Origin of the sequence: Mammaliicoccus sciuri (assembly GCF_025561425.1) — a bacterium.
Lineage (GTDB): Bacteria > Bacillota > Bacilli > Staphylococcales > Staphylococcaceae > Mammaliicoccus > Mammaliicoccus sciuri_A.
Window position 1 is genome coordinate 2,304,068 of sequence record NZ_CP094824.1, and the last position, 57,671, is coordinate 2,361,738.

66 protein-coding genes and 3 pseudogenes (2 of these 69 running past the window's edge) are annotated in these 57,671 nt (G+C 31.3%); 12 read left to right on the forward strand and 57 right to left on the reverse strand.

Annotation, left to right across the window (positions count from 1 at the left end):
- Positions 1-1,073 carry the 5' portion of a DUF4352 domain-containing protein gene (locus tag MUA60_RS11965; RefSeq protein ID WP_262648398.1) on the reverse strand. Its footprint begins 112 nt before the window's first position, so the window shows 1,073 of its 1,185 coding nt (coding positions 1-1,073); it begins with the start codon at positions 1,071-1,073; its stop codon lies beyond the left edge, outside the window.
- 166 nt (positions 1,074-1,239) lie between these two features.
- Positions 1,240-1,776 carry a hypothetical protein gene (locus MUA60_RS11970; protein WP_262648399.1) on the reverse strand — a complete coding sequence of 179 codons (537 nt, stop codon included), beginning with the start codon at positions 1,774-1,776 and terminating at the stop codon, positions 1,240-1,242.
- Between the two features lie 219 nt (positions 1,777-1,995).
- Here MUA60_RS11970 and MUA60_RS11975 point away from each other — a divergent pair, with 219 nt between their 5' ends.
- Positions 1,996-2,397, forward strand: a complete 402-nt coding sequence (locus tag MUA60_RS11975; protein WP_262648400.1) for an NUDIX hydrolase — start codon at positions 1,996-1,998, stop codon at positions 2,395-2,397.
- Here the strand turns inward: MUA60_RS11975 and MUA60_RS11980 are convergent.
- A complete protein-coding gene (locus MUA60_RS11980) occupies positions 2,394-2,894 on the reverse strand; it encodes a GNAT family N-acetyltransferase (RefSeq protein WP_262648401.1) in 501 nt (166 codons plus the stop codon). The two genes, MUA60_RS11975 and MUA60_RS11980, sit on opposite strands and share 4 nt — an antisense overlap.
- A gap of 150 nt (positions 2,895-3,044) precedes the next feature.
- A complete protein-coding gene (locus MUA60_RS11985) occupies positions 3,045-3,881 on the reverse strand; it encodes an ABC transporter substrate-binding protein (protein ID WP_262648402.1) in 837 nt (278 codons plus the stop codon).
- A 124-nt stretch (positions 3,882-4,005) separates the two neighbouring features.
- Between MUA60_RS11985 and MUA60_RS11990 the strand changes: the two genes are divergently transcribed.
- Entirely contained in the window at positions 4,006-5,172 is a 1,167-nt protein-coding gene (locus tag MUA60_RS11990) for an IS256 family transposase (protein WP_262648403.1), read from the forward strand.
- A gap of 351 nt (positions 5,173-5,523) precedes the next feature.
- Here the strand turns inward: MUA60_RS11990 and MUA60_RS11995 are convergent, their stop codons facing one another.
- Complete coding sequence (locus tag MUA60_RS11995; protein WP_262648404.1) at positions 5,524-6,027, reverse strand: GNAT family N-acetyltransferase; 504 nt, start codon at positions 6,025-6,027, stop codon at positions 5,524-5,526.
- A gap of 12 nt (positions 6,028-6,039) precedes the next feature.
- Positions 6,040-6,174: a hypothetical protein gene (locus MUA60_RS12000; protein WP_262648405.1), complete on the reverse strand. Its 135-nt coding sequence runs from the start codon at positions 6,172-6,174 to the stop codon at positions 6,040-6,042.
- Positions 6,175-6,278: 104 nt separating this feature from the next.
- Between MUA60_RS12000 and MUA60_RS12005 the strand changes: the two genes are divergently transcribed.
- Together MUA60_RS12005 and MUA60_RS12010 are read left to right on the forward strand one after the other, a co-directional pair.
- Complete coding sequence (locus tag MUA60_RS12005; protein ID WP_025907016.1) at positions 6,279-6,830, forward strand: helix-turn-helix domain-containing protein; 552 nt, start codon at positions 6,279-6,281, stop codon at positions 6,828-6,830.
- The gene (locus MUA60_RS12010) at positions 6,794-7,657 is read left to right on the forward strand and encodes an IS3 family transposase (RefSeq protein WP_103361549.1); all 864 of its coding nucleotides are present in this window, start codon (positions 6,794-6,796) and stop codon (positions 7,655-7,657) included. The genes MUA60_RS12005 and MUA60_RS12010 overlap by 37 nt, the downstream gene beginning before the upstream one ends.
- Before the next feature lie 25 nt (positions 7,658-7,682).
- Here the strand turns inward: MUA60_RS12010 and MUA60_RS12015 are convergent, their stop codons facing one another.
- From MUA60_RS12015 to MUA60_RS12050, 8 genes are all read right to left on the reverse strand, one after another.
- On the reverse strand, positions 7,683-8,015 hold the full coding sequence (locus MUA60_RS12015; RefSeq protein WP_262648406.1) for a GrpB family protein: 333 nt from the start codon (positions 8,013-8,015) through the stop codon (positions 7,683-7,685).
- Between the two features lie 11 nt (positions 8,016-8,026).
- On the reverse strand, positions 8,027-8,296 hold the full coding sequence (locus MUA60_RS12020) for a GNAT family N-acetyltransferase (RefSeq protein WP_262648407.1): 270 nt from the start codon (positions 8,294-8,296) through the stop codon (positions 8,027-8,029).
- The gene (locus tag MUA60_RS12025) at positions 8,286-8,534 is read right to left on the reverse strand and encodes a GNAT family N-acetyltransferase (RefSeq protein ID WP_262648408.1); all 249 of its coding nucleotides are present in this window, start codon (positions 8,532-8,534) and stop codon (positions 8,286-8,288) included. The genes MUA60_RS12020 and MUA60_RS12025 overlap by 11 nt, the downstream gene beginning before the upstream one ends.
- A 131-nt stretch (positions 8,535-8,665) precedes the next feature.
- The gene (locus MUA60_RS12030; protein ID WP_262648409.1) at positions 8,666-9,865 is read right to left on the reverse strand and encodes a GTP-binding protein; all 1,200 of its coding nucleotides are present in this window, start codon (positions 9,863-9,865) and stop codon (positions 8,666-8,668) included.
- Between the two features lie 48 nt (positions 9,866-9,913).
- Positions 9,914-10,183 carry a 30S ribosomal protein S14 gene (rpsN, locus tag MUA60_RS12035; protein ID WP_025904347.1) on the reverse strand — a complete coding sequence of 90 codons (270 nt, stop codon included), beginning with the start codon at positions 10,181-10,183 and terminating at the stop codon, positions 9,914-9,916.
- Positions 10,184-10,518: 335 nt separating this feature from the next.
- Entirely contained in the window at positions 10,519-11,613 is a 1,095-nt protein-coding gene (locus tag MUA60_RS12040; protein ID WP_262647968.1) for an IS30 family transposase, read from the reverse strand.
- A gap of 192 nt (positions 11,614-11,805) precedes the next feature.
- Entirely contained in the window at positions 11,806-12,357 is a 552-nt protein-coding gene (locus MUA60_RS12045) for an NADH-quinone oxidoreductase subunit J (protein ID WP_262648410.1), read from the reverse strand.
- 331 nt (positions 12,358-12,688) lie between these two features.
- Complete coding sequence (locus MUA60_RS12050) at positions 12,689-13,408, reverse strand: hypothetical protein (protein WP_262648411.1); 720 nt, start codon at positions 13,406-13,408, stop codon at positions 12,689-12,691.
- Positions 13,409-13,918: 510 nt separating this feature from the next.
- On the opposite strand from MUA60_RS12050, the gene MUA60_RS12055 reads away from it, so the two are divergent.
- Complete coding sequence (locus tag MUA60_RS12055) at positions 13,919-14,422, forward strand: transposase (protein ID WP_262648412.1); 504 nt, start codon at positions 13,919-13,921, stop codon at positions 14,420-14,422.
- A gap of 40 nt (positions 14,423-14,462) precedes the next feature.
- Complete coding sequence (locus MUA60_RS12060; protein WP_262650532.1) at positions 14,463-15,326, forward strand: IS3 family transposase; 864 nt, start codon at positions 14,463-14,465, stop codon at positions 15,324-15,326.
- Here MUA60_RS12060 and MUA60_RS12065 read toward each other — a convergent pair.
- Positions 15,323-15,610: a hypothetical protein gene (locus MUA60_RS12065; RefSeq protein ID WP_262648413.1), complete on the reverse strand. Its 288-nt coding sequence runs from the start codon at positions 15,608-15,610 to the stop codon at positions 15,323-15,325. The two genes, MUA60_RS12060 and MUA60_RS12065, sit on opposite strands and share 4 nt — an antisense overlap.
- Before the next feature lie 137 nt (positions 15,611-15,747).
- Here MUA60_RS12065 and MUA60_RS12070 point away from each other — a divergent pair, with 137 nt between their 5' ends.
- The 4 genes and pseudogenes from MUA60_RS12070 (at position 15,748) to MUA60_RS12085 (ending at position 18,247) form a co-directional block, all read left to right on the forward strand.
- On the forward strand, positions 15,748-16,287 hold the full coding sequence (locus tag MUA60_RS12070; protein WP_243539006.1) for a GNAT family N-acetyltransferase: 540 nt from the start codon (positions 15,748-15,750) through the stop codon (positions 16,285-16,287).
- Positions 16,288-16,403: 116 nt separating this feature from the next.
- Positions 16,404-17,664, forward strand: a pseudogene (locus MUA60_RS12075) (Y-family DNA polymerase).
- A 20-nt stretch (positions 17,665-17,684) separates the two neighbouring features.
- Entirely contained in the window at positions 17,685-17,879 is a 195-nt protein-coding gene (locus MUA60_RS12080) for a hypothetical protein (protein ID WP_037588788.1), read from the forward strand.
- Positions 17,880-17,998: 119 nt separating this feature from the next.
- Positions 17,999-18,247 carry a GlsB/YeaQ/YmgE family stress response membrane protein gene (locus MUA60_RS12085; protein WP_025904335.1) on the forward strand — a complete coding sequence of 83 codons (249 nt, stop codon included), beginning with the start codon at positions 17,999-18,001 and terminating at the stop codon, positions 18,245-18,247.
- Positions 18,248-18,744: 497 nt separating this feature from the next.
- Here the strand turns inward: MUA60_RS12085 and MUA60_RS12090 are convergent.
- From MUA60_RS12090 to MUA60_RS12140, 11 genes and pseudogenes are all read right to left on the reverse strand, one after another.
- A pseudogene (locus MUA60_RS12090) lies at positions 18,745-19,436 on the reverse strand (AEC family transporter); the annotation flags it as partial.
- 140 nt (positions 19,437-19,576) lie between these two features.
- The gene (locus MUA60_RS12095; RefSeq protein ID WP_262648414.1) at positions 19,577-20,344 is read right to left on the reverse strand and encodes a hypothetical protein; all 768 of its coding nucleotides are present in this window, start codon (positions 20,342-20,344) and stop codon (positions 19,577-19,579) included.
- Between the two features lie 106 nt (positions 20,345-20,450).
- Positions 20,451-20,795 carry a GNAT family N-acetyltransferase gene (locus MUA60_RS12100; protein WP_262648415.1) on the reverse strand — a complete coding sequence of 115 codons (345 nt, stop codon included), beginning with the start codon at positions 20,793-20,795 and terminating at the stop codon, positions 20,451-20,453.
- Between the two features lies 1 nt (position 20,796).
- The gene (locus MUA60_RS12105) at positions 20,797-20,919 is read right to left on the reverse strand and encodes a hypothetical protein (RefSeq protein ID WP_262648416.1); all 123 of its coding nucleotides are present in this window, start codon (positions 20,917-20,919) and stop codon (positions 20,797-20,799) included.
- Positions 20,920-20,930: 11 nt separating this feature from the next.
- The gene (locus tag MUA60_RS12110) at positions 20,931-21,524 is read right to left on the reverse strand and encodes a histidine phosphatase family protein (RefSeq protein ID WP_262648417.1); all 594 of its coding nucleotides are present in this window, start codon (positions 21,522-21,524) and stop codon (positions 20,931-20,933) included.
- 234 nt (positions 21,525-21,758) lie between these two features.
- Positions 21,759-21,848 carry a type I toxin-antitoxin system Fst family toxin gene (locus MUA60_RS12115; protein ID WP_262650624.1) on the reverse strand — a complete coding sequence of 30 codons (90 nt, stop codon included), beginning with the start codon at positions 21,846-21,848 and terminating at the stop codon, positions 21,759-21,761.
- 9 nt (positions 21,849-21,857) lie between these two features.
- A complete protein-coding gene (locus MUA60_RS12120) occupies positions 21,858-22,646 on the reverse strand; it encodes a thermonuclease family protein (protein ID WP_262648418.1) in 789 nt (262 codons plus the stop codon).
- 185 nt (positions 22,647-22,831) lie between these two features.
- Entirely contained in the window at positions 22,832-22,990 is a 159-nt protein-coding gene (locus MUA60_RS12125) for a hypothetical protein (RefSeq protein WP_262648419.1), read from the reverse strand.
- Positions 22,991-23,010: 20 nt separating this feature from the next.
- On the reverse strand, positions 23,011-23,364 hold the full coding sequence (locus MUA60_RS12130; RefSeq protein ID WP_262648420.1) for a hypothetical protein: 354 nt from the start codon (positions 23,362-23,364) through the stop codon (positions 23,011-23,013).
- Positions 23,365-23,487: 123 nt separating this feature from the next.
- Entirely contained in the window at positions 23,488-24,135 is a 648-nt protein-coding gene (locus MUA60_RS12135) for an SdpI family protein (RefSeq protein ID WP_262648421.1), read from the reverse strand.
- Positions 24,136-24,152: 17 nt separating this feature from the next.
- On the reverse strand, positions 24,153-24,407 hold the full coding sequence (locus MUA60_RS12140) for an autorepressor SdpR family transcription factor (protein WP_049319759.1): 255 nt from the start codon (positions 24,405-24,407) through the stop codon (positions 24,153-24,155).
- A gap of 435 nt (positions 24,408-24,842) precedes the next feature.
- Here MUA60_RS12140 and MUA60_RS12145 point away from each other — a divergent pair, with 435 nt between their 5' ends.
- Positions 24,843-25,052, forward strand: coding sequence for a LysE family transporter (locus tag MUA60_RS12145; protein WP_262648422.1), 210 nt, complete (start codon positions 24,843-24,845; stop codon positions 25,050-25,052).
- A 430-nt stretch (positions 25,053-25,482) separates the two neighbouring features.
- Here MUA60_RS12145 and MUA60_RS12150 read toward each other — a convergent pair whose 3' ends face one another.
- A complete protein-coding gene (locus tag MUA60_RS12150; protein ID WP_262648423.1) occupies positions 25,483-26,121 on the reverse strand; it encodes a DUF4352 domain-containing protein in 639 nt (212 codons plus the stop codon).
- A 278-nt stretch (positions 26,122-26,399) separates the two neighbouring features.
- On the reverse strand, positions 26,400-26,678 hold the full coding sequence (locus tag MUA60_RS12155) for a hypothetical protein (protein WP_262648424.1): 279 nt from the start codon (positions 26,676-26,678) through the stop codon (positions 26,400-26,402).
- Between the two features lie 861 nt (positions 26,679-27,539).
- Here MUA60_RS12155 and MUA60_RS12160 point away from each other — a divergent pair.
- Positions 27,540-28,751: an IS110 family RNA-guided transposase gene (locus tag MUA60_RS12160; RefSeq protein WP_262648425.1), complete on the forward strand. Its 1,212-nt coding sequence runs from the start codon at positions 27,540-27,542 to the stop codon at positions 28,749-28,751.
- Positions 28,752-28,900: 149 nt separating this feature from the next.
- On the opposite strand, the pseudogene MUA60_RS12165 reads toward MUA60_RS12160, so the two are convergent.
- From MUA60_RS12165 to MUA60_RS12305, 29 genes and pseudogenes are all read right to left on the reverse strand, one after another.
- Positions 28,901-29,119 (reverse strand): annotated as a pseudogene (locus tag MUA60_RS12165) (hypothetical protein); the annotation flags it as partial.
- 462 nt (positions 29,120-29,581) lie between these two features.
- Complete coding sequence (locus tag MUA60_RS12170) at positions 29,582-30,703, reverse strand: Fic family protein (RefSeq protein WP_262648426.1); 1,122 nt, start codon at positions 30,701-30,703, stop codon at positions 29,582-29,584.
- Between the two features lie 663 nt (positions 30,704-31,366).
- On the reverse strand, positions 31,367-31,738 hold the full coding sequence (locus MUA60_RS12175; RefSeq protein WP_262648427.1) for a hypothetical protein: 372 nt from the start codon (positions 31,736-31,738) through the stop codon (positions 31,367-31,369).
- Position 31,739: 1 nt separating this feature from the next.
- Entirely contained in the window at positions 31,740-32,144 is a 405-nt protein-coding gene (locus MUA60_RS12180) for a DUF6941 family protein (protein WP_107610885.1), read from the reverse strand.
- Positions 32,145-32,628: 484 nt separating this feature from the next.
- On the reverse strand, positions 32,629-33,153 hold the full coding sequence (locus MUA60_RS12185; protein WP_262641672.1) for a hypothetical protein: 525 nt from the start codon (positions 33,151-33,153) through the stop codon (positions 32,629-32,631).
- Between the two features lie 9 nt (positions 33,154-33,162).
- The gene (locus MUA60_RS12190; protein ID WP_262648428.1) at positions 33,163-34,083 is read right to left on the reverse strand and encodes a DUF4868 domain-containing protein; all 921 of its coding nucleotides are present in this window, start codon (positions 34,081-34,083) and stop codon (positions 33,163-33,165) included.
- 793 nt (positions 34,084-34,876) lie between these two features.
- Complete coding sequence (locus MUA60_RS12195; RefSeq protein ID WP_262648429.1) at positions 34,877-35,746, reverse strand: peptidoglycan recognition protein family protein; 870 nt, start codon at positions 35,744-35,746, stop codon at positions 34,877-34,879.
- Positions 35,747-35,831: 85 nt separating this feature from the next.
- Positions 35,832-36,080, reverse strand: a complete 249-nt coding sequence (locus MUA60_RS12200; RefSeq protein ID WP_262648430.1) for a phage holin — start codon at positions 36,078-36,080, stop codon at positions 35,832-35,834.
- A gap of 88 nt (positions 36,081-36,168) precedes the next feature.
- On the reverse strand, positions 36,169-36,468 hold the full coding sequence (locus MUA60_RS12205) for a DUF2951 family protein (RefSeq protein WP_204167081.1): 300 nt from the start codon (positions 36,466-36,468) through the stop codon (positions 36,169-36,171).
- Positions 36,469-36,517: 49 nt separating this feature from the next.
- Positions 36,518-36,859 (reverse strand): hypothetical protein, encoded by a 342-nt coding sequence (locus tag MUA60_RS12210; protein WP_262641676.1) that lies wholly within the window; start codon positions 36,857-36,859, stop codon positions 36,518-36,520.
- A 38-nt stretch (positions 36,860-36,897) separates the two neighbouring features.
- Positions 36,898-37,071: a hypothetical protein gene (locus MUA60_RS12215; protein WP_262641677.1), complete on the reverse strand. Its 174-nt coding sequence runs from the start codon at positions 37,069-37,071 to the stop codon at positions 36,898-36,900.
- Complete coding sequence (locus tag MUA60_RS12220) at positions 37,068-40,877, reverse strand: phage tail spike protein (RefSeq protein ID WP_262648431.1); 3,810 nt, start codon at positions 40,875-40,877, stop codon at positions 37,068-37,070. The genes MUA60_RS12215 and MUA60_RS12220 overlap by 4 nt, the downstream gene beginning before the upstream one ends.
- 18 nt (positions 40,878-40,895) lie before the next feature.
- Complete coding sequence (locus tag MUA60_RS12225; RefSeq protein WP_316964827.1) at positions 40,896-42,416, reverse strand: phage distal tail protein; 1,521 nt, start codon at positions 42,414-42,416, stop codon at positions 40,896-40,898.
- Positions 42,417-42,442: 26 nt separating this feature from the next.
- Positions 42,443-48,454 carry a phage tail tape measure protein gene (locus MUA60_RS12230; protein ID WP_262648432.1) on the reverse strand — a complete coding sequence of 2,004 codons (6,012 nt, stop codon included), beginning with the start codon at positions 48,452-48,454 and terminating at the stop codon, positions 42,443-42,445.
- Positions 48,455-48,514: 60 nt separating this feature from the next.
- A complete protein-coding gene (gpGT, locus tag MUA60_RS12235; RefSeq protein ID WP_262641680.1) occupies positions 48,515-48,646 on the reverse strand; it encodes a phage tail assembly chaperone GT in 132 nt (43 codons plus the stop codon).
- Positions 48,647-48,717: 71 nt separating this feature from the next.
- Complete coding sequence (gene gpG / locus MUA60_RS12240; RefSeq protein ID WP_058591715.1) at positions 48,718-49,080, reverse strand: phage tail assembly chaperone G; 363 nt, start codon at positions 49,078-49,080, stop codon at positions 48,718-48,720.
- Positions 49,070-49,261 (reverse strand): hypothetical protein, encoded by a 192-nt coding sequence (locus tag MUA60_RS12245; RefSeq protein WP_058591716.1) that lies wholly within the window; start codon positions 49,259-49,261, stop codon positions 49,070-49,072. Before MUA60_RS12245 ends, gpG begins: the two co-directional genes overlap by 11 nt.
- Before the next feature lie 71 nt (positions 49,262-49,332).
- Positions 49,333-49,956: a major tail protein gene (locus tag MUA60_RS12250; RefSeq protein ID WP_262650626.1), complete on the reverse strand. Its 624-nt coding sequence runs from the start codon at positions 49,954-49,956 to the stop codon at positions 49,333-49,335.
- Positions 49,956-50,363 (reverse strand): hypothetical protein, encoded by a 408-nt coding sequence (locus MUA60_RS12255; protein ID WP_210126855.1) that lies wholly within the window; start codon positions 50,361-50,363, stop codon positions 49,956-49,958. Before MUA60_RS12255 ends, MUA60_RS12250 begins: the two co-directional genes overlap by 1 nt.
- Entirely contained in the window at positions 50,360-50,785 is a 426-nt protein-coding gene (locus MUA60_RS12260; RefSeq protein ID WP_262641681.1) for a hypothetical protein, read from the reverse strand. The genes MUA60_RS12255 and MUA60_RS12260 overlap by 4 nt, the downstream gene beginning before the upstream one ends.
- Entirely contained in the window at positions 50,782-51,108 is a 327-nt protein-coding gene (locus MUA60_RS12265; protein ID WP_262641682.1) for a hypothetical protein, read from the reverse strand. The genes MUA60_RS12260 and MUA60_RS12265 overlap by 4 nt, the downstream gene beginning before the upstream one ends.
- 12 nt (positions 51,109-51,120) lie before the next feature.
- The gene (locus MUA60_RS12270) at positions 51,121-51,399 is read right to left on the reverse strand and encodes a head-tail connector protein (RefSeq protein WP_262641683.1); all 279 of its coding nucleotides are present in this window, start codon (positions 51,397-51,399) and stop codon (positions 51,121-51,123) included.
- Positions 51,400-51,484: 85 nt separating this feature from the next.
- The gene (locus tag MUA60_RS12275) at positions 51,485-52,633 is read right to left on the reverse strand and encodes a phage major capsid protein (protein WP_262648433.1); all 1,149 of its coding nucleotides are present in this window, start codon (positions 52,631-52,633) and stop codon (positions 51,485-51,487) included.
- A 12-nt stretch (positions 52,634-52,645) separates the two neighbouring features.
- A complete protein-coding gene (locus tag MUA60_RS12280; RefSeq protein WP_262641686.1) occupies positions 52,646-53,419 on the reverse strand; it encodes a head maturation protease, ClpP-related in 774 nt (257 codons plus the stop codon).
- A complete protein-coding gene (locus MUA60_RS12285) occupies positions 53,376-54,611 on the reverse strand; it encodes a phage portal protein (protein WP_262643471.1) in 1,236 nt (411 codons plus the stop codon). The genes MUA60_RS12280 and MUA60_RS12285 overlap by 44 nt, the downstream gene beginning before the upstream one ends.
- Positions 54,612-54,629: 18 nt before the next feature.
- A complete protein-coding gene (locus MUA60_RS12290; protein ID WP_262648434.1) occupies positions 54,630-56,336 on the reverse strand; it encodes a terminase large subunit in 1,707 nt (568 codons plus the stop codon).
- Entirely contained in the window at positions 56,326-56,631 is a 306-nt protein-coding gene (locus MUA60_RS12295) for a P27 family phage terminase small subunit (protein ID WP_058591724.1), read from the reverse strand. The genes MUA60_RS12290 and MUA60_RS12295 overlap by 11 nt, the downstream gene beginning before the upstream one ends.
- A 121-nt stretch (positions 56,632-56,752) precedes the next feature.
- Entirely contained in the window at positions 56,753-57,055 is a 303-nt protein-coding gene (locus tag MUA60_RS12300) for an HNH endonuclease (protein WP_262641688.1), read from the reverse strand.
- A 268-nt stretch (positions 57,056-57,323) separates the two neighbouring features.
- Positions 57,324-57,671, reverse strand: the 3' portion of a protein-coding gene (locus MUA60_RS12305) for a DUF722 domain-containing protein (protein ID WP_219926193.1). It continues 84 nt past the right edge of the window; only the last 348 of its 432 coding nucleotides appear in the window; the start codon falls outside the window, past its right edge; the stop codon is at positions 57,324-57,326.

Sequence of the window (57,671 nt, forward strand, 5' to 3'; positions counted from 1 at the left end):
TCTTGATCTCTTTGTTGTTGCTGTTGTTTTTCACGTTCAGCTGCTGCTTGTTCATCACGTTTTTTCTGCTCTGCTGCTTGTTGAGCTTTTTCTTTTTCAGCTGCTGCTTTTTCGTCAGCTTCTTGTTGTTTCTTTTCAGCTTCTTCAGCTTTTTTATCCGCTTCTTCTTGACGTTTTTCTTCTTCTTTAGCTGCCTTTTCTTCTTCAGCTTTCTTCTCTGCTGCTTCTTTATCTGCTTTTTCTTTGGCCGCTTTATCTGCTTCTTCTTGTTTACGTTTTTTCTCAGCTTCTGCTTTTTTCTTCTCTTCATCAGCGTTATTGTTAGGTTGTTGAACCGTTCTTTGTTCATAAGTTGGCGCTTCTTGAGTCGAATTGATTTCTTCGGTTGGATTCTCTTTAGGCGTATTATCTTTAATATCCTTATCATTTATACGCCAATTAGCATTATACGTTTTCTTAGAAGTTTCATAATTCATTTTAACATCATATTTATCAGCGTCCGCTACATCATAGTATAAATAACTTGATTTGCTGTCATCTTTATCAAGTTGATGTTGGAATCCACCTTTATTGTCTTTCATACCATTAAATTGTGGTTGTACCGCCCCACCAATAGTAAGTTGAAAATTAGAATTATCGATTAATTTTTTATCTTTTTCTAAATTTTTGAACTTATAAGTGACTTTAAGAATTTTGTCATTTTGTGAATAAGAATAACCGTCATCAGGTTGAACAACTTCTGCTTTCGTAACGGTCACTTCTAGACCATCAACAATAATTTTATCACCTAGTTTGATATTTTTTAAATCTTTTTTAGGTGTATCAGAAACATGTTTAACAGCTTTAGGATTATCTTCTTTAAATAATTGTTTATATGAATATTCTTTATCGAATGACAGACTGACAAATATACATACAAAACTAATCACACCGATTACAAATAGTAAAATTGTGCTCACTAAATAGCTACTATACTGTTTTTCTTTAGCATATTTAACGACTGTAATAATCAAAGTCGTTATAAAGGCAATCGAAATAACAACCCATAATAACACAAAAAGTAGACTACTCATTTTTTCTCTCCTCTACAAATGATTAATAATTTCATCATAGCATGAATTATTCAAAATAATAGTGCAAAATCAAATAATTATTAACTATAATTGACCTATTTCTATATGGCTTCACTTAAAAAAAACAGGTTAAAAAATAAATTCAAAACCTGTTTATGTAATACCTTTATTCTTCTAATTTTTCAAAAGTTATTTCATATAAATCTTTATCATCCATATTTACAAATTCATCGATTGATATTCTATATTCATTGGAAGAGCGTTTTTTAGAAACTTGACCATCATACTTCAACTCAATTGTCATATTCGTTTCAAAATAGTGATTGTCGATTGTCTTTTTAAATTCATTAAAGACTTTTTGGTTAAGAGGAATTAAATAGAATTGATTATTAGGTAAAATATTAATACGTTTACGTTGTATCACTTCATCGCCATTTAATTTTAACACGACTTCAATATTTTTAGCAGAACCGCCGCCTAAATTTAATAGCTTAAAAGCTGTATTTAAATATTCATGATCAGACGATGTTAAATTCATTACTTTAATACCACTTTGTTTCTTCTCCAATATAATCTGATCAAAAGATAAATAAGGAATAAATGATATTTTAATTTGGCGAATTTGAATCATGACGGATATAAAATATAGAATCGCCATAATAAAGGTCCCTATAGAACCAATCGCTTGAATAATATTAATCATATGCTCACCTCACAATATAACCTTGTCCTAAATTATACCCATTTGTATAGGTGTAAATCATAGATTTATAATCTTCAAGCTTTCTCTAACAATCCCCCGTGGAAACAATAATATTATATACATTTAAAGTAATTATATGACAATTCAGACATTTAATCATAAAATATTATTTGTACGACTTTTGATTAAATAGAATCTAATTTTCACAGGAGGTTACTTATGGTTCCAAAACATATTGTTTCAGCTGCTTGTATTGTCTTAAATGACGAAGATAAAATATTACTCATTAAAGGTCCTAAACGTGGTTGGGAAATGCCTGGAGGTCAAGTTGAATTGGGCGAACCTTTATATGAAGCGGCAATTCGCGAAGTTAAAGAAGAATCTGGTGCTGATATCGAAATTATAAGATTTTGTGGTATTTTCCAAAATACGAAAAGTTCTATCGTCAACACATTATTTTTAGCACGTTATACAGGTGGCACGCTTCAAACGAGTGATGAAAGTTTAGAGGTAGGCTTTTTTACTTATGATGAAGTTATGAATATGGTTACTCGACAAACATTTAAAGAAAGGTTCGAGTACTGTTTAAATCGTACTGAACCTTTTGTTGTTTCATTTTAATATTCTTCTTTTAAAATGCTATAAATCAATGAATCTCTGTAGCCATCTTTAAGCTTAATATCTTGTCTTAAGATGGCTTCATGTTTCATACCTAGCTTTTGTAGAACAATTTCAGATGCTGTATTTCGAATATCTGTTGATGCCCAAATTCTATTAAGTTTCAATACTTTAAAACCATATTTAATAATCGTTCTACCAATATCCGTTGCGATACCGTTACCCCAATAATCAGGATGAATGACATAACCAAGCTCTCCGCTTTTATTCTTCGTATCACATACTAACTGCACTGCGCCAATGACTTTATCATGTTCTGCATCTACTATGACGTTGTACATCCAATTTTCATCTCGATTTAATAACATCTCAACAAATGGTTCTGTTTCTTCATAAGTTTGTGGCTCCCATGCTTGATACTGACTCACTTCAGGTAAAGCATTATATGCATGAATATCTTCTATATCTAATCGTTTCAAATCCCTAGTATAGTAATCCATTTAAAATCCTCCAATGATGATATGTAATTTAATGATTGGGAATATCTTATCATAATTTTTAAACTATACAGAACTATTCTTATAAGAATACTAAACTTTATAAAAAAATAAAGTGCTAGGACATTAAATCATGCCCTAGCAATAAACAAATTATCTATCTAATTTTACATGTTTATACTCTTTCGTACCTACGTAATGAATGATACGCCCGTGTACTTCTTTTTTCGTTAATCTCGCTTTACCTTTTTGATAAAGTGGTATAACCATCGCATCATTCAATAACATTTCTTCTCCTCTAGCGAGTTCTTTCCATCTCTTGTCTGGATCTTGAAGTAATGAAGATTTACCTTCGTTGATAATTTTGTCGTATTCAGGGTTATTATATCCCGCTTCGCCTTTAGTTGTTTCACTATGGAATAAATCTAAAAATGTCATTGGATCTGGATAGTCTGGTCCCCAACCTGTAATTGCTACATCATAATCACCTTTTTTAGTCAGTGCTATTTTCTGTTTGTTCGGTTGTTGTTTAATCGACATTGTTACACCAGGTAAATGTTTTTCAACTTGTTCTTTGAAATACTCTGCATCTTTTTTAGCATTATCTTGATCATATGTTAAAAATTCTATATCTATTTTATCTTTGCCTAATGCTTTTTTAGCTTTTTTCAATGAAGCCTGTGCTTTTTTAACATCATACGTATAAGGTGCATTGACTAACTTGTTATAATCTTCTTTTTTCTCATTTGTAAACACTTTTTCAGGTGTAAATGTATCTATCGGTTTAGAACCATCATTTAAATTATGTTCTACGTAAGCTTTTTTATCGATTGCTTGTGCTAGCGCAGCACGTAAATCTTTATTTTGTAAGTCTTTATTCGTTTGCGTATTAATTTGAATATAATAAGTAGTAGATTCTAACTTTGTCTCGAAGCCTTCTTTATCTTTGTTAGATTCGACATTTTGCGAACTTAGTTCTGTTGTATCCACTTTATCATTATTATATAAGTTCAGTGGAATATGTCCATATAATTGTGTAATAAAAAAAGAGCCACATATAGCTCACTTTGGTACAATGTAATCGACTAAGAAAAAATTGTAGAGGTGACTATATATGACTCAATTAAATGTTAACTTAGATTATGAAGAATTGGCAAGTGCTATTTTTGGAAGTGATATGAATGCGTCTATGAAAACAATAGCTATGACTGTCATAAATGCATACATGGAAATGGAAAGAGACAAGTATGTTAATGCTGGATATAAACAAAAGAATTCAGGAAGAAACGCACAACTTAATGGCTATTATGAGCGTGATTTCCTGATGCCTATTGGCAATCTGACATTAAAAGTTCCAAGAACACGTGACGGTGAATTTACAACTGAAGTATTTAATCAATATTCGCGTTCTGACCAATCGCTTATTTTAGCGATGACAGAAGCATACATTAATGGTGTTTCAACTAGAAATGTTAATAAAATTGTGGAATCCCTAACGGGAAAATCTGTGTCTAAATCAACTGTTTCAGGCGTAATAAAAAACCTAGATCCTGAAATTAAAGAATGGGCTGGTAGACCTATTGTTAGTCATCAGTATAAGTATGTATTTGTTGATGCTATGCACATTAAGGTAAGAGAGAATAATAAAATTTTTTCTAAAGGTGTTTATATCGCTATGGGTATCAACGAAAATAGAAAACGCGACATTATTGGCTTTAAAATTTCTAATCAAGAGTCAGAATTAGCTTGGTCAGAGTTTTTTGAAGACTTAAGAATGCGTGGTTTAACAACACCTGAACTTATTATCTCTGATGCGCATTCTGGACTTATTAAATCTATTAAGTCACAGTTTATTGATTCATCTTGGCAACGTTGTACATTCCATTTTCTTAAAAATATTGTAGAGAGATTTCCTAAAAAGAACTCTAAAGAAGCTAGAATGTTACTTAAATCAATATTCCAAGCACCAACATATCGTCACGCTGTTCAGCTCAAAGATGAATTCATTGCACAATATGAAAGTAATCCTAAGTATGTGGAAGCTATTAAAATATTGGATGAAGGCTTCGAAGATGCCTCACAATTCTATAGATTTCCTGCTCAACATCATAAAAATCTAAGAACTACTAATTCAGTTGAAAATATTAATATGCAACTCAGAAAACGAGAAAAAATAGTTAAAACATTCCCTAATCTAGATTCAGCTTTTAGATTAATTGGCGCAGTACTTATGGATATTCAAGAAAGATTTGATAAGTCTAACAGACCATTTATCGCTTAATTAAGCTACTTATTTTTTAAAAAATAAGTAGTGATCAAACAACTATATCTGTTTAAACTTCAAAACATATATAGTTGTTCGATTCATTAAAAAACCAAAGGTTGATTACATTCTAAAGATATTACACAAACATATGGACTTGACTGATATTTTTATTTATCGGCCTGGAAATTGCGTTTTCGGGTCGATATTTTTATTTATCGACCTGGTAATCTCGTTTCTGGACCGGTAATTTTTTTATCGGTCCATATTTCTCATTTCTGGACCGGTAATTTATTTTTATCGATCCATATTTCCCATTTCTGGACCGGTAAATTTTTTTATCGGTCCATATTTCTCGCTCCATTCTCTTCACTCTATTTCATATCTCATCATGTCTTCATCATAATAACCTTTTCCATCTAATATTGCATTAGGTTCGGTAGCATATTTGTCAAAGCCGACTTTATTATAAAATTCTACTGCGCGTTGATTATTAGAAAGGACACTTAAATCAATGTATTTTAAACCTGTTAACTTGGATGCTTCAATAATCAATTTATTGACTACTTTCTCAGCAATACCTGTACCTCGATATTCAGGATGACAATACATCGCCACTAAATTACCTTTATGATGCATCTTCTTAACCGCTTCTCTATAAAAATTAGCTACACAAATCAAGTTTTCATCTTCAAAGCCACCTATTGTAAATTTTGTATCACTACATTCTAATCGCTGTTCAAATTTACTAATCGGATAGTTTATTTCAATATCATATAAAGACGCAAACGCAGATGGATCTGTCTGCAAACTTAGTAACCTAAGACTCCAAAATGCATTTACATCATTTTTATTTAGTAACCTTACTTCCATCCCACCACTCCTTTATTTTTCTTTATACCACCTGATTGCTTGTTGTTCTAAATTTTTAACATATGATTTTTTTGCTTTACTATAACCAGCTGTTTCATTATATTCTCCAGCTAATTTTTCTTTATAGTTACTATATTCTATAGCCATTTCTCTATGTTCTCTTAGATAATCTCGTAATATTAAATGTCTGTCTATTTGGTACTGCACCCCTAAAGTTAGAGTAAAAAAATAACTTTAGGGGGTGTTTTAATATGACAAAATATAGTGATGAATTTAAGTTGAAAGTTGTAAGAGATTATCTAGATGGCCATTATGGTTATCGAAAATTAGCTAAAAAATATAATATACCTGATAAAATTATTATACGAACATGGGTAAAAGCCTTTCAATCATTCGGTGTAGATGGCATTAAAAAGAAACAGAAAAAGACAGTTTATTCTGTTACATTCAAAATAAATGTATTAAACTATATGAAAAGAACAGGCGATTCCTTCCAAGATACAGCGATTAAATTTGGCCTAAATACCCCATCTATTATTGTGCGATGGAAAAAGATATATGACAAAGAAGGTGTGGAAGGACTCGAAAAGCCGAAAGGACGACCTCCCATGAAAAAGAAGAAACAGAAGAAATCTAATCAAAACCTATCACGAGAAAAAGAGTTAGAGCTAGAAAATGAAAATCTTCGATTAGAGAATGCTTATTTAAAAAAGTTGAACGCTTTTCGAGAGAATCCGAGTGCCTTTCTAGAAAAGCACAAGCAGCAGTGGCATTCGAACTCAAAGAAGAAGGATTCAAATTAAAAGATATCTTAGTAAAGGTTGGTATACCAGAAGCAACCTATCATTACCATGCCAAACAATTACAAAAGGAAGATTTAGATAAAGGTTGGAAGAAAAAGATCATTGAACTTTTTCAAAAACACAACGGTAAATACGGCTATCGTCGTATATATTTAGCTTTGAGAAATCAAGGTTATCTCATTAACCATAAGAAAGTACAACGAATTATGCGAGAACTAGGATTAAAATGTCAAAAATTCACACGTAAATCACGCTATCAATCATACAAAGGTACAGTTGGTAAAGTGGCTGAAAATCGCTTGAATCGTAGATTCCATACATCTATTCGACTTCAAAAATTAGTGACAGATATCACTGAATTTAAATGTGCTGAAGAACAAAAATTATATCTCAGCCCTATTATGGATTTATACAATGGGGAAATCATTTCTTATGGTATATCCAGAAGACCAACATTAGACTTAGTACTTCAATCATTGGATAAAGCAGTTACAATCATTAAGCATGAAGCACCATATCGTACGACGATACATTCTGATCAAGGTTGGCATTATCAGCATAATGCATGGATTAGAAGATTATCGGAACAAAGGATTTATCAAAGTATGTCACGTAAAGCGACGTGTGCGGATAATGCTTCTATGGAGAATTTCTTTGGCATCATGAAGCAGGAAATGTATCATGGAGAAGAACTTGTTAACTATGAAACATTAAAAAGAAGAATTGAGGATTACATCTATTGGTATAACAATGAACGTTTGAAATTAAAATTGGCTGGACGAAGTCCAGTACAATACCGAACTCAATCCAGCCAATTAATAGCATAATGGAAACTCTAACTTTGGGGGGGCACTACCTTTCAGGGTTACTTTGTTCATAAATATGTATATGATGTGTTCGATTAATTCCTCCCTTTCGAATGAGTCTTCTTCCTTTTATTCCCCATTCTCCAGCCAAATCGTAACCTTTACTCAAAAACTCATCATTAAATAAATCAATTTTTTCTATATTTTTTACAATTACCATCATATCTATAACTGGTTTTGCTTTCATACCTTCAATTGATGTACTACCAAAGTGTTCAAAACTAATAACTTCATCTTCTAATATAGACTTAATTATTTTACATTCTTCTAAATACATATTTCTCCAATCTTTATCAAAATCACTCAACCTTACTTCCATCCCACCACTCCTTATTCACTAAAGTAATACACGTTGCCTTCTCCGTCGTAATCATCTAGTTCTGGGTTATGTTTAAATCCTAATTTTTCTGCGGTCTTTATTGAAGGTGTGTTTTCTTTTTTAGTTAATGCTACGATTTTATATTGGTTATTTGTTAATTCTTTGACGTGCTCGATTATTTTTCTACTTGCTTCTGATACGAGTCCTTGTTGTGTTTCTGCAGCTTCTATTCGATAGTAAATATTCAAATATGTTTGTCCTAATATTTCTTTATACTGCAACCCACATACGCCAAACGGGAGATAATGGTCTTTTTTTAATCAAGACGTAATATCCAAATCTATGGTCTTCATAATGTTTAATCCATTGATCTAATGTTTCTCTAAAAGCTTCTATTGTTGTTACTGGACCTGCTGGATTGTATTTTTGATTTGCTGGATCATGATGAACTTCAAATAATTTTTCAAGATATGTATATGCTGGGGGTACGAGCTTGATTCTTTCCGTTTCTAATATCATTGTAATGACTCCTTTTTAGTTACAATTTAGTTATTTAATATTATAACATTAAGCATCTCATATTGGGAGGTCGTAGATATTTTTATGCATACAAAAAAGCATGAGCAGTTACTTATGCTCATGCTTTTAACTTATACTGTTGATAGTTGCCATTTGTAAGGCTCGTTTAGTTTTGTCCAATCTGCATCAATTTCTTCTGAATTCAATAAACATTGATCTAATGCTTTTGTAATTTCTTCTTTATTTAAGTCACTACCGATAACGACAAATTGTGTTTCTCTGTCTCCATATTCTGGATCCCAATCAGCTTTAATTTCTGGTCTAGAAGCAAAGATTTCTTGTTTCTCTTCTTCTTTCATTGCATCAACCCAGAATGTAATTGGATGAATATTTACAAAAGAACCTGCCTGAGAAAATAGACATGCCACGTGATTATATTGAGCTAACCAAACAATACCTTTAGCTCTTATAATATTCGTTGGCATATTTTCCATCCATTGATTAAATCTTTCTGCATGAAATGGTAGTCTTCTCTTGTAGACAAATGATGAAATACCATATTCTTCAGTTTCTGGCGTATGATTCGCATGACCACCTTCAGTTAGTTCTTTAATCCACCCAGCTGATTGACTTGCATCTTCAAAATTAAATAAACCTGTATTGAGCACTTCTTGAAGCGGTACATCTGCATAACTTGTCTTGATAAATTTCGCTTTAGGCTGTAACTTTTTCAAAACGATTTCCAATTGCTTTAAATCCTTTTCTTCTACTAAATCAGCTTTATTTAAAATAAGTACATCACAAAATTCAATTTGGTCAATCAACAAGTCTGAAATAGAACGTTCATCTTCTTCACTGACGCCTTGGTCTCTATCTTTCAACAAATCTTCAGAATACATATCATGAATAAATCTATGTGCATCTACAACTGTAACCATCGTATCTAAACGACATATACTAGTTAAATCAATGCCTAATTCATCATCTATATATGAGAATGTTTGGGCAACAGGTACTGGCTCTGAAATACCAGTTGATTCTATTACGATTTGATCGACATCTCCTCGTTTAGCTATCTTTTCGACTTCTATTAATAAATCTTCTCTTAAAGTACAGCAAATACAGCCATTCGATAATTCTACTAATTTTTCGTCAGTTCGTGAAATACCTCCGCCTTGTATGACTAAATCTTTATCTATATTAATTTCACTCATATCATTTACAATGACTGCAATTTTTAATCCTTCTCTATTTTTCAAAATATTATTGAGCAGCGTTGTCTTTCCAGATCCTAAATAACCACTCAATACTGTAACTGGTATTTTATTCAACACTTTTCCCCTACCTTCTATCTATTTATCCCATATAAACCAAAAATCTTACCAACTTGATTTTTTCAATCCAGGTATTTGACCTTTATGTGCGTATTCTCTTAAAGCGATTCTAGACATACCGAATTTTCTATATACACCTCTTGGTCTGCCAGTTACTTGGCATCTACGCGTAATACGTGTAGGAGAAGCGTCTCTCGGTAATTTTTTCAAACCTTCGTAATCTTTATTAGCTTTTAATTCTTCACGTTTTTCACGGTATTTTTCAACCATTTGAATTCTTTTTTGCTCTTTTGCAATTTTTGACTTCTTCGCCATTTTACATACTCCTTTTACTATTAAAATTTTTTGAAATAAATCATTTAGATATAAAGAGTGAGACGGTAAATGATGTCTCACTCTTTTGAAATCGTATATTAAGTAAGTAAAGTAGCCATCTCATTTTCGGAGGTAAATCGTAATGACTACGTTTTAACTATAATACATGAATTTTTATTTGGCAAGAGCAAATTTTTATTTTTCACGAGGATTTCAAGTTTAAGTTAGCCACCTATAATGACTGAGGTGTACACAAGGGTTAACCGTATTCGAACCTGTTGAGGATTGATTGGTTTTAATCAATTAATACTCAACAGGTAACCAAAGCTAAGACTTTAGCTTTGGAAAGATTCATACAGATTGAGGTGCTTTAAACTTTCTGCCATATTATGATGAGCTGTGTTGTAATTTAAAGTCTTTCTAGGATAGTCATTCATATATTGTTGTATGGCTTTTATGAAGCGTTTTTGAACATTGGATAAATCATGTGCTTTTGGAATAAAACGACGAATCATTTTATGTTGGTTTTCACTTGTCCCACGTTCATATGATGAGAATGGATGTGTGAAGTATATTTCTATCATATGGCCAAATTCTTCATACAGCGATGCAAATTCTGAACCATTGTCAGATGTGATAGATTTGAAGATTTTTGGTGCTTTTTCGCCTAAGGAGTCAAATAAGTTTTTCAATGCGTGAGACACTGCATCAGCACTTTTACTCTCTATTATTTCTAGTATTTCAAAACGCGTTTGTCTCTCAACAAGTGTTAAGATAACTGGCTTTGACTTGTCTTTAGTTCCTATTACGGTATCTATTTCCCAGTGACCAAAAGACTGACGTGATTCAATTTCACTAGAACGTGTCTCAATACTTGGACCGAGCACTCGACTGTGTGGATGATTATGGTAGCTATTCTGAGTAGAATGACGTCTTTTTAATTTTTCTAGTAGATCAATATTCTTAGTTTCCATGATTTGTTGATCTATCCAAGCATATACTGTCGTTGTTGAAGGGATTTTTTCTCTTTCAAAACATTGTTCCTTGTGAGCATATGCCACGACTGCTTCAGGTGACCAGCGTTTCTTTTTCATGAGGTGATCTGCCCATGGAATAAATAATGGGTTCTTCTTCCATAAGGGCTGAGCACCACATTGTTGTCTGTTTTGTCGATAACGTTGTTGACCTAGTGAAGAAAAATAAATTTGCGTCTCATATTCATAGACTTTATGTTGCTGTTTTTGTCGTTTAATTTGACGTGTTGTTCCTCGATGAATTTCGTTATTGATTGTTTGAGGTGCACGTCCTAATTCACGCGCGATTGCACGATTTGAAAAACCTAAATTTTTAAGTGTTTCTATTTGAACACGTTCTTCATAACTTAAGTGTGTTCCTTTATGGTTTGTCATGTTAGAATAAGTATGTGTCATGTGAATTCATTCCTTTATTGATTTGGTCTGGTAGCCTCAATAATAACATGAAATTCACGTGGCGTTTTTTTGTCTAAAGGTGGCTAAGTTGATTATAAAATCCACCATTTTTATTTTTCATTTAGATTTGATAATTAGAATCGAAAAAAACAGAGTCTAAGACACGTAATATGTCCCAGACTCTGCTTATCTCTATTCAACTTTCCATACATTAAATCCATGTAATTGGCTGTTTGCATCATATTTCAAATCTTCTTTACCATAAAAAGTATAGCTTTCGCCTTCTTCAAGTTTTTTATGATCATAATCTATAATATAATATGACACTTTATCGTCGCCACTACCTTTTGTAACTTCGACGATTTTATCACCTGCTTCACTATAGCTAATTTTATCAACCTTAGCATTTGTGATTTTTAACAATTCGTTATGGCTATATGTTTCATTATTATACTTGTCATAATTAATCTCTTTAGAATGGTTCATTTTTTTCTGAACATATTCATTCGCTTGTGCTTCTGCTACGTGATCATCGAATTTAATTTTTGAATGATTATCTTGGACAGGTTCAGTTGAAACAATTCCAACAGCACAACCTAAAGTTAAAAAGAATAATATAATGGTACTTAGCAACGGAATCCTGAACCTAGTATCTCTAATCGCTTTAACAACCGTCGTGCCTAACATCACAATAAAAGCTATTAATACTACAACTCCAATAACGCTAAATATAAAACTTTCCATTTTCATTACTCCCTTGATTTATTCACTATCATATTTGTACATATTAGGACATCTCAGCTAATATTTCATCTATTTTGTTTCAGTTTTCGAAATAAATCAATATTATGTTAAAGTATGAAAGCGTTAACCCAGTTGCTATATCAAGGATAGGTAAGTATTAAATTTTTTTATTGAAAAGTCACTGTTATTCTTTAAAATTAATATCTTCTAACACTTTTTCTACCGCTTCTTCTTGTAATTATTAGTATGATTGGTCTCTTGCTACTATTGTTTGATATCCAAATCTAATCAATCCATATAATACTCCCTCATTCCCGAAATAGGTATTCACTTAATTTTTGTTTTTTCCTTCTTCATTCCATTGTTGATATTGTTTGATCATCTTATGAATGTTGCCTTCATAGTAGTTTTCAACTAAATCAACTATTGCTAAAAAGCTTTTCCAGTAATGAAACATAACATATGCATTATCATTACTTTTATAAATTTCATATGTGAATGATTCTAAATTATTTTCATCATATTGTGATTTGTAATAATTAAATAATTCTGTTTCATACTGTATAATTTCTTTAAATTCTTTGTCATTATATAAATAATACCTTGGTAAGAAAGTAACTAATCCTTCTTCAAACCATAAGTCATCTGATGATATGTCAAGATCATCAAATTCTGTTAAAAAGAAATCGCAATGGTGCGTAATTTCATGACCTAATATGCACAATATTTCTTTTTCTAAATAGTTATTAAATATGTTTTGAGTCGTTTCAGACATGTCACTTTTGATTTGACCATTTAAAAAGGTCTTCCAGCTTTCTTTTTCAATATTCATAAATATGCCTTTTTCATTTGTAAACGCTGGTACATTCTTCTTAAATACATGCGTCATTACATAATCACTAGTCCATATGACATGTTCTGGCATGTCATTTAATTCGTAATCTTTTTTCAGAATATCAATATAATTTTCAATTTCATCTATAAAATATTTTGCTATATTTTGAGTTTCTTCCGTATCATTTATTTCATCCATCATAAAAATAGATTTCATGTGTCTATCCCCTTACAAATATCAATAAATATAGCATTAGTATTCATATTATAACAATATTCATTATCTTTTTATTCAATTGAATTAATTTCTACTTCATACTACGATCAATGCGCCTTTTATTGGTTATCTTTCTGGTAAAATCTTTGCTTTACCTTAGCATCAGGAAGCTTTGTCTTTACATAAGCGTATTTCTTTTTCATAAATGGATTTAATTGATCTGATACACCTTTAATCTCACTTGAGCCAGATGTACTAAATATAACAATTAATACACAACAACATAAAATGACAAATATATTAAAAAACAATACCTTTTAATAAACCTTTCAATGTTATCTCTCCTTTCAAGTAAAATGATAGCATCATCTCACTTGAAATAGTCCTAACATTGTTGTCACAACAGGCTTCTAAGCTTACAATTTTGTAAGATTAAGTCTCTCTTATTAAAATACTGATGTGAACCCAAATATTTGAACTAAACAAATCAAAATATTGGGGTGCATTCTAATGAGGAAAAAATATGAATTTAAATTCAAACTAAAACTTGTAAAAGAATATTTAGAAGGACATCAAAGTTATAGAACAATTGCTTTAAAATATGGTATTTCAAGTTGGTCTGTCCTTCGGATTTGGGTCAATCAATATAAAGAGTTTGGAGAAGAAGGTTTAGAAATAAAAAGTAGAAATACTGTTTATACTAGCGAATTTAAATTATCTGTTTTAAAATTTAGACAAGAAAATATGTTGTCTTATCAAGATACTGCGAATCACTTTAGAATTATTAATCCTATTATCATTGCCAATTGGCAACATCAATTTGATGAAAAGTGTCGTCTTGATATAGATAATAAACAAAAGGGACGATCTCACACTATGACTAAAAAACGATCTAAATCAGATAATAAAAATTTACCTTTAAATGAAAATGAACGTGAAGAACTTGAAAGACTTAGAAATGAAAATGAGACGTTAAAGGCAGGTATAGCTTATCAAAAAAGTTACAAGCCTTGACCGACATTTACGGAAGCAAAAATCAGAAATAGTAAAGGTCATTAAGGAACTAAATGAAACATATAATATACGATTAAGTATCTTATTTAAAGTCGCTCAAATAGCTAAATCTGTATACTATTATTGGATAAATAAATTTAGTAAAGCTGATAAAGATGAAACATTGATTCAAGTAATAAAAGAAATATGTGAAGAATCAAACCATACCTATGGTTATCGTCGTGTTACACAAGCACTAAGAAATAGAGGTCTTATCGTAAATCATAAAAAAGTACTAAGAATTATGAAAGAACATAATCTAACTTGTACAAAGTTCACACATAGAGGTCGTAAGTATCGTTCCTTTAAAGGTAAAGTTGGTAAAGTAGCTCAAAATATATTAAATCGTAGATTTAAAACAAGTCTCCCATTTCAAAAAGTCGTAACAGATATTACAGAGTTCAAATTAATGAATGGTCAGAAATTATATTTATCACCTTTTATGGACTTATATAGTTCAGAGATTATCAGCTTTAAAATCTCAAGTCGTCCTACATTAGATATAGTCATCAATCCATTAAAAGAAATGATAAAGCGTCGTCCAAACCTAGATCATCGTTTAACGATTCATTCAGATCAAGGCTGGCATTATCAACATTCACAATACACTAGATTATTAAAAGACCATAAAATATTTCAGAGTATGTCTAGAAAAGGTAATTGTCTAGATAATTCAGTTATGGAAAACTTTTTTGGGTTACTTAAACAAGAAATGTATTATGGCCAAGAATTTAAAGATTTTCAGGACCTTGAACAAGCTATTCATCGATATATCGATTTTTATAATAACGAAAGAATCAAATCAAAATTAAAAGGCTTATCTCCCAAAAATTACAGGAGACAAACCTTTGAAATAATATACTAATTAAGGTTTAGATTTTTGGGTTCAGTACATACACCTAATATATTTCCAATTAACCCTGCTAATGTTATTAATACACCTACACCCGATAGAACAGATGCAATAACCGCTTTTCTATTTTTCTTATTGGTTTCATTAATACTTCTTTCAAGGTTGTTCATTGAAATTGTTAATTTGTCTTGAATAATATTTGGTAAATGATCAATCTTATTGTTCAAAGTATCAAAACGTTCATCAACACGTTTTTCATATTGTTCAAATTCATTTCTCGTAACATATTCTGACATAATGAGCACCTCTCTTTTTTTATATTTTATAATTCATAAATATTATTGTCAAAAACTGTAAAACTAAAATAAGTATAATTTTTCCAATTCACATGATAAAATAATTTTAATTATTTTATACAGAACTGAGGGATATCATGGGTGAAAATTGTGAATTACATATTAGACCTATTAAATTTGAAGATTTAAATAGTATATGGCAGATGGCTTTTAAGGACTCAAACCCTGAATGGAAGTTATGGGATGCGCCTTATTTTCCTCATCATGCTATGTCGTATGATGATTTTTTGCTACAAAAGGATGATTGGATTAATGTTCCGAATAGATGGGCTGTGATATACAACAATGAAGTTATTGGTACGGTCTCTTATTACTGGGAACATGAACCTTCTAAGTGGCTAGAGATGGGTATTTCAATCTATCAATCTGATAATTGGGGGAAAGGCATTGGCACTAATGTCATGCGTATGTGGATTGATCATTTATTCAATACTTTAGATATTGTTCGCGTTGGTTATACAACTTGGTCAGGAAATAAAGGCATGATTAAAATTGGAGAACGTCTTGGCATGACGATGGAAGCTAGAATTAGAAAAGTAAGATATTATAACGGGACTTATTATGACTCTATTAGAATGGGGCTTTTACGAGAAGAATGGCAAGATTTAAAGTCTTAATCTAATACGTCATAATCATCATATGATAATATATTGTGCTTTTACACAAGTTTATACTTTACAAAATAGAACGTATGTTCGTATAATAAAAGTACAATATGACTAGGGTGATTTTTATGTATGACTACAGTTATTGTCTAAATCGGGATATTTTATGCGTGGATTTAAAGAGTTTCTTTGCGTCTGTTTCATGTATTGAGAAAGGTTTGAACCCACTAACGACTAAGCTAGCTGTTGTGGCTGATACGAAGCGTAAAGGTTCTGTTGTCCTGGCAGCTACACCACCTTTAAAAGCAATTGGCATTAAAACAGGTTCTCGTTTATATGAAATACCTCAACGTAAAGATATCTATGTTATTAATCCATCTATGAAGAAATATATGCAATTATCAACACAGATTAGCAAAATTGCTTTGGATTATGTTGCTCCTGAAGATTTTCATCAATACAGTATTGATGAATTCTTTATGGATGTATCAGAGTCTTATCATTTATTTGCGCATTCTCCCTTTTCATTAGCGATGCAACTTCAAGAGCGTATATTTAATTATACTCAGATTCGTAGCACGATTGGCATTGGCTCTAATTTATTACTCGCGAAGCTTTCAATGGATATTGATGCTAAGCATACAAGTCTTGGGATATCAGAATGGCGCTATGAAGATGTGCCGTCTAAAGTTTGGGCCATTCAACCTTTACGAGACATGTGGGGGAATCAATCGACGTACAGAAGCTAAGCTTAATAAGAAAGGGATATTTACAATTGGTCACTTAGCTAATTATCCTGTGGAATATTTGAAGCGGGACTTTGGCGTTATTGGTGTTGACCTTCATTTGCATGCTAATGGTATTGATGAAAGCGTCATTAGAAATCCTCATCGTATATATGATAAATCTCTAGGTAAGTCGCAAATACTTATGCGTGATTACAGTATGAATGAACTTAAGACTGTATTAAATGAACAAGTAGATGAAGTTTACTTCCGTTCTAGAAAGCTCAATTTATACCCTACACGTATTAGCGTGAGTGTTGGTTATGCAGACGTTGGAGGTGTGCGGAAGCAATTTACAAATAAAACGGGATTTATGAATACTTATGTTATCACACAATTATTATGGGATTATTTATCTCAACGGTTAGAACCGGACAGACTTTATAGAACGATTGCTATATCATTTGGCAAATTTATTCCGAACCAAATTAAACAATTATCTTTATTCGACGATCCATATCAAATTAAGACAGAGACACTCGAAAATCATTTAGATTTTATACGTATGAAATATGGCAAAGATGTTGTGATGCGTGGTTCAAGCTTATTAAATAGTGGTACATTATTAGAAAGAAAAGACTTAATTGCAGGTCATAAAGCTTAATATTTATGGAGTGTATAATTATGAAAGAACTTAATATAAACTGGGAAGCAGATTTTATTGAATACCAAACTTTATTATATAGTGGTGTCGATCCAGAATGGTTCTATGCCTGTATTAGAAATGATGTTTTAGTACCAGCATATACAGGACAAGGCAAACAATATTTTTGGACTAAAGATATCCTGGAAGCTCATAAAATAATACCAATATTTTAAAAAAACAACTATTTACTACAATTATTGTTTAATTTTACCAATTATTTTCTTTATAAGTGTTTAACGAATCTTCGCTTTGGATATATATAAAGAAGTGGAAAAATAGGAGGTAATTATATATGGGCTTTATATTAATGTTAATCGTCGGCGGTTTAATCGGCTGGCTAGCAGGTGTTATTTTAGGTAAAGATATTCCAGGCGGTATTATTGGTAATATTATCGCAGGTATTATCGGTTCAGCAATTGGTGGTAAATTATTAGGAGATATGGGACCAGTAATAGGTGGAATTGCAATTATTCCAGCATTAATCGGTTCAATCATCTTAATCTTAGTACTTTCATTCATTTTAAAAGCAATTAAAAAATAGAAAGTACAATAAATATAAAGAAGCATATCACTTAATTAATTTTGTGATATGCTTCTTTTTTGATGCAGATATATCTAACAAATAAAAGCACCACACAAATTTGTGCGGTGCTTATGTCATATACGAATAAATATCTTCAAAACCACTCTAGGTAAATAGCTTTGTAATAATAAAATACCCAACGTATATAACTCTAAACATTATTTTAATAATAATCTAAAGAAATTCATGAATTTTTAACGTTTATTAGAACCTTTACTAAAAAGATTTCTTATAAGTCTCATAATTAAAACTGTACCAACATATCTTAAAATACGTTTTACTATATTTCCCATCCTTATCAGCTCCTCTTACAATATTTCATTTACTATTACTACTTCACTACTTTACCCAATTAAGTCTTTCATTACACATATAAAAACAACCTAAGGCAGTATAACTACCTTAGCTTTAATATAAATTATGATTTTGTATTTAAGTAAATAGTATATATGAAAAATAAATGACGATTGTGCAATAACGCCATCAATATGGAATAAATAAATTAAACTAAGTGCAATAAGTGGTCCAATTATCAACCTACCAATCAACGATCCCATAATCGCTCTATGCAATCATTTCAATTTAATATGCGCTAATTGAGCACCTAATAAAATTAAAGCAATTGCGCAAAACTATCTGAAATTTGATGGATAGGAATAAGAAACACTTGAGATAATTTAATATGCCCTACTTGAAATATAATACCTAAAATCAGTGCGTGAAAAACAGGTAACTTCAAAAAAGAAATGACAATATCTTTTAAACTTTTAGTAGTGGAAAGTAAATTATACATACCATAAGAATACGTACGTAGATTTTGGAAAATAAGCACGAAGATTTGTACAGCAACACCAATAGGATTTTGACTAAAGATTATTTGACTGACCGGCAAAACATAGTTCCCAGAATTCATCAAAGAGATATTATTCTTTAAAGCAGCACTCTCACCTTTTTGAAGATTCAATACTTTGTCAAATAAATTACCAATTAAAATCATAACTAAACTATAAGATACAATATAGTAAAGAACCTTTAACAACAAATCCATCTGAATCGTAATATCATAAATATTCGCAAAAACCGCAACAGGCATTAAACAATAAGTAATAAGTGTAGAAAAATGTTTTAAATTAAATGCAAACTTTCTCTATATCCTCTTTCTCTCTATATTTCTCTTATATTCAAGCTATCACAAATGAATCATAATAAATATGACAAATTTAGTATTTAGAATGAAAAGTTAAAGTTATGAATATAGAAATATAGATAACTAAAGCTTAGGTAGTTTTATTTAAATAAATCACTACCCACACATCTAATCTCATCCGAAACTTCAACTTTATCCTTTATTATGTTTTCTAATAAAACACTAACTTCTTCACAACTAGTTTCTATACTATTCAAGTCTATTTTAGGTGGAAAAGTGTTCATAAACGCTTCTTGAAAATCTTCTTGTAGATCACTATATGCTTTAAACTGATGCAGTTTTTTATTTTCAAATTTAACTTGAAATTCCAATACATAGTCTCTCATCATTTCAAGCATTTGATTAGCATTTATTAAATCATTTCTTTTTAAAGCAATATATAATTTTCTTCTAGCGTACATGAACTCAAATATATCATTTTCATCTACTTTTTTATTATCAGTATTTTTATTAAATTTTTCATTTTCTTCATTCACTTTATTATATAATGACCCATTATCATCATGAACTATTTTCCATAAGGGTGATTTAATGCTCACAAGATTAATTGGTAATAACGAAGAATTAATTTCTAAACCATTTTCAAAAAACGGAGTTATTAAATATATATTTTCTCTAAGTTGCAATTCTTTAATATAGAAAGCTCCCAATTCATAATATAGTTTTTTTATTTTTTCAATCATATGTATTAAGTCACCATTGTAAACAATCATCATATCTAAATCAGAATATTGATCATTGTAGCCTTTTACACCTGATCCAATTTGAATAATTCCATTAACACCTATATTTATTAAATTACTTATTACCTGCTCTCTTATTAAATCTCTTTCCGTCTCTGAATACATTAAACCACTCCTATCTTAAGCATTTATATTTTATTTTTGTTTTAAGAACTAATTCGTTTATTATCAAAACCGACACTATTAAAAGATAACTAAAGCTTAGGTAGTTTTATTTAAATTTTTCCATTCTATAAATACCTTCATCATCTTGAAATTTGATACCATTCTTGAAATCATAACCATACTTTCTATAGAATTCTACTGCTGTAACAGAAGCTGGAATTTCTATACGTTGTGCGCGTTTAAAGTAATAGTCATTTTCAAGGGTTTCTATTATGAGGTTACCAATACCTCTTCCTTGATGATCTGGTGATACAAAAATGGTAAACAAGCTACTTTCAGTTTGGCTACCCCAATACGGGCCAATTGCACCTGTTGCTATTATTTGATTATTTTCTTCAAATATATAAAAATTTGTAAAACTTGCTCTTTCAATTATTGCTTCAGGTGTCATGCTACTCACAACTTTTTTCTATCTCTTCAACTGGTTCGTCTTTTACATTGGTTGTTCTCAATGTGTGAATAATCATTTCACTAACTGCTTTTGCATCTTTTGGATCGAACATTCTAATTTTCATACAATCATCCTTTATATCTCACCAATTTTCTTATATTGAGACAAGTGATTTACTTGATTACATTCTAATATTTCTACTTTAGCGTCTGATATTTTTAACGACGATATGCTACCGTTTGTAAGTTTAATTTTTCCTGTTCCTGTTTCTCCATTTGAATAATGATATAATATGGCATTAATAAAGGCACCATGAGATACGACTACTACATTTTGATTTGGATATTTTTCATGTATTTCAGCCAATCCTTTTAAAATTCTACACTCAATGCTAGACCCATCTTCACTATTAGGGTAAATAAGATCTGGGAATCGTTCGAGTCTTTCAGCTAGCGTCAAACCTTCAGCATCACCAAACGATAATTCAATAAACGCTTCTCTTTCAATCAAATCTACTTTCAATAATTCTTGAACAATTTCAGCAGTTTTTTTAGCTCTTTTTAAAGGACTCGTAATAATCACATCAATCTCTTTATCCTTTAAAGCTACACCACTTTCCTTTGCTTGTAATTCGCCATTACGATTCAAAGGAATATCCGTTCTACCTTGCGTTCTACCTTCCAAATTCCAATCCGTTTCACCATGTCTTAAAAAATATACATTTGTCATCATTCAAACCTCACATTAAATAATTTAAAATCTATTGTATCACTTATAACGGTACATAACACGCTAAATTTCAGTATATATACATTGAAAATTGTGAAGAAAATTTTTGAATTGAACTTAACAATATTGTATAATATTTCCATACAATACAACCATGATAGCTTCCATCATGGACAACACCAAACCCCCTTATTCTCGGAAAATAAGGGGGTTTTTAGTGTGGTTACTCACCTATTATTTTTTGTTCTGCTTGCGTAACCAATTCGCAAATAAAGCAACAATACAACCAATTATAATGGTTGAAACTTTACTGATTACTAATATAAACGCTGATTAATTCGCTTCACACGCAAAGTTATCTTTGTCTCTATCTAGTTTACCATTGTATGCTGGATGTGTACTAGATACGCCATTTGGATATACTTTTCTAAGTGCAGTACAATTTGGATAATATTCTGATTCTGCATTTTGAGAAGTATTTTTTGATGTTTGTGTTGTAGTACTTCCTGTTCCGATTGAACTTTGTGTATTACTTGATGCTGATTGATTAGTTGTAGATTGTTGTGTGCTTGCTTGATTATCTTCAAATGCACTTCCTAAACTCCAAATGCCTAATTTTTCTTCTTTGGCTTTTTCTTGTGCACTTTCTAATTGATCTAAATATCTTGTATTTGGTGGATATACATATGCTACTTTAGCTAATCCTTCTCTAACCAATATTTCATTAAGCATTTTACCGTCTACATATATGTATGCTAAATAACGTTGATATTTATCTGTTTGTCCCCCTACATCAAACTCTATTTCGATTTTATTTGCATTCGTTAACAATTCTTTCATTCTATCTGATGCTTCTTGTCCAAATGGTTGCTTACCTAATCTTGGATGTTTCGTTTCAGGTGTATCAATTAGTAAAAATCTAAATGATTGTTTGCTGCCATTATAAATAAATTTCGCAGTATCTCCATCAACTGTACCCGCTAACTCAACTGGAATTCTGTCAGTCGTACCTGGTTTGTATGTTTTTTCTTTTTCACTATTATCAGTACTTCCATTACTACAACCACTTTCAATAGTTGCTAAGAATAAAATACTTACACATAACAATATAATCTTTTTCATAACACTTACTCCTAGTTGAATATTCACTTGTTAATTATACTAAATTCACAAAAATTTATCGTATGTTTTTATTATCTTGTTCGATTAAATTACCTTACCTTAAAAGATTACATTTATAGCATTTAGAAATAAAAAATGTTCAATGATCTCAAATCAAAAAAATAAAAACACCTTTACGATGGTTTTTAGTCAAATAATCGAAATATTATTCTAAATATCCAGCCTATAGCTCTTGGAACTGTAATAAATATTGCTCTGATAATATCTCCTATATAAAAGAACCCTTCTAAAAAATCTCCAAAAGATAATTTATCAGCTTTATGTTTTTTATTTTCTTTATCCATATGACGCCTCCTATCTTAATTTATAAATGTACAGAAGCAAATTCAACTAGATAATTGATACCTTTTATAAATATATAAAATGCATAAGCCATAGTGCCTAAAATAAATAAAGCAGACATTATTTTAATTTTTTCTCCCTTTTGCCTATAAACGATATGGACGATAATAAACATTGTCATTAAAGAAAGATAAGCAAAAGCCACTGCAGTTAACATACCTACCGTATTCCGCTTCACATGAAAGTGACTCGTAATCCATGAATCATAAAATGCATCTCTAATACCAAGATGCCCAGTATAAAGATCAAAGCCTATTCCTAGTAATATCAGTAAACCTTCAACAATAAATGCCATCAACAATAAGAATGCTTTCATTTAATCACCTTTAGTATTTTAATTAATTCCATAATTAATAAATAACATTTGTTATGAATAATAGTAATATACTTATGAAATAAGGGCAACATGTCGTAACACATTGCCCTTCAAATATTTAAATTAATTTTTAGATACGATTTGATATGTGTACCAAGAATAAAGGAATGGTATTAATACAAGAATTACAATTAAAGTAATCGTTACAACAGTGTTAATCATGTGTAATAAACCTAGAACAAACATCATGAGTCCAACTATTATATAAATTAAAGCTGTAAATCTATGCGTCTTCTTCCATACAAATTCACTAGCTTTCGTCCACTTATTTTTAATCCCCAATGTATTATTTTTCGGTACTTTAGGTAAATAATTACCTATTATAATCAGAAGTACACCAACTAAAACTGGTATTATAAAATTGGCTGAGATTTCATACCCTAGTCCATTACTTATTACAATTAACGTAATGACATATATAAATCCTTGAACTAAAGGATTGAGTAAATCATTTAAAGATCTTATATTAGAAAATTTGCGCTGATCTTTATCTTTAGCAATTTTTAAATTTGTGATGATATAACTAAACAACATAATACCAATCATGACAATAGCTGCTACAAATTTATTAGCTGACCAATTAATTTCTCCATTTGCATTATATTGCATAGGAACACCATGAGGTAGAAACGGAATTGCTATAATCCATTTGATAATAGCAATACAAATAATAAATATACTGAGTTTAGATTGTTTATATATTTCTTTCACTTCAAAAACCCTCTCATTTAGTTTTTAAACTGTATCACCCATTTAATGACTTCCTCAAAAACAGATAAGTTTAAGTGATAATATATATACTTTCCTTGTCTTTCAGAATAAATTAAGTCATTCAGTCTAAGTATTTTCAAATGTTGCGAAACACTAGCTTGGCTCATATCGAAATGACTTGCAATATCACTAGCAGTCATCTTTTCATCCTTCAACATTTCTAAGATTTCTCTTCTTGTTTCATCTGATAAAGCTTTAAAAATATCTTTCATAAATCACACCTTTTTCTTTATCATCATTTAATCATTTAAGTAAATACTTAAATGTTATAATAAAAAAATATATATGTCAACTTCGTAAGTTTAAAGACTATTTAATTAAAAGTTTATGATAAAATAATGATATTCAAAAAACATTCATTCTGTTGAATCAGACGGAGGTACTATGTACTTAATATGTGGGATTACGCTAATACTTATAAGCATTATCATATTTATCTGGGAAGGCAAAAGTATCTTCAATATATTTATATTTGCTTTAGGAATTTTATTAACTTTAGGTTCTTTGTTAAACTTCCTTTTAAATTTAATATAAAAAATATCAATCTTTTCAATAGCTTCACTTTTATAAGCTCTCCTAAAATACCCTTTAAATTCAATGAAAAATACCACTTAATTATAAAATAGTATAGTTATTGTAATATTTCTTTGTTATATTATTTAAAAGGAAATGCTAAAAAGACTTTTAACATTACAACTGAACCTACAATACAGGCGAATATTAGTCTGACATCATCATATAAACAAGGATTTTTAAGTACAATGTTTAATCCGAAAGCAATACTATTTTATGTGAGTATATTACCTCAATTTATTACAAAACAAGTCTGTAGCTTTCTATTTAACTATATAAGATAATTATTTAATAATCACAAATTCAAATCCATCCTCGACTATGCAATCGGCACCGTCTTAATCAGCTTAGCCATCAGTATATTTAGATTGGAGAAATAATTAAAGTCCTGGCTAATTAAATGCTAGGACTTTTTAAGTAACTGTTTTTATTTATTCTTCTACACCTTCCACCTATTAATTGAAATAGACACCATAAATAAAATATAATAATATATAGAAAAAGGGCGACACACATATTGTGTATCACCCAGATGAGCCCGTTAAAAAGACGGTGGCTGATTTAATAGTTGCTAAAATAACCATCAAACTCGTCCAAAGTTAGTGATGGTTATTTTTTTGGTTTTCTTTAATCAAGACTAAAGCAATAACAGTAAAGACTATCATTCAAATCTCATAGTCCGACATGTTATTCCTTTATAACCATAATCTTCTACTATTGTTCATTATCAGAAGATTCTAAAGTATGTTTATTAGATGTGTTATTCACCGTAGAAATACTCGAACTATTAATTTCCCACTTTGCTTGAATCGTCTCAATGTTTGGGATAAAGTTCATTTCCAAAGTATATTTATCATTATCAGGTACATCGTATACGATATACCCAGAGCCTGTATTGTCTTTATTTAGTTGATGTGAGAAACCAACTGCCATATCACTATTACCAAACCATTCTTGATAGTTTTCTCCATTAACTTTCATACTAAAAGCATCATTTTGAATTAATACTTGTTCCTCATTATTATTCTTAAATTTGAAATAAACTTTCAAAGCTTTACCATTATTCGGTGGAAAATCTAGATCATTATTAGGCTTTACAAATTCAGCTTTAACCAATGTTATTTCTACTCCATCATTCTTAACCGTATCACCTAATTCATAAATCTTGTTCGAAATTAGTTTACTCGCTTTATGCAATTCTTCTTTTTCATCAATCTCATCATCTATAGCAATGATTAAAAAAATTATAATCACACCAACAATTGTGAGTGCAGTGATAACTACACCTAAACAACCTAAAAGTGCGTATAGCCAACCATTTCCTCGCTCATTCTTTTGATTTCCCTTATCCATTCCACATTGCTCCTTTAACCTATATCCAATCTATAATACCTATTTTTTACAATTTTAATAGCACTAAATTGTATTTTCAAGATTTACTATTCATTATTATTAAAAACATTAAAATTCATTTATAGTCAGTAAATCCCCTATTAAATTTTTTCATAAAAAAACAATCAATATCACACGATGATATTAGTTGTTTCGAAACGACTTTCTTATTACAGTTATTAGAATTTTAAAATTGCTCAAATAGAATATTGTAGATTATAAATATAAGTTTAGTATCACTATTTTTTATCAGGTTTAAAATGTAGTTCACATGATTTGCAATAGAGAGAATAGCCAAACTTGATATTTAAGAATAAAAAGAATATCGGTATAAGAATAATTAATACTGTAGGAATTATCATACCAATTGGATTAGTTTTATACATACCAGATGTTATTCCACCAAAAATTAGTAGTATAGCTAACGCTACACCGATTCCTACTAAACAACCTAAGCAACTATTTGATTGTTCTACAACAGCTCCTGAATTACATCTTGGACAACGACGCCATACCATATTTCATCACTCCTAATTCATATAATAAAATTATTAGACTTTACTTTCATAATACAACAAATTAATAAAATTTGGTACACTTCATTTTTGATAAAGGGTCAAATTCTATTTATTCTTCAACATCTTATCCTGTCATTTGAAATAGACAACATAAATGAAATATGTTAATTTATATATAGAAAAGGGTGACACACATATTGTGTATCACCCAAATGAGCCCGTTAAAAAGACGGTGACCTTGTATAATTGCTTAAATAGCCATCAAACTCGACCAAAGTTAGTGATGGTTATTTTTTTGGTTTTCTTTAATCATGACTAAAGCAATGACAGTAAAGACTATCATTAAAATCTCATAGTCCGACATGTTATTCCTTTCTAGGAGTAACAACTATAACCATAGGCATCACCCCTTTATAAGAGATTAGCCACCATCTATCTAACTTGCTCACTTTTTTATTTTATAAAATTAGCATAATATTGCCTATAAATAAATGCTGCATTTAGCTGTAATTTAAGCACCTAATCAACTTGATTTTCAAATACAGTTATTGCCTTTAAAGAGTTCCAACTAATCAAACATACTAAGATTAGTAGCGAAGTAATCTACGACGGTAGATGAGCTTCGCTACTTTTTTATATTCTTTATCTTACCGTTGGTAGTTATTTTAAGAATATGAAATAGTAGAAGAGAGAAGTACTCCGAATAGATTTTAGGGTCAAAGAATCCGTAATAAAAACTGGAGAACTTCACTCTCCTTATGAATTCGATTTTAGTATGTTGGGTCCACTGAGATCGTGTACAGGAAAATGAACTAAGTAAGGTTCAGTGAAGTTAAAACTTCTTAAATTAGAAGATTAGGAGTGGTTTTTATCGAATATTTTGGAATAGATGTTGGAAAAGGAAAGAGTTTTATTGCACATTATTCAAACAATGAATTTGTTAAAGAATTTGAAATTACCCATGATAATAATGGTTTTGATTCACTAAAGAAATATATAAAGAATTTCTCAGGAGTATATTTCTTGTTTGAAGCTACTGGTATATATTCAAAAGTATTGGAGAAATTTTGTACCGTTAATAAGATTTCGTTTTGTGTAATTAACCCTCTAGAGGCAAAATTACTAACTAATTCTTTAAGAAACTGGAAAACAGATAAATCTGATGCACATAAACTTGCTGTTTTAGCTAAAAATATAAACAAAAAACCTTCTAGAAATTTATTGGAAGAAAAGTATGTAAAAATTAGAGAGCTGACAAGATACTATGAAGAAATTAACAATCAACAAAATTACTTAAAAAACCAATTGATTCAGTTACTAGATATGACTTTTCCAGAATTACAAAACCTATTTAAGGACAGATATTCAAAATTGGCTTTACAAGTAGCTAGTAAGTTCCCACATCCGGACTTTGTTGATTCTAATGATATAGAAGAACTAAAAAAGATAATTAATAGTTGTACAGAAAAAAATCTATCAGAGAAAAAGAAAGCACAATATGCAAATAAACTCGTAGAGTTCTCTATGGTCAGTTATCCTTCTGTTTCTAAAGATTCATTTTTAACAGATAAATTAGTTTATGTGATTGAAGATTTATTAAGCCTAATGAAACGGCATGCTTCTATAAAACAAAGATTATTAATGTTAGCTGAAGAATTTGAAGAATTTAAAATAATTAAATCTATTCTTGGCATTGGTGATTTAACTGCCATAATGATTATTGGCGAATTAGGTGATATCAAATCCTTTGATTCTCATAAGCAATTGAATGCATATGTAGGTATTGATATAAAAAGATATCAGTCTGGTAAAACGCATTTTAAAGATAAAATAAACAAACGTGGAAACAAACATGCTAGATCATTATTTTACTTAATCATTAAAAATTTTCTGTTGGGTCAAAGGTTATTTAAAAATCATATTATCGACTATTATTACAAATTAAAAAAGCAGCCTAATGGCAAAGGCCACAAGACTGCATCAGTAGCTTGCATTAACAAACTACTTAAAACCATTCATTATCTCGTAATAAATAATAAAGAATATGATTATCACTTGTCTCCACACGGATAATATATTCATCTAAATCATAACATATTGAAAAAATTATTAAATAATAAAGGCTTATTTAGTGATGCCAATTTTAAATATTTTTTACTACGTAGTAGTTGACAAATCGTAGGAAATTAGCTAGGACTTTTTATTAAACGTACAAATTCAATTTATTCTTCTACACCATCTTCATCATATTTAGTGACAATGCCATCTTCATCTACTATATATGAACCAGCTAGTTCACCGTCTTTAGTATAAAATGCAAATCCCCAACTTCCGTCATCTCTCTTTTCAGGTTCTCTATACGTATAAGTATCCGTATCTAATATACTTCCTTCATAGTCTTCTACTATGTCCATTACATTACTACGTGTGACAGTATCATATTCATCGTCAGTATCTTCATCATCTGAATCTTCATCTGATATATGATTTTCAATATTATCTATCGCATATTGTGCTTCTTCTTGTGTATATTGATCACCCTCATCAGAAGTTAATTGATCAAATAACTCTTTGTCAGACATAGGCATAAATTCTTGGTAATTTTCAGCACTTTTTGTGCACTCAAAAACAAAAAAGCCCACAACCACAAGGGTTATAGGCTATATAATGGAGACGGCGTCCTTTTATAGATTATGTAAATAGTAGTAAAACGTTGTAATTATAAGGTTTATAGACGTTTAACTTTATAACTATATATCATTATTTATAACTAAATTGACACGTATTTGACACTTGCACAAATAAAAAAGAGGCAACCGTCGCAACAGTTAACCTCATATCTATATAACCTCTTCCGCCTAATTAAATTATATCATAAAAAAAGCCCACCAATTAAGGTGGGTTTAGTTGTTTATGATTCTTAATAATTCATAATTATTATAATTTTTGTTTCTTTGTTTACTCTTTTCTTCATATACTAAATCATTTTCGGCTAGTTTTTTCAATGCTTTTCTTACAGTAGGTTGAGTAAATCCAGTTATCTTACTAGCTTTAGCAACTGTGATTTTTGGTTCTTGGAATGTTATAAACCAAATCTTTTTTTCTGAATCTGTCTTTAGCATTCTAATACCTTTAAAATATAACTCTTCAGACTTAGATATTTTCATCAAAATACTATCTATCATTCTTTCTGAAGCATTTAAAAAGAACATAATCCAACCTTCCCAGTCAGGTGTCTTTGTTCTAACTCCATTTAATAAGTCGTAATACCTAGATTTTTCTTTTTCCAATTCTTCACTTACAAAAAATACTGGCTTATCAATAACATTAGCACTTACAAGTGTTAATATAATTAAAATCCTACCTAACCTTCCATTCCCATCTAAGAATGGGTGAATAGATTCAAATTGCGCATGAGTAATAGCTGTTCTAATTAAGGGATCAGTATAGTAATTAAAGTAATGTCCTCCTTCTTTTTCTTTTAAACTGCTATGTTCTATTCCATTTATAAAATATTCTAAATTAGTCATATATTCACCAATCATATTAGCATCAATTGGTACATAAGTTGCATTTTCAATTTTATTATCAGGTCCTATAAAATTCTGGATTTTTCTGAAATTCCCTGGATTTTTTTCCTTTCCTCTAGTACCACTTAACAGTATATTATGAAGTTCTTTAATCAACTTTTCAGATATAGGTGTATTATTAACTTTAATCTCATTATATCCATAGGATAAAGCATTCATATAATTCAATACTTCCGTAACTTCATTACTTTGCTTTTTATCCATTTTCTCTTCTAGAACTTCATCAAAAGTAACTTGAGTACCTTCTATTTTAGTTGATTCTAGTGATTCTCTCATACTCATAATATTTATAAAGTTATCGTTAATAATCGAATGTTGTAATTCACTATTTAATTTACCAACTTTTATGTTCACTTCTGCTAATTTTTTATATATTTTCAAAGCTATGTCACTTGTTATATTTACCGGTAATTTAGGTACACCTTTTAACGTCAAAATACTCACTCCTTTTTCTTTAATATAATTATAACACTGATTAAAGAAAAATAAAGTCTTTTTGTTTCGTTAACCAAATTTATTTTGTACTTATTCATTTTAATCATATCTATACAAAAACCACTCTAGTCAAATGAAGGGTTCTTCTAGAGTGGTAAAACAAATTAGAGTTGATTGTACAAGGAAAGACAAAATGGGTGTTAAGCTATTCCTTGTATAATTAAATTACCAAATTATTCTAAATATGGCAATAAAAACTAAAAAATACCCCATCACACAAAGTGACAGGGCAAGTTAATGGTTATTTATATATGAAAATCCAGCACAATATAAGTGCTTAAATATGATAATACTACACTTTAGATATTAAATCAAATAATAACACCCCACTTATTAGTGAGGTGCAAAAAGGTTTTACCAAATATGAGTTTAAAACTAAAACGGAGGTAATAGGTTTAAACTGTTTTTAGTATATCATTTTGTGGAACCAATTCAAAATAATAACCTACTCAATTATATGAGTAGGCTCGCCGTCATATTGTGTTTAATATGTCTGTTTAAATGGTACCATATATGTTGGCATAAGTAAAAAAAAACCTACCTAGTTTCCGCTAGATAGGGTTTAATTCTGAAATAACCCACCAATTAAGGTGGGTTTAGTTGTTAATATAAACCAAATACTTTGCCAGCCACGCCTAAAATAGCAATCAATGTTCCGATAAACCACTTCATTTGCGTATTCTTCATTTCAGAAATTTGGAATTTTATTTTGTCTTCTATTCTTTCAGGTAGTTCATCTAATTTATTGTTTAAATTATCAAATTTGTCATCAATTCTTTTTTCAAATTGTTCAAATTCTTTTCGACTAATAAATTCACTCACATCAATCACCTCGTTTGAACTTATATTACCTATACTATGTTTTTGGAAATCTAATCCACTAGCTTTTGGTAATTTATCCAAATTTTTTGTAATTCTTTCATCCCTATTTTCAAGTTTAAATTTTTCAGGTCTACTAACTTTTTCATTCGTCATACTAATGTTTCCCTTTCATGACATTAAAGTATGCTTTAGACGTGTTGTTTTCGATAGTTAACTTAATTGAATGAATTCCTTCTTTTTCAAACCTTAAATTATTGAAACGTGCATTAGTTTCGAAGACATTTAAAAATTCTTTATCTCCATTTTCTTCATCCATCTTAACTCTATCAATATTCACATTTGTATTGAACATTATTTTATCATCTGGATCAATTAATTCAAATTGTAAGGTGTATATTTTTAATTCTTCTATACCTATTATCCCAAAAGACACATCAAAAGAATAGTTATTTGGTAAAACTTCTAAATTTAAATATGACATAGGACTATCAATTACTAAATTACCATTTGGATTATTAAACACTTCTAAAGATGGAACTACCCATGCTACTTTTGCCATTTAAATACCCCTTTTTTAGTCTAATTAAATATATATTACACTAAAATTTAATTGGACTAAAGATAGAACATATAAGCGAACATAAAAACAACCCCATCACACAAAGTGACAGGGTAAGTTAATGGTTATTTATATATGAAAATCCAGCACAATGTAAGTGCTTGAATATGATAATATTACACTTTTAGGATTAAATCAAATAATAACACCCCACTTATTAGTGAGGTGCAAAAAGGTTTTACCAAATATGAGTTTAAAACTAAAACGGAGGTAATAGGTTTAAACTGTTTTTAGTATATCATTTTGTGGAACCAATTCAAAATAATAACCTACTCAATTATATGAGTAGGCTCGCCGTCATATTGTGTTTAATATGTCTGTTTAAATGGTACCATATATGTTGGCATAAGTAAAAAAAAACCTACCTAGTTTCCGCTAGATAGGGTTTAATTCTGAAATAACCCACCAATTAAGGTGGGTTTAGTTATTTGACTATAAAGTATCTAGAAGAAGCTATTTGTAATACTTCTTTATCATCATAATCTTCAATTAAATTACATTTACTAATAAATATCTTATTTTTATCATTTGAATATATATTATACCCCATCAAAACTAATAACAGATTATAGTGTAGCATATCACTTTTTGTATGAAATATACCTATGATAATAAAAATAAGGAAATTTATAAAAATACTGTAAATATTTGAAAAATCCAAAGACAACAATGGTATTAAGTAAGTAACAAAATAATTTAATATATCTGTATTAATAATTTTTAGTTCCCCCGGATTCTCATCTGAAGCTTGTGCATTTTTGATCCATTTACATATAAGAAATATAACGCTAACCAAACTAACTAAAAATAATATAATCCAATAGATTTTAAATTCAAAAATTACATAAGTAATACTTTTTTGATTATCCTCAGCTTTTCTAATTTCATTTAAAAAAATTAATAAAAATAAAGGTATATAGTTACAAATATAAATAAAGATATTCAGCATATCTCACACCTACCTATTCGGATCTTCTCCTATGTCATCTCCAATTATTGTTTTATAGTAAGAATCCTGCATTAAATTCACTAAAACATTTAGTTGGCTAATATCTTCATAGTCTATCTCAAATTGTTCGATAGATTCATTATATATAATTGGTAAATTAAATTGTTCTATAGCTAATTTTGTTTTTTCGATACATTCAATAAATAAAGTTGCTCTATCATTATCTTCGCTTAGTTTAGCGATTCTTCTAACAAATCTACCGTTGTTTAGTAATTTATGTTTTACAGTATCAAAATTTTTTACTTTTCCTGTTTTATCTATTCTGCTTAAAATAGTATTAGCTTTTTCTTTAAATTCTTCGTTCAAATAAAAGATTCTTTCCAAAGCAATATGATTGTCAATATATATCAAACCATTATATATTAATAAATCAATTTCATAATCCATTTTCAAAAATTTATCAAGCTCTATTGTGTCATAAATACCTTCTGGGTCAAATTTTGCAAAAATACTTCTTTTTAAACTTTTATTATTAAAATTTCTTCTGAATATATAAAGCCTTTCGTCATTCAGTTTATATTCAAACATATAAAACTTTATATTTTTAGATTGAATATTATTTGAAGTATCTATATCAGTTAATTTTGACAGTATTTCTTCATATCCAAAAGTATCATCTGTTTTAATTGTTTCAACCACATCGTTTTTACTAATTATAGGATTGTATTCCTGAATATCTTGTTCTAACATTTTCTCCGAATTTATTTGATGATTATACGTTAATTCTTCAATTAACTTTTTACCTTTATGATTATCTTTTATAGATAATTTCAAAAGGTAATATTTGTCATCACTTTTTTCTCTTTTTTCTCCACAATAAACTTTTAATGTACCATTTTGAATAATATCAGAAATTTTATTCCCACTCATTCCCCTTACCTCTTTCAGTGTGTATTTAACAATATTATACATTTTACACAATAAAGTAGAAAGAGTTTATTTATAAAAAGCGCAACTAACATCGGGGAAGACATTAGTTGCTAATACACATTTGTATTATACCACATATTAAGAGTTCATACTATTAGTAGATACTAATTTTAGTCAAAAAATAACCCCATCACTAGTATGATAGGGCAAATAACAGAGTTATTTAATATGAGTTGTTAATCAACTACCGGAGATAGGTAACAATTAACAACTATATTCTAGCATATTTTTCACTTTATGTAAAACCATTAAATAAAAATACCCCCACTTAATAATGTGAGGGTGTACACAATATAAATAAAATGAATTCTAGATATAAAATATATCTAGCCAAAATATATCAGATTTAACATTAATTTACAAATTTAAACCCTAGCCTTTTTCCGTAAGCTAGGGTGTAGTAATAGAACGATTTATTATGGGATATTTAGAATATCCACTTTTATTATATACAATAAATGTAAAAAAGCAACCCTACACAAAAAGTATAGGGCTAAAATACCAAAAATAGATAAATTTACTTTGGAAGAGTTTCACTAAAAATAATATATCACTAATTGTGTATTTTACCAATAAAAAATAACCCTACCTAGTTTCCGCTAGATAGGGTTTAATACAATTTGATTTGTAGCTAAATAAGCTACTGAATAAAATATATCATTTAAATAATGAGTCTACAACAAAAATCCCCTATATTAATACAAGGAATAATAATGATTGTGTGATTATAATACTACTTTTTACTTGTAATCTTCAAGTCAAACCATAATTTTGTTTCTTTTTCTAACTTCTCATCTTTGTGTGTAATAGGTCCTAATGCACAATAGAAACGGCCGGCCTTAGGATTAGTCGGATATTCAAACTCTGCCCACCAGTAGCCATCCTTTTTAGTTACTGAGAAGAAGTTGATATATTGACCAGCCAAAATATTATTTGACGATGGTAATGCTGGTTCGTTTAAACCAGGTTTCTTCTTAGCTGCGATTGGTGATACACCTTTCTTAGCTGTTGCTTTACCAGACCATTTCCAAGTTGTTTTAGGTGGTTTAGGCGTTGTGCCACCGTTGTAATAATGTTTAATACGAGAAATAAAGTAATCTTTTAACTTATTACGATTGGCTAACGTATCTGGTGCGTTTTTTCCGACATGCATATCCCAAGAACGATGAGGACAAGATGTACCGAAATACTGTCTGTGTAAGTTTACAGTCGCCCGGTTTGGATACAAACCATAAGACTTCATAACGGCTGCTGCCACTTTGAATGTTGCCTCTTCATTTAATTTGAACTGGGCATCTGTTAAACCTGCTGCTGGATGTGATTGACAAACTTCGAATCCGATCAGATTACTGTTAGCCCAGTTATTCCCACAATGCCATTCTACATAATCTGTTGGGTGATACCAAAGTGTTTCATCTTTGTTTACATACACTGAAGCCCACCCATTAACATGCGTTCCGTTTTGTTCTCTCGTGTATAACCATGGTAAATACTGATTAGGTGTCATTGAACCATAATCATTGTGAATAACAATACCTGCTATACTTGCTTTTTTACCTGTTATTTTACTGCCTTGAATGTGTTTTGAATAAATATCTTTCATTATAAATCTCTCCTTTAGTTTTTTCTTGGCTATAACTGCACTGTCATAACCAAGGCATCATAAAAAGCCGACTATTTAGCCGACTTTACTTTGGTTCGTTATATTGTTGTGCTTGTTCACTGTCTTTTATTCCTTTAGTAGTTGGGTCTTGTACCACACCTAGTAATACCAACACACCTAACACACTGTTAACGATATTCGTTATTTGGTCTGTATACACTGTGATGTCGTAATCGAATGCACCCGACACTTGTTGCACAAATAAAAGGATAGCCGATAATATGGCTACCCAAAATGATTTTTGTTTAATACGTACTTTCCAATTAATTTTCATGTTACTTCCCCCTTATTATTTACATTTCCCAAACCAAAAGCACTCCCAAAAACTTACGCCCAATAATTTAAGCATCTGTTTCACCTCCTTATATACCAAATAACATTTTGATTGATGTAATGATGAGTGAGCCTGCTATTGTACCTACTAAGCCTAGAACCCACAATTTGATGTCTCTTATATTTTTATTATTTTCTTTTTTATTCTCTTTCTCTATTTCACGCTCTCTATTTAAGGCATCTAATGTGAAATCTAATTTTTGATTCACAAGTTCTTGCGCGTGTTGCCCCTTTTTGATTTCATCTAAAGAAGAAAATATTTTTTCATCATTGTCCTCGAGCCGTTTAATTCTTCTGTCATAATCAGCTCTTTGGAACTCATTACTCATGGGATCACTCACTTTCTGTTAATTTATCTGTAATAAAAAGGCATTGAACCTAATCAATACCTTGGTTTTGTGCACTTAATTCTGAATTACTTTCTTGAATATCTTCTTCTGTACTTGTGGATGGTTCAACATAGTCTGTTCCATCAGGATTATGTTTAGAACGCTCAATTTGTTCAGCTACATAATACGTTTTAATGTTAGTGCCAAATAACTCAGCTAACATATTTTGTGCTTTACATGCAGTTTTGGCATCTTCTTCTGACTTAAACTTATGCGCTGATTGAGGTGTAGCACCACGATTAAATCCACTACCATAATTTTTCACTAAACATGTTTCCTTACCTGTTTCATCTCTTTCTACTAAAAAATACTGTGTAATTGTCATTTCCATTTAAAACACTCCTTTAAATTTTTTATATAAAAAACACCTTACTCGTTTTGAGTAGGTGCTTTATTATCAGCTTGTTGTTGTTCATTTTGTTGTTCATTTTGTTCTTGCAATATTGCTTTTAAAATTGCATTCTCATGCGTAAGTCTTGAATTTTCCTGCACTAGATTGCTTATAACAATTTGTGGGTTTGCTTGTATGCTTTGTTCATTCATAATTTTGCCTCCAATTCCGTTTCTAATGCACGGACTTTTTTAGTTAATTCTTGTATAGCTTTAAGACACCATGCCGTCATTTCATAAGAATCGACACCGTCTCCGTTTTTCCATTCGTCTGGCGTTTCTCTTTCTAAGACAACACCATGCCTAACTCGTTGACTGTCTTCTTCCATTTCTGAATATAGCTTATAACTATATAATTGCACTCGATCAACCAAATGTTCTAATACATCTATATCCCAATTCTCAATATCATATTTATAACGTTCAGAGGACGTCCACGTTGCACTTGCTGCTCTAATAGGTATATATGAATTAGTGGAATTCCGCTTTGTAATACGGACTTCGTTATTCGCTCTTAAATATAAATTAGAGGCGTTTGTATTCGGATTGATTTCCAAGAAATTTGCATATAGTCCATTGGCAGCTAAGTCGCGCCAAATAATATCCCCACCATTATATAGAGAACGTCCAGTGATTCTAACGCCATTATCACTTCCGATATAAAAGCGAGCGTTTGAATCTCGATGAGATACTGATGCTAGCCAACCCGTACCACCTCTTATATCAACATAGCTATCTGTCGTACCTCTAACAGTAAACCTCACCTCTGAGCCTCTGTCAGGTCGAATATAAATATTTTGGCCCGCTGTGACATAGTTTGAATCTAAATAATTACCATAAAAACCTAATGCTCTAACATCTCTATAAATCGTATCTGTACCATTATATCCACCACGAGATGTCACACGTACTTCTGCATCACTGCCCAAGTAAAGATTAGTACCTCCATTAGTCATAACCTTATTACCTATAAAACTATCTGCTCTAATGGGTACATAGCGATAACTATCCCATGCACCGTCACTTGGTATTTGTGTAATGTCAACTGCTCGAACTTCAAAGCCTTGTTGAGCTGCTAAATACACATTGGAATTAGATGTTCCTAATGCTGCACTTGTAACCAATAATCTATCCATACTAAAACGTTTAGACCCATCGGGGTTTAACATCTCAATACCATTGATACCCATATCAAGTTTATGACCATCTGCTCTAGTCATAGTTATAGTGCCATTTTCAATATTTACTGACGCTTTATTGTCTTTCGCCTCAATACGTTTTGCGGTAATATCAACACTGTTTAAATAATTGATAGTCGCTTGTTTAGAGAATAGTTTATCTATATAAGCGTCCTTAATTGTTGTGACACCATCTTTAACAATGACATCTCCATCATTAATTTCAAATACATTGGCATTAATTTTAACGCCACCTGGTCCAACATTTAAATCATTCACATTCCCATTGTCATCATAAGATAATGTAACACCGGTAGTAGTATTGATTAATACTTCTGATAAAGTCTTTGATAAAGTTTGTTTAGTTTTATTAAATTCTTCTTCACTAGCTTTTAATTTAATGTCTATACCATTTTGTTCTATGCTCGTTTCCATTGTTTCAAGACGTTCTTCTTGTTCTTTTGGTGCCTGTGAATAATCGCCAATCTTATTCCCTTCAACTAGCATTGCGTCTGTAACTTTAATTTCAGTTGTGTCATTCTCTGGTGTTGAACTAACCGCTGAATAAATCAATAAAAGTGTACTTGGAACATTTGCTACAAAAGTAAGTTTATTATGGGTGCTATTATCAATTGTTATATATATTGATCCATTACTCGGTTCATATGGCAATACAGTTGTTTTCCCAAAATTATCTCCACTTGTAACTTCCATATCGAATGTTAATGTATACTCTTGCCCAACTTTTAAAGGCTCTGTTAAATGGTAAACAATTCTTCTATGCCTGGAACTTCCAAATAAATCCGAACGTTCTTTACTATTCAATAATAAGTTACGTGTACCTATTTTCATCTTGTTGTATTTGGTCAAAGTCACACGGTCTTTTATCAATTTATCTAATTGTTCTCTTGCGCTATCTGCACTATTTAAACGTTCAACAATACCTTTCTTATCTGTTTCATAATCAACACTTTTCACTACTTGTTTAAATTGTTCTTCGGTATCTTCTCGTAATGCTTGAATAGCACCGCTGATTAAAGAACCCTCTCCAACAAGAAAACCATCTTCTGTATATTCAAACCCAAATTTATCAGCTACATTTTGCATGGCTTCATTGAATTTTTCTTCTGTGTATTGTGATTGTAAGTATTTCAAACGTTCTTGAATAGCTTTCTCTGCTTCGATTAGCGCCACGATTAGATAATAAAAGTCATTTCTCAAGTCTACTAATGCGCTTTGCCATTCCATTAGTCTACCAATAGTGGCAGTTTCTTCAGTCATGCTATCCATGTAATTTTTAACGATTTGTAATTTCGCCAGCATATCACTTAAAGCTTTTTGCAATTTACCTTTAACATCTAAATCAACGAGATACTCTGAGCTTAATGCAACATTAGTTCTTTCCATCTGATTAGCTATTTCAGCACTCATTGAATGTGTAGCTTCTAATAATTGTCTATAAATAATGACTTCTCTGCTTAAACCACCGATTTGCTCCACATCATGTGCCGAAGCATGTTTCCATTCGCCATTTACAAACTCTCTTAAAACAGCTACATTTGGATTTGATGTGTCAAACCAAAAATCACCTTCTTCAGGATTATCAGGTGGTGTTGGCCCACGATGTAGTTTCCTTTGTAGACGTTCAACTTCTTCATCAATACGATCTGTAATGATTGAGCTAACATTGTTTATATCGTCATTAAATTTCTTCTCTATATCTTTTAGACGACTTCTAAAATATTTAAGTAAATCATCTTCTTCATACTCAACGATATTGCCAAACGTCCAAGTTAACTCCCCTGATATCAATTCATGTGTGAAGCCAATCACTTCACTTTCAGCATATAAACTAGGTGTGAAATCAGTATTCTTAATTCTGATAATATCTCCAAACCTTATAATTTCATGTGGATAGTCTTCTTCTAAATCAAACGCTTCTATTTCATAACTTAAAGCTGCACTGTTACGTTTATTTAGTTCTGTTTTTGTAAGTGTCGTCAATCTTTCAATTGTCATATCTTGGTCATCTGATTCAGGTTCATAGATACCCCATAAATAACGCTTTGGTAAATTGAATTGTTGTTGTGCTTCATCATCTACTACAACTGTACTGATACGTGTTCCGTCATCTTTTTCAGGCCCAAAAGCAAATAAGGCAGTTTTAACCTCTGTCATATCAACCGTACGTTTCATAGAAATTAAATCTTTACCATATACGATCTCCTTACCTTTAAATAATGGCTTTGGTTCAAGCATATTTACTTTTCTTTTAACAACTTCATTACCATCAATCTCTATTTCATAATCTGGCTCTAATTTATAAGTTGTGGTTAATTGGCTTATCATTTCATATGGTGTTCTTACTGACGTCCATGACATCGATTTAATTCCGCCATATTCACAAAGACCAACTTCCCAACCTGAATCTTTTAACGTTTCTGAAAGGGCCTCGTTTACAGTCATTTTCGTAAACTTACCAGCGGGTATTGGCTTAGCTTTTCCGATATCTTCTACATAAGAAGGGTCACATTCAACTTCTAATATATCGCCACTTTCTTCAATTCTGTTGATAATGAACTCTCGATACGCATTGGTTTTATCTTGTATGATGACACGATTACGCTTTTTAAAGTGTTCAGCTCTCTCACTTAAGATTTCTATATTTAAAAGTTCACTTTTGTCTTGTTTGTTTCTCGTGTATTCAGCTCTAGTCACAGCAATATCATCACTGCTAATAAAATCAATTATTTTACTATTAAAATCTAATACATGGATCAAGTGGCTTTACCTCCTTTCTTAGTAATAACTATCACGCCATATCGCTTTTGTATCAAAAGTACCTTCAGGTTCTATTACTAATTCCGACATCCCACTATCTAACATGAAGTAATTTGAGCCAAAATCTTTCATCTCAAGTGCATTCTCATCATTTAAAGTCACAATATTTTGCCCCGTATCTACAACAATAAAGTCACCTTTCCTTATTACGATAGGTGTGACATCAGATTGCTTCGGCAGCAACTCTTGTACAGAGAACCCTAATAAATTTACATACATTCTTTTTTCATATTTAGCTGATTTACCAACATACATTTGAGCAATCCTTGCTTTACGCTGATAAAAATTGCCGCTATCTTTAAAAATCTTAGAATCTTTATCAAGTGGTTTTCTTCTTCCTTTATCTTTACCATAATCATATTTACAAGTTTCAATGTATATCTCATTGCCTTTACGTTCTAATGTCATAAAGACATGCATGTTAGCTATTTTCAAATATTTAAATGGTGTTTCTCTTGTATAAATACGTTGTGCCTCGCCATGTTCATTGTAGGCATATGCGATAATTTGACCGAAGTTACGACTAGTTGATGTATTGACATAACCGATACTGAATAACGTTCTATTATTCTCATCAACTATATAGGTAAAACCTTTACCAGGACCTGTATCTGCATGATGTCTCACAAGTACTTTGAACTTCACTCTAAAATCACCTAAACTTTTACCTAATGATTTATAAATTGCTGCACCATGCCAATTGGTTGATACAGTAGTACCGTAATTATTAGGATAGATACTATCCTTTAATTCAGATACACCAAATCGACCCCCATTTGCATCTCCACCGTCTAATAAGTTACCAAACGTTGTGTTAGCCCCTACATACGCCCAGTTGCCAATTCCTGTGTGAAATTCATCATTGAATAAAAAAGGTTCTTCATCTTTATTAAATTTGTTAGCATCTTCTGATTTACCAATCATAAAATAGTCTTTAGCTACACCATCTTTACCTTTAGCAACCATGAAACTCGTTGCATCTTTCAGGGCTCTTGCTTCAATGATGACAGGTGTATCTGCAGTTCCATTGTTAACAACACCTATTTGGTCAGAAACAGCAGTATTAAATAGTTCATTTACTGAATACCTACGAGGGTCTAATATTGTTAATTTCAAATTAAATTTTGTTATTTGACCTTCAGTATTTAAAGGTATTTCGAAAGGACCATCTATGTGTACTTTCCAAAACCAATTTTGATTACTAAATCTAAAAGTAACAGGTTCATCATAATTCACAAACTTTACTAACTCATTAGTAATTTTATCATGATTTTTTGTACCCCCTTCTGATAGGTAATCGTTATGAACTATCATGGGAATTTCAATTTCATATCCATCAATTTGTCTTGCTCTCTTAACACTTCCAGGTCTACCCTTTATTTTTTCAACTTCAGTAACAAAATTAAAAGAGGGTATATTAAACCCTCTTTCAACAATTAGCCATGAAAGTCTTTCATTATTAATTATAATAGTCTCTATTTTGAAGACCTCCTCTCATATGCTGATTAAAATTTACTTTTACGCTTTTTAGTTCTTTCATACTTATCTATTCCATTAAAAACTTGTCGCTCATGTTCATATTTATCAATTACAGGCCTAAAGTCTTTAGCAGCAATTTGAGCTAAGAATTCAACAGAGTCTTTCAACGCATTGATTGTTTCATCTTGCTTTTCAATCATTTTAAGTAATAATGAAGTTTCTGAATTACCGTCATTTGAGTTCTTTGGCTTAGGTAATTGGTTCGGACGTTTGTTATTGTTTGATTTAATATCATTAGCAGCTAAGGCTAATAACTTCATCGCATCATTTCTTCTTGATGGATCCCTTGGAATTATCCATTCACCATGACCTTGTTCTGCAATGTTATACCAACCGGGCGTGTTAATTAAACCACCTGTAGCGTAACCATGTCCATGACCGATGACACCTAGTAAACTTGAGCCATAACGCCTTTTTGCGTAATTCATACCAGCTACTAAGTTATGCAGTGGGTTCCAAATATTACCCATACCTTTACCTTGATTGGCTTTGAAAGTACCAGGTTTAACTTGTACAAGCCCCCTTGCATTTCCATCAGCTAATCCGTCATTTCCACCCATTGCTCTAGCATTACCGCTTGATTCTGTTTCTATTTGCTTAAGCCAAGCATTAATATACTTTTGTGTAACAGGCAGTTTGGCAATTTTTAAGGCAGTCCTAACTGTACCTAACCAACTACCACCAGACTTGCCACCTTTGCTTTTAAGGAATTTAACTGGGTCTTTTGTATTTCTATTAGTTAAGGCATTGGCTGCAGGTTCTTCTATTTGTGTGTGTAAATGAGGACCTGTTGTGTTAGCCCCACTATTACCCGTTTTAGCAAATGTTTGTCCCTTTTTAATACGACCTGTTTTTAGCACATCCGTTAAATGTAAGTAGTATTGAGCCAACTTACCATTTAGTATTTGCGCTACAGTACCTCCACCTGGATCATATTGTTTTCTTACAATACCTCCAGTTGGTGCTTGTATCTTTTCGTATTGATGTGGAGTATCAATACCATAATGTCGACCGCCATTGATTGATAAAGGATATCCGGCTAATGGTTTATTTGGACTATATCCATAACTGATACCATGTTTTAAGATACTTGAACCATCAACATTTCCGTATCCACCAGCATCGTCAAACCAACTCATCACTTTTTTAACTAGTCCTTTTTTAAGACCAGTATATCCATGTTTAATAATACTTCCATAAACACCTTTGATTTTAGAAAAATCTACACCAAATTTTTCGAGTGCAATTTTCACTAATTTACTAGGTTTTTCAATGTAGTCCCATACTTCAAATGCCTTTGATGTTGCTTTACCTACAACTTCGCCACTTTTTTTAGCAAGTGTATCTGTTCCGGCATTCCAAGTAGCTTTTGCTACGTCCCAACCTTGAGTAAATGGGTCTTTTTTCTCTTTAGTCTGTTTCTTTGTGCCAGATCCCGCACTAAATCTAGGTATCATGCCACTACTAATCATTGATTGAGTTTGCTTACCATTTATAACTTCCATACCTTTACTTAAAGGTACAATTACGTTACGACCTTGAGGTGCAAACATTGTTCCATCTTTATCTCTGATTAACTCCTGATGTCCATTAGGACCTTTACCATTGCCTCGACCTTTGTCATTAACCATGGCAAGAGTATTTTCTTGTAATTGACCTTTAGAATTAGCTTTCACATCACCATTGCTGCCGGTACCAGTAGATAATTTAGGAACTTTACTACCAATTAACTTTTTATCCATAATTTTTTTAGATAACCAGTTAACACCATCTATCATTTTGTTAAGTCCAGATATAGCACCATTTGCTATACCTTTACCAACTTTACTTGCAATATTCTTAAAGCCGCTTACTGAATCAGATAAGAAACCTTTAAGTTTATTAATCCACGACTTACCTTTATCATACATGGCCTTGAAACCATTAATAACACCATTTTTAGCACCAGTAACTAATGTAGTAATTGTGTTTTTAATACGTGTCCATAAATTTTTTGTGAAATTAAATGTTTTTGTGAAAATAGATTTTACGGAGTTCCATAACTTTGTAAAAATATTTTTAACATTTGACCATGCAGAACTTGCAAGATTTTTAATAGTGTTTCTCAATTTCGTCCATAAATTTTTAGCAAAATTAAACGTTCTATTAAATAGATCTTTTACAGTATTGTATAATTTTGTGAATATATTTTTTACGTTTGACCATAAACTTTTTGCAAGTTTCACAACATTATTTTTTAATGAAGTCCACAATTTCTGAGTGAAATTTTTAACACTCGTAAAAATGGATTTGACTGATTTATACAATCCTGTAAATTTATTTCGAACATTAGTCCAAATACTTGTTGCCGTTTTAACAATAAAGTTTTTAATAGAAGTCCAAATTTTCAATAAAAAGCTTTTAGTATTCGTGAAAATACCTTTTGTACTAGTGAACACTTTTCCGAATATTTTCTTGGTAATATTCCAAATAGCGCCTAGTGATTTACTGAAAATGCCTTTAATAGCACTCCAGATTCCACTCATTGTAGTTTTTAAGAAACCACCAAATAACTTCACAACTTTAAGTATTTTCCCAACAAACCAAAGTTGTACTAAATTCAAAATTAATTGAACTACACCTTTTAGAACTTGAACTAATCCATTCAAAGCGCCTTTCCAATTTCCAGTTAACAAACTGCTGAATATCTTGATTGTTCCTAGTATGATATTTAAAGCGCCTTGAATGACACCTTTTATGCTATTCCATACACTAACAATTAATGCCTTTATGGCAGGCCATAATAATTTCATGATATTCCAAATCAAAGTCATTATCGGTTTAATCACAAAATTCCAAATTGTACTAAATACAGTCCCTATTACCTGTCCAATATTTTTAACAGCTTGTGTAATTTCAGTACCATTCTTAGCCCAAAAAGCACTAATCTGTTTACCTATTTCCATACCAAAACTTTTTACTGCGTTTACAACTTGGAAGAAAATAGTTTTAACTTTTGTTGCAAAATTAGTTAATCCTACAACAACATTAGGAGGTAATATTTTTGATAATGTTATTACTCCATCTTGTCCATTTCCTTTAAACAGTTGGAAAAAGCCCTTAATAATATTTCCTACGTTAATAAACGTTTGCTTAACTCCGTTTATGGCGTTATTCACAATATTTCTGAATGTTTCAGACTTTTTATAAGCTATTGTGAACCCAATACCTAATGCAGTTAATCCTCCAACAATCCATAATAAAGGACCACCTGCGAATGTTATTGCACTACCTAATAACGGAAACATTCTTGTGGCAGTAGCTAACTTACTAGATAGAAATGCCATTAAACCGCCTGCTTTACTAACACCTATTAGTAACGGACCTATAACACTCGCAATATTTACGATTGAGGTTGCCATAAACCCAAATAAAATTAATAATGGCGGTATAGTTGCAGCAATTCCTGTAAGTATAGTGCCTATTACAATGACAGACTTTGGTAATTTACTTATTTTATCAACAACAAATGTTACGGCATCTGCTAACTTTCTTAATGCCGGACCAAAAGCATTACCTATAATAATTGCTAGAGATTCAAAAGCGCCTCCTAATTGTTCTAGAGAACCTTTTAAATTGTCTTTCATTTTATCTGCGGCTGTTTTAGATGCACCACCAGAATTTTTTAAAGACGTAGAGTATTTCTCTAACTTTTTAGGACCGGCTTCAATCAATGCTAGAAAACCAGACGCAGCCTCAGTACCTACAATTGCAGATACAGACGCTAGCTTTTCAGCTTTAGACATCCCAGAAAGTTCATCTTTGAACTGTCCTATTAAAGCAGGCATTCCTACGAATTTACCTTTACTATTTTCAAGATGAATACCCATTTTTTCCATTTGTTTAGATGCTTTTTCTGAAGGTTTCGCTAATCGGATAAACGACGCACGTAATGCAGTACCGGCTTGAGAACCTTCAAGACCACTATTACTCATTATCTCAATTGCTGCTGAAGTATCTTCTAAAGAAACGCCTAAGGCATTAGCAGGGGTACCTGCATACTTAAGGGCATCCCCCATATACTTAACGTCTGCTGCTGAATCATTAGCTGCAGTTGCTAAGATATCTGCAACTTTAGCTGATTCACTAGCTTTAAGTTTAAAGGAATTTAAGGTAGACGCCATGATTGAGGCAGTAGTCGCTAAGTCTGCACCACTTGCTTCTGCAGCACTGATTGTTCCAGGCATAGCTGCCATAATCTGATTAGTATTCATACCAAGTGCTGCGAGTTCTTCCATTCCTTTTGCAACTTCATTTGCAGATAATGATGTTTTTGCACCCAAGTCTACAGCTTGATCACTCATTGCCTTAAGTTCTTTTTTACTTGCCCCTGCGATAGCACCTACTCTTGCCATCTGTCCTTCAAAATCTGCACCAACTTTAACTGCTGCACCAAATCCTGCAACTACTGGCATTGTCATGTAAAGTAATCCAGTTGTACCTGCAGACCGCATATTCATACCCGCTTGATTAATTGTATCGCTATACTTATTAACACTTTGGGTCATTCTTCCGAAACCTGTAGAACCTAGAATTTGTGCATTCTTTTGTTGTGTATGGAATTCCTTATAAGCTTGTGCTGTTTGTTTTAATTCTGTTTCTAACTCATTCATTTGAATCTTTTGATGATTTATAGATTCCGATAGTTCTCGCGCTTCTTGGCTATTTGCCCCTTGAGTTTGTTTAACAATTTTGTATTGAGTTTCAAGTTCTTTTAAAACTGTTTTTTGCTCTCTAAAAGATTGGTTTAAAGTTTTCAAATGCGATCTATAAGATTTAACACTTTCGCCTGCAGTACTGAAATTACTACGTGATAAAGATAAAGCACTATTCATACCTGAAATCTTACTACGTATTTCTGCCATTGTAGAAATACCTTCACGTTGTTCCATTTCCAATCTGTTATGTTGTTGAGTTGTGTCTTTTAATTGAACACCAAGTTCTTTAAGTTTAGTTTTTTCTTCAAGTAACGTTAAATTTAACTCTTGTGCTTCCTTACTAGTTTCTCCATATTGCTTTTTGGCATAGTCATATTGTCTTGATAAGTTTTGAACAATAAGCTTTTGGTCTTTCATACTATTATTTAACTCAGCAATATGCGCTTTATAAGCTTTTGCAGTCTGACCAGTTAATTTAAAATTACTAGAACTTATTTTTAAAGCATTAGATACTTGAGTTATTTTTTGTCTAATTTCAGACATAGATTGTGTTGCGGTTTTTTGTTCAAAAGCAAATTGTTTAGCTTGAACAGATGTTTGCTTGTATTGAGATTCTAAAGCATTCAGTGAGTTTTTTTCTTGAAGAATTTTTTGTTTTAATTCTAGTGCTTCTTGACTAAGTTCACCTTTTTCTTTAGAAACTAATTTGTATCTAGTCTCAAGAGTTTGAATTGTTCTTTTATGCTTCTCAATTACAGTATTTAAAGACTTTAAATAGTTTTCATAAGTTTTAGTTGACTTCCCGGCACGTTCAAACGCCATATTAGCTATATTCAATTGTTTACGCATAGTCCCCAAAACTGTAGAAATCTTCTCCATTGAAAACACTGTTCGTTTTGTATTCTGTCCAAATTGATCCATTTCATTTTTTGTTTGATTCAATTGACGTTCATACATATTGAGTGCTTTATGTTGTTTACTATATTCTAGTCTTAATTTCTCAGCTTCTGCACTAGTTCTTTGTTCTTCTATAGTCATTTTACTCAGACGTTTTGTAATTTCTTCCATACTATTCTTTGTAATATCGATACCTTTTTTTAATTCTTTGGCACGTTTGTTAAAAGATTCCATACTTTTTTCGCTATGTTTAAAATTACTTGTTGATCTACTCATTTCACTAGATAAAATTTTGAATTGACCTTTTATCTGTTTAAGCGTTCTTTCAACATTTACATCTTTCATATTCATTAATACTGAAAAACCTTTGATATTATTTGGCACTTATCTCAACTCCTTTCTTAAAATATTCATAAAAAAAGACCCTTAGCTATCGGCTAAGGGTTAGAATTTAGCAAATATAGCATCAGCTTTAGCATCAGAAACAACTTTATTAGTATGGCGCTCATCAAGAATTTGTATAATATAATGTAAAGGCATTTTTAGGACGTCATTTACATCTTTACCTTCTTTCATGAAATCGCGCACTATCACATCAAGGTTCTGAAGCATACCCTTATAAGTCAAATCACTTTCTTCTATTTGCTTTAGCTGAGACTCTGTATAAACTTTTTTGTTTCATCGTCTTGTTGACCATTAGCAATAAATTCGATTTGCTTTTGTAATGCAGAGATTGCATCAGGTGCATGTAAACGAGTTTTAACATCTTTTTTAGTAAATTGTTTACCATAGATTTTAACTACAGCATCAATTAACTTTTCAAGTTGCTCTTTAAATGACATTTCTCTTGTTCCATTTTCAACTTCTTCTAATTCAGCCATAATGTCAGTTGCTTCATAAAGCACTTCTAACGGAATGAAATGTGGCGTTAAGAATGTTTCCATTTTAATTTCTTCAGCGTTTGGATTTTCTACTAATTGAATGTAATTTCTTTTTAACTTATTTGACATTTTTTACGTCTCCTTTAACTTTCATATTTCTTTTGAAAAATTTTTGATCATATCCCGCTTCTTTTAAACGATTTTCAAAATCAGTAATGTATTTGACAGTTTTGTCGACAACTTTTCCTTTCTCAAATACTTCACCTGTTTCTTTATCACGACATTTATTTAATACTTTAAATTCAGCCATGTTTTTCACCTCATAATATTATTTTTGTATACAAAAATAGGCGACCTTTTACAGTCACCTTTAAATATTTATTAACCTTCTGGTATTCCTTCAGCAACGTCCTCTGAAGTATAAGCACCTTTTAATAGACGTTTGAAGAATTCCGCTTCATCTTCATCTTTTGTCTTAGAATCAAAGATAATCTTGCGTACATCATCACCAATTCTGTGCATTGCAGTACCTTCTGATTCTTCTTGAGAGAATTCCCAATTGTCTTCTGCAGATTTACCGTCTAGATTTGGTTCACTAAACATTACTTTCGTAAGACCGACACGTTGGAATGAACCATCACGTCTCTCACGCTTAAACCATACAGCTACATAGTTATTTTGCTTACCTTTTTTCTCTTCATAAATTCCTTTTTCATCATAGATCTCATTGAAGATAAGTGTTCGAATTTCTTGTGGAAAAGCATGCATCGTTAAGTTGATTGATGATTCTCCATCTGTATTACCAGATTCAATAATCCCACCATCTGCATATGCATTCACAATTTCTCCACCAGTTTCAACACCGATTTCTTGTAAGCCTCTAGTTTGCGTTACTTTTTCATATTTAATTCCATTTTCACCTGGTTCGTCTGCTGTTAAAACAGCAAAACCTAAATCCTTTATATTAATATATGCTTTTGGTGTTTTAGCTTGTTTTACCATAATTAAAATTCCTCCTCATAAAAAATAGCCTCATATCGTCTAGTTGAGCGATATAAAGCGAATTGTTTGTTAGTTTCATTTCCCATATTGCTTGAGAGACTTATCTTGTGTTTATTCCATAAAATCTTTTTAATCCGACTAGATATTTCATTTCTTCTTAATCTCGCATTAAAGCTTTTGTTTGCCTTTACATAAACATCAATTTGAAATGCATAATTTTGAGCCACCATATCACCATCATAATATTCTTCTGGGTAAGGGTCATCAAAGTCATCAAGAATAACAGTTGGTCTTAGTATATTTTCTGCATCAGGTGTATCATTAAAATAAAAGTCTTCTTTTTTTACAAGCGTCATTAATTCATCGTCATTTACTAAAGTATCATATACATAATTTAAAATATCTATCATATATATTTTTCTACTTCTGTTTGAACTGTTTTATAAAAGGTCTGACGTGCGCTTCTTAAGGCTTTTTCTATAGCGCCATACCCTCTAGGTTTAATGAATTTACCGCTTGCCGTGTGAAAACCTTTTTCATTTAAATGTACAATACTATACCTGTTTTTTGGACCTTCCCAATATATTCTCACGGATCTTATACCGTTTTCCCACATTGGTTTTGTCAATTTGATTTCCCCATACTCGGCACCAGTATCTCTGAAATATCTTAAGTTAGCTTTAACTGCGTTATACACTTCTTCTCCGGCTTTAGACAATGCTTCATCATATATCTTTAACATTCGTCTTTTACCTAAAGTTTGTTCCAAATAACTCATGATAGCTTTTTCGTCAAAGAATACGCCTGATTTATTACCTGCTTTTATTCTCATGATGACTCACCTACAATCTTCATATAACTTTGATTAATAACACTTAAATGTTTGATATTGAACACTTTTTCTTTATAAAAACCGGTTTTTACTATGAAGTAACTAGAGGTTTTTAAAGCCACTCGTTCTGGTACCCTTCTAATAATGAGAGTTACAGAAGTAGCGTTTAGGTTTAAATCACCTAGCTTAAAATCTTTTTCAGAGGGATCATATAAAGCACAACGACATTTATATATTTCTTCGTCTTCTGTATCGTAAGCTTCTGGACTGTGTTTTGTTTTACCAAAAAACGTAACAGAATCTTTAAACTCGTTAAACTTCATCTTATTTACCTCCTACCAAGATTTTAATTTCAATATCATATTTTCTAATGCCTTCTCGTTGAATTGTTTAGTATATGGGTTCTGTTCTGTATATCCTCTTGTTTCATAATCTCTTGCGACAATATATTTAATTGCTAAACAATAAAGTGGGTACTCGGGTTCTCCATCTGAATACTCGGACACGCCACTTAAATTCAATTCAGATTTAGCAGATGATATTAAATCTTTTATAACATCATCATCTGCTTCATGTTCAACAATCAACCAATTTTTAATACTTTCTATATCCATTTAGTATTCCCCCTATGCTGTAGGAAGTTCAGATTCTTCATCATCAGAAGATTCCTCTGTATCCCCCACTATATTTGGGGGATTCTTAGGGCAATTCTACTACTTTTGCGATACGGAAAGCTGAATCAAGCGTACGTTGTTGGTCATACCATGCAGTTAACACGAATAAGTATTCACCTTTTTTAACATCTTTGTCTGTGTCGTACGTTGTGTTGTCGTAGTTGATGCCGAAATAGTTAAAGTCCCCTACAATTGGTTTAACTGCAGCGTCAGTGAATACTACTGGTTTACCGAATACTTTTTCAGCAGGTGTATCAAAGAAGTTAGTTGTTCCGTTAGATAATGTTGCAATAATAGATACATAATCAGAGTATCTCATGTAAATTACTGCATTTTCACGGTAATCTTCATGTAAATCTGCTAAAGCATTTACAACTGCGTTATAGATGCCTGCGCCTTCAACTTCTTTAATTTTTCCATTATAGAATGACATATGTTCTAATCCAGATTTAGGTTCAACTGCTAAGGCATCTTTACGCTCTTTAGCTGCTAAACCTGAAGCAAGTGCATTTTCTACCCAATTGACTAAATCTACGTCTGAACCATGAATGACAGTATCAGAAATCGCAGCAAATACTTTGAATTTATTTGTACCATATTTAACTGTATCGCCTTTTAATTCTAATTCTTTAGCAGTTTCTAAATCTGTAATAAAGTCGTCATCATCTAATGTGTAAGATACACGTGGAATTTCTAAACCTTTGATGTTTGTTAAGCGAGCTTTTTCACGTAATTGGTTTTTAGCAAATGGCTCTGAGACAATCTCTTTAGAGAGTGTTTTTGGTAAGAATTTATCCCCACCAGACTCATTTCCTGTTGGTAATGCATGTAATAAACGTTGTGCCTCTTGTGAAGGCTTGGCGAATTCATTAGGTAAAATTGCATGACGGTAGAATTCAGCTTTAGCTTTTACTAATTTTTCTGAGTCGTCTAATCCTGTATAACCCTCTGTATTATCTTTAACTTTTGATTTCTCTTTTTGTTCAATCTCTTTAACTTGAGACTCTACAATTTGAAATCTTCTTTCTAAATCTTCTTTTTCTGTTTTCAACTGGTTAATGTCGTCCATACTTACGTTTGGATCAGTTGCTTTTTTACCTAAATCTTCATTTTTTTGTTTTAATTGTTGTCCAATCATACCTAATGATTGTTTTAATTCATAAAGTGTTGGCATGTTAGTTTCCTCCTATATTTGAAACATAATTTTTAAATTTTCACATTCTCTTGCTATTTTTTCTCTTTCATTCTTTTCTTCTTGAGACATAGTTTCTTTAGGTGTTTCAACCGCTGAATTATCATCTAAATCAGTAATATTTGTGATTTTATCCACGTCTTCTTGTACACTTTTTGGTGTTTTGCGGAAAAGTTCTAATTGTTTTTTAGAGATACTTGCAGCAATTTCATTCGTTCCTAGCACTTCGTCTACAAAACCTTTTTCTAATGCTTCCTCTGCAGTTAGCCATGTTTCGGCATCTAGCATTTGCTGTAGTTCTTCTTCTGAAACATTTTTCGCTTTATCCAAATACGCGTGATTGCTAGCTTTGTCAGTTTTATCTAACAAATCAGCTGTTTCACGTAATTCTTTTGAGTTGCCCATAGTGATAATCCATGAATTGTGAATCATTAAAAGGCTATTTTTATGCATAAAAATAGTGTCACCGCTCATTGCGATAACACTTGCGATAGATGCAGCTAATGCATCAATGTAGATATTAATTTTTGCGCTATGCATTTTAAGCATGTTGTAAATAGCGTGACCTGCAAAAACATTTCCACCAGATGAGTTGATATGAACATCTATTTCAGACACATTTCCCAAATCATCTAATGATTTCTTAAAATCTGTAGCTGAGACTTCATCCTCTTCCCCCTTGCTACTCACTATGTCTCCGTAAATCAGCACTTCTCCTTTAACGTCACTTTTCTTTTTCACTTGAAAGTAAGTTGCTTTCTTCGTCATTTGTCCCACCTCCTTTCAAGTTTCTTTTTGTAGGATCCATCGTAATCGGATATAAATCTCCGCTTATAAATGGAACGTCTCCACCCTCAATTGGTGGTAAATCTTCAAGCGCTCTAATTTCATTAACAGAATAATAGCCACTTCGCGATGCTTTGAAGTATACTTCAGCCTGAGTTTGACTATCTGCTCGAAGGTAAGATTTAACATTAAACTTAAAATACATACCTTGTTTTCTATCATCACTCGTTAATAATTTACGATTAAACTCGCTTTCATATTGTCTAATAATGGGTAATAAAGTATGTTGTAAATAATATCTATTAATTTCTTCGTTTTTTGAGAAGTTAATACTTTCTTTTGCATTTAAAAATACCGCCGGAATCTGGAAAACATTCGCAACACGTTCACGTGTTAAGTTTTCAGATGCGACGATATCTTCTGATACATATTTTCGATCTAAAGGTTGCACTTCAACACCGGGTTCTTGAAAAAGTACCCCGCCGTTTTCTTCATAAAACTCTTTAAAATTATCTACAATACTTTGTTTTTTGGTTGTATCTATATTTGAGCCATATTTCAATACAAATGAGTCAGGTTTTTCCATTTCGCGAAGATTAAACGTTCTTAAAGCACTATCAAAATCCATAGTATTTTTTAATACATCAATAGGACTAATACCCCTCACCATATTAGAGGCGACAATATGCTTAAAATGAAGTACATCCATATTATGTACGATTAATTTATTGTCAGTCGCAGCGTGTATCGTGTAATAAAGTTCTTTTGATTTATTTTCCATCATTATTTCGACTGTATCTGGATTAACAAGATAGAGTTTTGAAGGTTGGTAAAACACATCTCTTTCTATTAGGACATAGGCGTTACCTTTTTCATTACGCATTGTCTCTATTTGATTGATAAAATCGAAACTGCTTATCGAGTTATTTGGAGATGATGTTAGTAAATCAGAAATATCATTCGTAACCGTTTCGTAATTTTCATACAATTTAATCGGTAGACCTGCTATTGAATTTGATAGTTTTGTTACAGCAGAAAAAATAGTTTCATTTGTTTCTAGTGTATTATTAGAAACTCCCCAAAACGTTTTATTTCTCCATGGACTGAAATCGTATAAATTCTGTGTAGACTTATCAACCCAATTATCTATAAGACGCCGTTTGATTCTTTGCATAACATTCGGTTTAGCCACTTAACCACCTCCTTTTTTCATTAAATCTTTGAAACTCATAAATTCTATTTCGCCAGTTCCAGAGTCACTGACGATTTTACCCATAACATCTGTGTAAGTATTAAGCAGGGCAGCAAAGCCATCTATTTTTCTATACTTACTTTGTTTTGAAGGTAACCAATTTCCATTTCTGTCTTTTTTCAATTGAACGTTATTGATATACCATCTCAACAATGGATTATTATTAAATATTACTTTGCCATCTAGAAACATTTCTTTAAGGTCTTTAAGTGCTGGGCTTAAAGTCAAAGCACCTTGTCTTGTTTCTTGAGTATCGAATCCATAATTTATAAGTTCTTGATTTAATTTATAGGCATTCGCTCTATCATAAGTAATTTTCTGTACTGGAAAATTCTTATCTATTTCCAATATCCAGTCATAAACTTTTTGATAATCAATGTACTGTCCTTCGCAAATTGTTAAATATCCCTCTTCGGCCCATTCTCTATACGGGATTTTTTCATTTGCATATTTAACTTTTTGTTCAGGAATCCAAGAATGTGAAATCACTGCTATTTCTCCACTTTCTAAAGCGAATGTAGCACAAGCAGAGGTGAAGTCTTCAGTTTCAGACAAATCGTATCCAATGGTACATGGACGACCTTTTAAATCATTGAAGTCGACAACTTTGTTATTTTTAAGTACTGTATTATGGTCAATAAATGCCATTTCATCATTGTTAGCAAAAATATTAAATCTCTTTGTAATAAAATCTCCGCGCTCTTCTGGTACGCGTTTCGCTTTTTCCCAATCTTCTTTCATTTCCTCTAGATCAATTGAAACACCTATATTAGGATTTGCTTTTATCCAAGTAGAAGAATCATTCATATCATCTTCATCATCAAGTGAGGCTAAGAAATAAAAAGTTCTTTCATCTTTTACTATGCCATCTAAAGCATCCTTACCTGCTTCGACCATGTCCACTAAGGGACCATCTAATTGAAACCCTGCTGTCGTAATATAAATTAAAAGTGGCTGTCTTCTCGACTGTCTACTATTTTTAATAACAGATATCAACTTATAGTTTTTATATTCATGTATCTCATCAAATATACCAATATGTGTATTTAAGCCGTCTAGTTTTTCACTATCTGCTGCTTGTGGTTCAATTTTAGAGTTTGTTTTGTCATAAAATATCGCATCTCTTCTTGATCTAAAATTTTTCTTTAATACAGGAGATGCTTTTATCATATTTTTAGATTCATCAAATAGAAGTCTTGCCTGTTTCATACTATTTGCTAGCAACACAACATCTGCACCAGGTTCTCCGTCTTCTGAAACACCAAAGTTAGATTCTCCAGAAATTAGAGTTGTCTTCCCATTCTTTCTGCCAACAAAGATAACGCCTTCTTTAAATCTTCTTAGTTTTGTTTCTTTATTAACCCAACCATGCAATGAACCTAATATGAAATGCTGCCAAGGTTGTAATATAAGTTGTTTATAATTACCTTTTGAGGGTTTACAGAATTTCTCAATAAACCGTATAGGCTTATGCCCTAATTCTTCATCAAATTCCCATTTACTTGATTCGTCTTTCAAATATCTTAAATGTCTTTGGCATTCTTTTATGACATATTTGCTTGCAACAATACTCCCTTTAACAACTTGTTCTGCATACCAATTAGTTAGTAATTTTGGAGAGGGTTTATTCAGGACTTTAATAGTCACCGAAACCGTCATCCTCTTCTATAATTCTTTCTCTTTGAGCAGCAGTAAGCCCCATAGATTTCAATAAGTTGTTTAAAGTTTGTACTGTTTTAGTAAGTTCTATGCTTAACGGGTTTTTAACGAGGTTAGTCGCACCCGCTTTATTCGTATACTCGTACATAAGCCTTGAATTGTTAACTTCATCACGTAATCTTTCGTAATAATCGTATGTTTCAATAAATATATTTATTAATATGTCATCAGATTTTTGGTAGTTATCTATAAACTTTTTTAATTGTGCTTTGGTAATTCTCATGCGATTACCCCCTTTCATGAAAAATCCCCCGCGTTGCAAAGTAAGGAACATCTCCGGTTACCCGGAAACCGCGCCACTGTCGCATTGGTAGGGGGGTGTTCATTTTGTAGATATTTGTCATTTAGATTTTGACAATTTTTATATTTCTTTTCGATTCCTTTTTGTCATCGTCGGCATGTATTTTATTGTGACATGCACTACATACACACATTAGATTATTAAGTTCTAATGCTTTTGAAAAATCTTCAGTTACATAAATGATATGGTGAACTATTTCAGCAGTTTTAAATTTGTTTTCTTTTAAACACATTTGACATAAATAGTTATCTCTATCCAATGCCATCTGCCTCAATGTTCTCCACGCGCTAGAACGATAAAACCAATCATACTTATATTCTTTCCTGCCATGTTTATATGTGTTCATAGTTTAAAGACTCCTTAGTCTAGATACATATTGGATCACATACCTTTCAGCTTGAGTAAGCAAAACAAAAGGACCATACTCTATTGAGTACAGTCCACGGAACAACTACTAATGTATCTTCGCTACAAGTCGCTTACAGGTAATCGAATGATTATAGAAATGAAATTAGTTGTCTATCGTAAAGGATGTGATTAATTGTTATCTATAATCTTTCCACACTATCATAATAGCACCGATTTACTATCAAAAACTGCCACATATCTGCCACTTACCATTCTCCTAACTCTTCTGCTAACTTCTTTATTACTTTAGCTTTAATACGGTGACCTGTTCTTTCTCCTATGAATATGTCGTTGCATACTTGAACATATGTGCGTCCTCTTGGGTCGAAGTAATAATGCTTGATGAAGTCCTTCTCTTTCTGCGTTGATGTATTGAATACTCTTTCAATAGCGATTGACAACTCTTTTATTCTTGCAATCCTTATATCAGTTAAGTAATTCGTTACTCTCATCTCTGTTATAGATGTGTTGCTTGGCTTATGTTCTCCGCCAGTATTAGTATCTGTTGGTATCCATGGATTGAATATATCTTCTCTTAACAGATGAATCCTTTT

What these genes read in the sequence shown, in the direction of transcription:
- MUA60_RS11970 (WP_262648399.1), bottom strand. Translation starts at nt 1,776, where the DNA reads ATGATTAATATTATTCAAGCGATTGGTTCTATAGGGACCTTTATTATG.
- MUA60_RS11975 (WP_262648400.1), top strand. Translation starts at nt 1,996, where the DNA reads ATGGTTCCAAAACATATTGTTTCAGCTGCTTGTATTGTCTTAAATGAC.
- MUA60_RS11980 (WP_262648401.1), bottom strand. Translation starts at nt 2,894, where the DNA reads ATGGATTACTATACTAGGGATTTGAAACGATTAGATATAGAAGATATT.
- MUA60_RS11990 (WP_262648403.1), top strand. Translation starts at nt 4,006, where the DNA reads ATGACTCAATTAAATGTTAACTTAGATTATGAAGAATTGGCAAGTGCT.
- MUA60_RS11995 (WP_262648404.1), bottom strand. Translation starts at nt 6,027, where the DNA reads ATGGAAGTAAGGTTACTAAATAAAAATGATGTAAATGCATTTTGGAGT.
- MUA60_RS12000 (WP_262648405.1), bottom strand. Translation starts at nt 6,174, where the DNA reads ATGGCTATAGAATATAGTAACTATAAAGAAAAATTAGCTGGAGAATAT.
- MUA60_RS12005 (WP_025907016.1), top strand. Translation starts at nt 6,279, where the DNA reads ATGACAAAATATAGTGATGAATTTAAGTTGAAAGTTGTAAGAGATTAT.
- MUA60_RS12015 (WP_262648406.1), bottom strand. Translation starts at nt 8,015, where the DNA reads ATGGAAGTAAGGTTGAGTGATTTTGATAAAGATTGGAGAAATATGTAT.
- MUA60_RS12025 (WP_262648408.1), bottom strand. Translation starts at nt 8,534, where the DNA reads ATGATATTAGAAACGGAAAGAATCAAGCTCGTACCCCCAGCATATACA.
- rpsN (WP_025904347.1), bottom strand. Translation starts at nt 10,183, where the DNA reads ATGGCGAAGAAGTCAAAAATTGCAAAAGAGCAAAAAAGAATTCAAATG.
- MUA60_RS12040 (WP_262647968.1), bottom strand. Translation starts at nt 11,613, where the DNA reads ATGACACATACTTATTCTAACATGACAAACCATAAAGGAACACACTTA.
- MUA60_RS12045 (WP_262648410.1), bottom strand. Translation starts at nt 12,357, where the DNA reads ATGGAAAGTTTTATATTTAGCGTTATTGGAGTTGTAGTATTAATAGCT.
- MUA60_RS12050 (WP_262648411.1), bottom strand. Translation starts at nt 13,408, where the DNA reads ATGAAATCTATTTTTATGATGGATGAAATAAATGATACGGAAGAAACT.
- MUA60_RS12055 (WP_262648412.1), top strand. Translation starts at nt 13,919, where the DNA reads ATGAGGAAAAAATATGAATTTAAATTCAAACTAAAACTTGTAAAAGAA.
- MUA60_RS12065 (WP_262648413.1), bottom strand. Translation starts at nt 15,610, where the DNA reads ATGTCAGAATATGTTACGAGAAATGAATTTGAACAATATGAAAAACGT.
- MUA60_RS12070 (WP_243539006.1), top strand. Translation starts at nt 15,748, where the DNA reads ATGGGTGAAAATTGTGAATTACATATTAGACCTATTAAATTTGAAGAT.
- MUA60_RS12080 (WP_037588788.1), top strand. Translation starts at nt 17,685, where the DNA reads ATGAAAGAACTTAATATAAACTGGGAAGCAGATTTTATTGAATACCAA.
- MUA60_RS12085 (WP_025904335.1), top strand. Translation starts at nt 17,999, where the DNA reads ATGGGCTTTATATTAATGTTAATCGTCGGCGGTTTAATCGGCTGGCTA.
- MUA60_RS12095 (WP_262648414.1), bottom strand. Translation starts at nt 20,344, where the DNA reads ATGTATTCAGAGACGGAAAGAGATTTAATAAGAGAGCAGGTAATAAGT.
- MUA60_RS12100 (WP_262648415.1), bottom strand. Translation starts at nt 20,795, where the DNA reads ATGACACCTGAAGCAATAATTGAAAGAGCAAGTTTTACAAATTTTTAT.
- MUA60_RS12105 (WP_262648416.1), bottom strand. Translation starts at nt 20,919, where the DNA reads ATGAAAATTAGAATGTTCGATCCAAAAGATGCAAAAGCAGTTAGTGAA.
- MUA60_RS12110 (WP_262648417.1), bottom strand. Translation starts at nt 21,524, where the DNA reads ATGACAAATGTATATTTTTTAAGACATGGTGAAACGGATTGGAATTTG.
- MUA60_RS12120 (WP_262648418.1), bottom strand. Translation starts at nt 22,646, where the DNA reads ATGAAAAAGATTATATTGTTATGTGTAAGTATTTTATTCTTAGCAACT.
- MUA60_RS12125 (WP_262648419.1), bottom strand. Translation starts at nt 22,990, where the DNA reads ATGGATAAAGAAAATAAAAAACATAAAGCTGATAAATTATCTTTTGGA.
- MUA60_RS12130 (WP_262648420.1), bottom strand. Translation starts at nt 23,364, where the DNA reads ATGAAAGCATTCTTATTGTTGATGGCATTTATTGTTGAAGGTTTACTG.
- MUA60_RS12140 (WP_049319759.1), bottom strand. Translation starts at nt 24,407, where the DNA reads ATGAAAGATATTTTTAAAGCTTTATCAGATGAAACAAGAAGAGAAATC.
- MUA60_RS12150 (WP_262648423.1), bottom strand. Translation starts at nt 26,121, where the DNA reads ATGGATAAGGGAAATCAAAAGAATGAGCGAGGAAATGGTTGGCTATAC.
- MUA60_RS12155 (WP_262648424.1), bottom strand. Translation starts at nt 26,678, where the DNA reads ATGGTATGGCGTCGTTGTCCAAGATGTAATTCAGGAGCTGTTGTAGAA.
- MUA60_RS12175 (WP_262648427.1), bottom strand. Translation starts at nt 31,738, where the DNA reads ATGACGAATGAAAAAGTTAGTAGACCTGAAAAATTTAAACTTGAAAAT.
- MUA60_RS12180 (WP_107610885.1), bottom strand. Translation starts at nt 32,144, where the DNA reads ATGGCAAAAGTAGCATGGGTAGTTCCATCTTTAGAAGTGTTTAATAAT.
- MUA60_RS12185 (WP_262641672.1), bottom strand. Translation starts at nt 33,153, where the DNA reads ATGCTGAATATCTTTATTTATATTTGTAACTATATACCTTTATTTTTA.
- MUA60_RS12190 (WP_262648428.1), bottom strand. Translation starts at nt 34,083, where the DNA reads ATGAGTGGGAATAAAATTTCTGATATTATTCAAAATGGTACATTAAAA.
- MUA60_RS12195 (WP_262648429.1), bottom strand. Translation starts at nt 35,746, where the DNA reads ATGAAAGATATTTATTCAAAACACATTCAAGGCAGTAAAATAACAGGT.
- MUA60_RS12200 (WP_262648430.1), bottom strand. Translation starts at nt 36,080, where the DNA reads ATGAAAATTAATTGGAAAGTACGTATTAAACAAAAATCATTTTGGGTA.
- MUA60_RS12205 (WP_204167081.1), bottom strand. Translation starts at nt 36,468, where the DNA reads ATGAGTAATGAGTTCCAAAGAGCTGATTATGACAGAAGAATTAAACGG.
- MUA60_RS12210 (WP_262641676.1), bottom strand. Translation starts at nt 36,859, where the DNA reads ATGGAAATGACAATTACACAGTATTTTTTAGTAGAAAGAGATGAAACA.
- MUA60_RS12215 (WP_262641677.1), bottom strand. Translation starts at nt 37,071, where the DNA reads ATGAATGAACAAAGCATACAAGCAAACCCACAAATTGTTATAAGCAAT.
- gpGT (WP_262641680.1), bottom strand. Translation starts at nt 48,646, where the DNA reads ATGAAAGAAGGTAAAGATGTAAATGACGTCCTAAAAATGCCTTTACAT.
- gpG (WP_058591715.1), bottom strand. Translation starts at nt 49,080, where the DNA reads ATGTCAAATAAGTTAAAAAGAAATTACATTCAATTAGTAGAAAATCCA.
- MUA60_RS12245 (WP_058591716.1), bottom strand. Translation starts at nt 49,261, where the DNA reads ATGGCTGAATTTAAAGTATTAAATAAATGTCGTGATAAAGAAACAGGT.
- MUA60_RS12255 (WP_210126855.1), bottom strand. Translation starts at nt 50,363, where the DNA reads ATGATAGATATTTTAAATTATGTATATGATACTTTAGTAAATGACGAT.
- MUA60_RS12260 (WP_262641681.1), bottom strand. Translation starts at nt 50,785, where the DNA reads ATGAGAATAAAAGCAGGTAATAAATCAGGCGTATTCTTTGACGAAAAA.
- MUA60_RS12265 (WP_262641682.1), bottom strand. Translation starts at nt 51,108, where the DNA reads ATGAAGTTTAACGAGTTTAAAGATTCTGTTACGTTTTTTGGTAAAACA.
- MUA60_RS12270 (WP_262641683.1), bottom strand. Translation starts at nt 51,399, where the DNA reads ATGGATATAGAAAGTATTAAAAATTGGTTGATTGTTGAACATGAAGCA.
- MUA60_RS12275 (WP_262648433.1), bottom strand. Translation starts at nt 52,633, where the DNA reads ATGCCAACACTTTATGAATTAAAACAATCATTAGGTATGATTGGACAA.
- MUA60_RS12280 (WP_262641686.1), bottom strand. Translation starts at nt 53,419, where the DNA reads ATGACGAAGAAAGCAACTTACTTTCAAGTGAAAAAGAAAAGTGACGTT.
- MUA60_RS12285 (WP_262643471.1), bottom strand. Translation starts at nt 54,611, where the DNA reads ATGCAAAGAATCAAACGGCGTCTTATAGATAATTGGGTTGATAAGTCT.
- MUA60_RS12295 (WP_058591724.1), bottom strand. Translation starts at nt 56,631, where the DNA reads ATGAGAATTACCAAAGCACAATTAAAAAAGTTTATAGATAACTACCAA.
- MUA60_RS12300 (WP_262641688.1), bottom strand. Translation starts at nt 57,055, where the DNA reads ATGAACACATATAAACATGGCAGGAAAGAATATAAGTATGATTGGTTT.